The 43,654-nt window shown below is 63.8% G+C and carries 50 protein-coding genes; 13 read left to right on the top strand and 37 right to left on the bottom strand.

Going from position 1 to position 43,654, the window contains the following annotated elements:
- The coding region (locus tag ACN4F8_RS05360; protein WP_419472599.1) for a serine hydrolase domain-containing protein at positions 1–959 on the top strand (959 nt) is incomplete at its 5' end.
- Positions 960–981: 22 nt separating this feature from the next.
- Here ACN4F8_RS05360 and ACN4F8_RS05355 read toward each other — a convergent pair.
- Both ACN4F8_RS05355 and ACN4F8_RS05350 read right to left on the bottom strand, forming a co-directional pair.
- Positions 982–1,194: a DUF2805 domain-containing protein gene (locus ACN4F8_RS05355; RefSeq protein ID WP_419472598.1), complete on the bottom strand. Its 213-nt coding sequence runs from the start codon at positions 1,192–1,194 to the stop codon at positions 982–984.
- Positions 1,191–1,718, bottom strand: a complete 528-nt coding sequence (locus ACN4F8_RS05350) for a DUF2889 domain-containing protein (RefSeq protein WP_419472597.1) — start codon at positions 1,716–1,718, stop codon at positions 1,191–1,193. The genes ACN4F8_RS05355 and ACN4F8_RS05350 overlap by 4 nt, the downstream gene beginning before the upstream one ends.
- A gap of 126 nt (positions 1,719–1,844) precedes the next feature.
- On the opposite strand from ACN4F8_RS05350, the gene ACN4F8_RS05345 reads away from it, so the two are divergent.
- Positions 1,845–2,345 carry a cupin domain-containing protein gene (locus ACN4F8_RS05345; RefSeq protein WP_419472596.1) on the top strand — a complete coding sequence of 167 codons (501 nt, stop codon included), beginning with the start codon at positions 1,845–1,847 and terminating at the stop codon, positions 2,343–2,345.
- Between the two features lie 4 nt (positions 2,346–2,349).
- Here ACN4F8_RS05345 and ACN4F8_RS05340 read toward each other — a convergent pair whose 3' ends face one another.
- Positions 2,350–3,633, bottom strand: coding sequence for an amidase (locus ACN4F8_RS05340; RefSeq protein WP_419472595.1), 1,284 nt, complete (start codon positions 3,631–3,633; stop codon positions 2,350–2,352).
- Positions 3,634–3,778: 145 nt separating this feature from the next.
- Here ACN4F8_RS05340 and ACN4F8_RS05335 point away from each other — a divergent pair, with 145 nt between their 5' ends.
- Positions 3,779–4,429, top strand: a complete 651-nt coding sequence (locus ACN4F8_RS05335; RefSeq protein ID WP_419472594.1) for a DUF6988 family protein — start codon at positions 3,779–3,781, stop codon at positions 4,427–4,429.
- 154 nt (positions 4,430–4,583) lie between these two features.
- Complete coding sequence (locus ACN4F8_RS05330; RefSeq protein ID WP_419472593.1) at positions 4,584–6,545, top strand: methyl-accepting chemotaxis protein; 1,962 nt, start codon at positions 4,584–4,586, stop codon at positions 6,543–6,545.
- Positions 6,546–6,567: 22 nt separating this feature from the next.
- On the opposite strand, the gene ACN4F8_RS05325 is transcribed toward ACN4F8_RS05330, so the two are convergent.
- Together ACN4F8_RS05325 and ACN4F8_RS05320 are read right to left on the bottom strand one after the other, a co-directional pair.
- Entirely contained in the window at positions 6,568–6,909 is a 342-nt protein-coding gene (locus ACN4F8_RS05325) for a DUF2845 domain-containing protein (RefSeq protein WP_419472592.1), read from the bottom strand.
- A gap of 99 nt (positions 6,910–7,008) precedes the next feature.
- Positions 7,009–7,233, bottom strand: a complete 225-nt coding sequence (locus tag ACN4F8_RS05320) for a hypothetical protein (protein WP_419472591.1) — start codon at positions 7,231–7,233, stop codon at positions 7,009–7,011.
- 200 nt (positions 7,234–7,433) lie between these two features.
- Between ACN4F8_RS05320 and ACN4F8_RS05315 the strand changes: the two genes are divergently transcribed.
- Positions 7,434–8,039 carry a hypothetical protein gene (locus ACN4F8_RS05315; protein WP_419472590.1) on the top strand — a complete coding sequence of 202 codons (606 nt, stop codon included), beginning with the start codon at positions 7,434–7,436 and terminating at the stop codon, positions 8,037–8,039.
- Between the two features lie 6 nt (positions 8,040–8,045).
- Here the strand turns inward: ACN4F8_RS05315 and ACN4F8_RS05310 are convergent, their stop codons facing one another.
- From ACN4F8_RS05310 to ACN4F8_RS05285, 6 genes are read right to left on the bottom strand one after another with little or no spacing between them, the layout of a single operon-like run.
- Positions 8,046–8,522, bottom strand: coding sequence for a BLUF domain-containing protein (locus ACN4F8_RS05310; RefSeq protein WP_419472589.1), 477 nt, complete (start codon positions 8,520–8,522; stop codon positions 8,046–8,048).
- Between the two features lie 3 nt (positions 8,523–8,525).
- A complete protein-coding gene (locus tag ACN4F8_RS05305; RefSeq protein WP_419472588.1) occupies positions 8,526–9,239 on the bottom strand; it encodes a YebC/PmpR family DNA-binding transcriptional regulator in 714 nt (237 codons plus the stop codon).
- A gap of 30 nt (positions 9,240–9,269) precedes the next feature.
- Positions 9,270–11,006, bottom strand: coding sequence for a SulP family inorganic anion transporter (locus tag ACN4F8_RS05300; protein WP_419472587.1), 1,737 nt, complete (start codon positions 11,004–11,006; stop codon positions 9,270–9,272).
- A gap of 10 nt (positions 11,007–11,016) precedes the next feature.
- On the bottom strand, positions 11,017–11,451 hold the full coding sequence (locus ACN4F8_RS05295) for a DUF6691 family protein (protein WP_419472586.1): 435 nt from the start codon (positions 11,449–11,451) through the stop codon (positions 11,017–11,019).
- An 11-nt stretch (positions 11,452–11,462) separates the two neighbouring features.
- Positions 11,463–11,900 carry a YeeE/YedE family protein gene (locus tag ACN4F8_RS05290; protein ID WP_419472585.1) on the bottom strand — a complete coding sequence of 146 codons (438 nt, stop codon included), beginning with the start codon at positions 11,898–11,900 and terminating at the stop codon, positions 11,463–11,465.
- A complete protein-coding gene (locus ACN4F8_RS05285; protein ID WP_419472584.1) occupies positions 11,897–12,223 on the bottom strand; it encodes an ArsR/SmtB family transcription factor in 327 nt (108 codons plus the stop codon). Before ACN4F8_RS05285 ends, ACN4F8_RS05290 begins: the two co-directional genes overlap by 4 nt.
- Positions 12,224–12,317: 94 nt before the next feature.
- Between ACN4F8_RS05285 and ACN4F8_RS05280 the strand changes: the two genes are divergently transcribed.
- Positions 12,318–13,193 carry an MBL fold metallo-hydrolase gene (locus tag ACN4F8_RS05280; RefSeq protein ID WP_419472583.1) on the top strand — a complete coding sequence of 292 codons (876 nt, stop codon included), beginning with the start codon at positions 12,318–12,320 and terminating at the stop codon, positions 13,191–13,193.
- Positions 13,194–13,222: 29 nt separating this feature from the next.
- Here ACN4F8_RS05280 and ACN4F8_RS05275 read toward each other — a convergent pair whose 3' ends face one another.
- From ACN4F8_RS05275 to ACN4F8_RS05230, 10 genes are all read right to left on the bottom strand, one after another.
- Complete coding sequence (locus tag ACN4F8_RS05275) at positions 13,223–14,449, bottom strand: NAD(P)/FAD-dependent oxidoreductase (RefSeq protein ID WP_419472582.1); 1,227 nt, start codon at positions 14,447–14,449, stop codon at positions 13,223–13,225.
- Complete coding sequence (locus tag ACN4F8_RS05270; RefSeq protein WP_419472581.1) at positions 14,446–15,021, bottom strand: MarR family winged helix-turn-helix transcriptional regulator; 576 nt, start codon at positions 15,019–15,021, stop codon at positions 14,446–14,448. Before ACN4F8_RS05270 ends, ACN4F8_RS05275 begins: the two co-directional genes overlap by 4 nt.
- Positions 15,022–15,049: 28 nt before the next feature.
- Complete coding sequence (locus tag ACN4F8_RS05265) at positions 15,050–15,373, bottom strand: 2Fe-2S iron-sulfur cluster-binding protein (RefSeq protein ID WP_419472580.1); 324 nt, start codon at positions 15,371–15,373, stop codon at positions 15,050–15,052.
- Positions 15,374–15,385: 12 nt separating this feature from the next.
- Positions 15,386–16,624: a cytochrome P450 gene (locus tag ACN4F8_RS05260; RefSeq protein ID WP_419472579.1), complete on the bottom strand. Its 1,239-nt coding sequence runs from the start codon at positions 16,622–16,624 to the stop codon at positions 15,386–15,388.
- A 23-nt stretch (positions 16,625–16,647) separates the two neighbouring features.
- Positions 16,648–17,361 (bottom strand): ABC transporter ATP-binding protein, encoded by a 714-nt coding sequence (locus ACN4F8_RS05255; protein ID WP_419472578.1) that lies wholly within the window; start codon positions 17,359–17,361, stop codon positions 16,648–16,650.
- A 4-nt stretch (positions 17,362–17,365) separates the two neighbouring features.
- Positions 17,366–18,118, bottom strand: coding sequence for an ABC transporter ATP-binding protein (locus ACN4F8_RS05250; RefSeq protein WP_419472577.1), 753 nt, complete (start codon positions 18,116–18,118; stop codon positions 17,366–17,368).
- Positions 18,115–19,068 (bottom strand): branched-chain amino acid ABC transporter permease, encoded by a 954-nt coding sequence (locus ACN4F8_RS05245; RefSeq protein WP_419472576.1) that lies wholly within the window; start codon positions 19,066–19,068, stop codon positions 18,115–18,117. Before ACN4F8_RS05245 ends, ACN4F8_RS05250 begins: the two co-directional genes overlap by 4 nt.
- A 4-nt stretch (positions 19,069–19,072) precedes the next feature.
- Complete coding sequence (locus ACN4F8_RS05240; protein WP_419472575.1) at positions 19,073–19,939, bottom strand: branched-chain amino acid ABC transporter permease; 867 nt, start codon at positions 19,937–19,939, stop codon at positions 19,073–19,075.
- 27 nt (positions 19,940–19,966) lie between these two features.
- Positions 19,967–21,133 carry an ABC transporter substrate-binding protein gene (locus tag ACN4F8_RS05235; RefSeq protein ID WP_419472574.1) on the bottom strand — a complete coding sequence of 389 codons (1,167 nt, stop codon included), beginning with the start codon at positions 21,131–21,133 and terminating at the stop codon, positions 19,967–19,969.
- A gap of 380 nt (positions 21,134–21,513) precedes the next feature.
- Positions 21,514–21,915: a GreA/GreB family elongation factor gene (locus ACN4F8_RS05230; RefSeq protein ID WP_419472573.1), complete on the bottom strand. Its 402-nt coding sequence runs from the start codon at positions 21,913–21,915 to the stop codon at positions 21,514–21,516.
- A 798-nt stretch (positions 21,916–22,713) separates the two neighbouring features.
- On the opposite strand from ACN4F8_RS05230, the gene ACN4F8_RS05225 reads away from it, so the two are divergent.
- Complete coding sequence (locus ACN4F8_RS05225) at positions 22,714–22,971, top strand: BPSL0761 family protein (protein WP_419472600.1); 258 nt, start codon at positions 22,714–22,716, stop codon at positions 22,969–22,971.
- A gap of 136 nt (positions 22,972–23,107) precedes the next feature.
- Here ACN4F8_RS05225 and ACN4F8_RS05220 read toward each other — a convergent pair whose 3' ends face one another.
- The 6 genes from ACN4F8_RS05220 to ACN4F8_RS05195 form a co-directional block, all read right to left on the bottom strand.
- Positions 23,108–23,404, bottom strand: coding sequence for a hypothetical protein (locus ACN4F8_RS05220; RefSeq protein WP_304781547.1), 297 nt, complete (start codon positions 23,402–23,404; stop codon positions 23,108–23,110).
- A 135-nt stretch (positions 23,405–23,539) separates the two neighbouring features.
- Positions 23,540–24,034: an ankyrin repeat domain-containing protein gene (locus ACN4F8_RS05215; protein ID WP_419472572.1), complete on the bottom strand. Its 495-nt coding sequence runs from the start codon at positions 24,032–24,034 to the stop codon at positions 23,540–23,542.
- Positions 24,035–24,406: 372 nt separating this feature from the next.
- Entirely contained in the window at positions 24,407–25,369 is a 963-nt protein-coding gene (locus tag ACN4F8_RS05210; protein ID WP_419472571.1) for a PDR/VanB family oxidoreductase, read from the bottom strand.
- 44 nt (positions 25,370–25,413) lie between these two features.
- A complete protein-coding gene (locus ACN4F8_RS05205) occupies positions 25,414–26,199 on the bottom strand; it encodes an SDR family NAD(P)-dependent oxidoreductase (RefSeq protein WP_419472570.1) in 786 nt (261 codons plus the stop codon).
- Positions 26,200–27,180, bottom strand: coding sequence for a Bug family tripartite tricarboxylate transporter substrate binding protein (locus ACN4F8_RS05200; RefSeq protein WP_419472569.1), 981 nt, complete (start codon positions 27,178–27,180; stop codon positions 26,200–26,202).
- Between the two features lie 37 nt (positions 27,181–27,217).
- Positions 27,218–28,492, bottom strand: a complete 1,275-nt coding sequence (locus ACN4F8_RS05195; RefSeq protein ID WP_419472568.1) for a Rieske 2Fe-2S domain-containing protein — start codon at positions 28,490–28,492, stop codon at positions 27,218–27,220.
- Positions 28,493–28,636: 144 nt separating this feature from the next.
- Between ACN4F8_RS05195 and ACN4F8_RS05190 the strand changes: the two genes are divergently transcribed.
- Complete coding sequence (locus ACN4F8_RS05190) at positions 28,637–29,434, top strand: IclR family transcriptional regulator (RefSeq protein ID WP_419472567.1); 798 nt, start codon at positions 28,637–28,639, stop codon at positions 29,432–29,434.
- Between the two features lie 66 nt (positions 29,435–29,500).
- Here the strand turns inward: ACN4F8_RS05190 and ACN4F8_RS05185 are convergent, their stop codons facing one another.
- The 10 genes from ACN4F8_RS05185 to ACN4F8_RS05140 all read right to left on the bottom strand — a co-directional run bounded on the left by ACN4F8_RS05185 (position 29,501) and on the right by ACN4F8_RS05140 (position 39,401).
- Entirely contained in the window at positions 29,501–30,451 is a 951-nt protein-coding gene (locus tag ACN4F8_RS05185; RefSeq protein WP_419472566.1) for a PdxA family dehydrogenase, read from the bottom strand.
- The gene (locus tag ACN4F8_RS05180) at positions 30,448–31,389 is read right to left on the bottom strand and encodes a TRAP transporter substrate-binding protein (RefSeq protein WP_419472565.1); all 942 of its coding nucleotides are present in this window, start codon (positions 31,387–31,389) and stop codon (positions 30,448–30,450) included. The genes ACN4F8_RS05185 and ACN4F8_RS05180 overlap by 4 nt, the downstream gene beginning before the upstream one ends.
- A 185-nt stretch (positions 31,390–31,574) precedes the next feature.
- Entirely contained in the window at positions 31,575–33,023 is a 1,449-nt protein-coding gene (locus tag ACN4F8_RS05175; RefSeq protein WP_419472564.1) for an NAD-dependent succinate-semialdehyde dehydrogenase, read from the bottom strand.
- A 14-nt stretch (positions 33,024–33,037) separates the two neighbouring features.
- Positions 33,038–33,793 carry an SDR family NAD(P)-dependent oxidoreductase gene (locus ACN4F8_RS05170; RefSeq protein ID WP_419472563.1) on the bottom strand — a complete coding sequence of 252 codons (756 nt, stop codon included), beginning with the start codon at positions 33,791–33,793 and terminating at the stop codon, positions 33,038–33,040.
- Between the two features lie 50 nt (positions 33,794–33,843).
- A complete protein-coding gene (locus ACN4F8_RS05165) occupies positions 33,844–35,019 on the bottom strand; it encodes an NAD(P)/FAD-dependent oxidoreductase (RefSeq protein ID WP_419472562.1) in 1,176 nt (391 codons plus the stop codon).
- Complete coding sequence (locus ACN4F8_RS05160; protein WP_419472561.1) at positions 35,019–35,342, bottom strand: 2Fe-2S iron-sulfur cluster-binding protein; 324 nt, start codon at positions 35,340–35,342, stop codon at positions 35,019–35,021. The genes ACN4F8_RS05165 and ACN4F8_RS05160 overlap by 1 nt, the downstream gene beginning before the upstream one ends.
- A gap of 32 nt (positions 35,343–35,374) precedes the next feature.
- Complete coding sequence (locus ACN4F8_RS05155; protein WP_419472560.1) at positions 35,375–36,595, bottom strand: cytochrome P450; 1,221 nt, start codon at positions 36,593–36,595, stop codon at positions 35,375–35,377.
- Positions 36,596–36,620: 25 nt separating this feature from the next.
- Positions 36,621–37,655 carry a 2Fe-2S iron-sulfur cluster-binding protein gene (locus ACN4F8_RS05150; protein WP_419472559.1) on the bottom strand — a complete coding sequence of 345 codons (1,035 nt, stop codon included), beginning with the start codon at positions 37,653–37,655 and terminating at the stop codon, positions 36,621–36,623.
- Positions 37,656–37,662: 7 nt separating this feature from the next.
- The gene (locus ACN4F8_RS05145; RefSeq protein WP_419472558.1) at positions 37,663–38,139 is read right to left on the bottom strand and encodes an aromatic-ring-hydroxylating dioxygenase subunit beta; all 477 of its coding nucleotides are present in this window, start codon (positions 38,137–38,139) and stop codon (positions 37,663–37,665) included.
- Positions 38,136–39,401, bottom strand: a complete 1,266-nt coding sequence (locus tag ACN4F8_RS05140; protein ID WP_419472557.1) for an aromatic ring-hydroxylating dioxygenase subunit alpha — start codon at positions 39,399–39,401, stop codon at positions 38,136–38,138. Before ACN4F8_RS05140 ends, ACN4F8_RS05145 begins: the two co-directional genes overlap by 4 nt.
- A gap of 151 nt (positions 39,402–39,552) precedes the next feature.
- Here ACN4F8_RS05140 and ACN4F8_RS05135 point away from each other — a divergent pair, with 151 nt between their 5' ends.
- The 5 genes from ACN4F8_RS05135 (at position 39,553) to ACN4F8_RS05115 (ending at position 43,326) form a co-directional block, all read left to right on the top strand.
- The gene (locus ACN4F8_RS05135; protein WP_419472556.1) at positions 39,553–40,326 is read left to right on the top strand and encodes an IclR family transcriptional regulator domain-containing protein; all 774 of its coding nucleotides are present in this window, start codon (positions 39,553–39,555) and stop codon (positions 40,324–40,326) included.
- Between the two features lie 603 nt (positions 40,327–40,929).
- Positions 40,930–41,436 carry a hypothetical protein gene (locus tag ACN4F8_RS05130; protein ID WP_419472555.1) on the top strand — a complete coding sequence of 169 codons (507 nt, stop codon included), beginning with the start codon at positions 40,930–40,932 and terminating at the stop codon, positions 41,434–41,436.
- A gap of 190 nt (positions 41,437–41,626) precedes the next feature.
- Positions 41,627–42,442, top strand: coding sequence for an NYN domain-containing protein (locus ACN4F8_RS05125; RefSeq protein WP_419472554.1), 816 nt, complete (start codon positions 41,627–41,629; stop codon positions 42,440–42,442).
- 23 nt (positions 42,443–42,465) lie between these two features.
- Complete coding sequence (locus tag ACN4F8_RS05120; protein ID WP_419472553.1) at positions 42,466–42,762, top strand: hypothetical protein; 297 nt, start codon at positions 42,466–42,468, stop codon at positions 42,760–42,762.
- Between the two features lie 144 nt (positions 42,763–42,906).
- Complete coding sequence (locus ACN4F8_RS05115) at positions 42,907–43,326, top strand: hypothetical protein (RefSeq protein WP_419472552.1); 420 nt, start codon at positions 42,907–42,909, stop codon at positions 43,324–43,326.
- Positions 43,327–43,654 lie beyond the last annotated feature (328 nt).

Below are 43,654 nucleotides of genomic sequence, written 5' to 3'. Positions count from 1 at the left end.
TGACCAAGCCCATCGTCTCGGTGGCGGTGATGATGCTGATCGAACAAGGCCGCTTGAAACTGGCCGACCCGGTGCACCTGCACTTGCCCGAGTTTGCGAATCAGCAAGTGGCCGTGCAGACACCCGATGGCACCACACTGCGCCCGGTGCAGCGCCCTGCCACCGTGCAGGACCTGCTGCGCCACACCGCCGGCCTGACCTACGAGTTCCTCGGTGATTCGCCTGTGCAGCAGCTGTACCGGCAGGAGAGCATGGGCGCGCGCGAGCGCAGCAACGCCGAGTTCAGCCAAGCGCTCGCAGCCCTGCCGCTGATGTTCGAGCCCGGCAGCGTGTGGGCCTACAGCCGCGCCACCGATGTGCTGGGGCGTCTGGTGGAAGTGATCACCGGGCAGCCGCTGGGCGAACACCTGCGGCAGGCCATCCTGGCGCCACTGGGCATGAACGACACGGCGTTTGTGGTGCCCGAGGCCGGCCACGCCCGCATCGTCGAACCCTTCGCCCACGACCCCGACGGCGGCATTCCGATGCGCCTGATCGAGCCGCGCGAGACGCCAGCGCTGCAAAGCGGTGGCGGCGGGCTCATGTCCACCGCCGCCGACTACGCGCGCTTCCTGCAGTTCATGCTCAACAAGGGCGAGCTCGGCGGTGTGCGGCTGCTGGGGCCCCGCACGGTGGACTTCATGACGGCCGACCACCTGGGCCCCATCCCCGGCAACGACCCGTCGCTGCTGCCCCCGGGCCACGGCTTCGGCCTGGGCTTCGCGGTGCGCACCGCCGCCGGCCTGGCCCCCATGCCGGGCTCGGTGGGCACGTTCCACTGGAGCGGCATCGGCGGCACCAGCTTCTTTGTCGATCCCGCCGAACAGCTGTTCGGCATCTTCCTCGCGCAAGCCCCGAACCAGCGTGAGCACTACCGGGCGTTGTTCCGCACGCTGGCGTATGCAGCGTTGGTGGATTGAAGCTCAGCTTGGGCGAAGCCCCTCACTTGTAAACCGCGCGCTGGTCGCTGAAGCGCCTCACGCGCCGGCGCCAGGCACGGTAGCTGCCCGGCGCGAGGTGGGTCCGCATCAGCGCCTTCACCTCGTCGGGGCCGAGCCCATGCAGGCCACGGATCTGCTCGAAGCTCACCTCGTCGCTCAGTGCCATCTGGATGATTTCGCCGATCGTGCCGGCGTCCAGTGGTGGTCGCTTCACGTTTTTGCCGCGGCAGCCGGCGGCTGCCAGCGAAAAAACACCGGGTGCACCTTCTCCACCACCGGGCCGTTGAAGTCCCAGGCCAGGCACTGGCCGAGGTGGGGCGGTGGGCTGCCGTCGGCCGGTGGGGCAAACGACTCCGAGCGGGTCTGGAAGGCGGCGGTGGCCAGGTTGAACAGCAGTTCGCGCAGGTGCGTGCAGCCCTGAATGCCACCCAGGTGGCGCTGGATGGTGTGGCGCCAGCCTTTGCCGAGCACCTCGCCCACGAGGCGCTGCATGGGCGCCATGGCTTGAGGGCACGGCCCGTGCGGGTGTGCGTCCATGGCCACCGCAATGTCGCGGATCACCATCGCGTTGTCCACCGTGACACGCAGGTGCATGTGGTGCACCGGCTCGCCTGCCGCCCAGCGGCGCTCGCCCTGGATCTCGAAGTCGTGTGGCTTGCTGTCGTGCAGCGTGCCCTCGATGTCCCACAGGCCGTCGTCGCGGCGAAAGCCGCGGTACTCGACGCGGCGGGTGTGCATGGGGGTGCGGGACTGTGGTGCGGGCAGGGGCAAAACGGTTTCTCCAACAGGGGCGATTCGATGCGCTGATTTTCGGGCATCGGGGGCGGTGGCACACTGGGTCTTCCATCGCCCCGGAGACACGGCATGTCACACGACCACGATCACGACCACCCCCACGAACACACCCCCGCCTGGAAGCACGACGGTGTGCGCGTGGTGCCGGGCAACCAGCTCGACGGCAACGTGCCTTCAACGCCCGGCATGGACCGCAAGGCAGCGATCAACTTCGCGCGGGTGGGCGCGCAGAAGCTCTGGGCCGGCACGGTGACCATCCACCCCGATGCCAAGACCGGCGCCCACCACCACGGCCCGCTGGAAAGCGTGATCTACGTCGTGCGCGGCCGCGCGCGCATGCGCTGGGGTGATCACCTCGAATTCACCGCCGAGGCCGGCCCGGGCGACTTCATCTACGTGCCGCCCTTCGTGCCGCACCAGGAGATCAACGCCAGCGCCACCGAGGTGCTGGAGTGCGTGCTGTGCCGCAGCGACGGCCAGGCGGTGGCGGTCAACCTGGACATCGCGCCGGTGGAGAAACCCGAACAGGTGCTGTGGGTCGACCCCACGCACCCGACCGGCGCGGTCTGAGCCGTCAGCCATTGACGGCGGCTTCGAGCGCCAGCGCGGCGCTCAGCGCCTTGGCATCGCGCCAGCGCGGCCCGATCACCGTCACCCCCACCGGCATGCCGTGGCTGCCCACGCCGGTGGGCACATGCACACACGGCACACCGAGCAGGCTCCACATGCGGCTGAAGATCGGGTTGCCGGTGGCGTCCAGCCCCAGCGGCGCTTCGCCGGTGGCGCTCGGCGCGATCAACACGTCCACCTGCTGCAGCAGGTTCTCGATCTCACCGCGTGCGTGAATGGCCAGCGCGTGCGCGGCGGCCAGGCGCTCGCCATCCACCGCTGCGCCGCCGGCCAGCACCTCGGCAAACGCCGGGCTGAACAGACTCGCGCGGCTGTTGCGTTCGGGCGCAAAGGCAGCCCAGGCCTCGCAGCCCATGATGTCCATCTGCGCCTGCGCCAGGCCAGCCCAGGCATCGGGCACCACCGCCTCGACCACGCGCGCGCCGAGCTTGTCGAAGTGGCGCGCGGCCACTTGCAGCGCGCGGCGTGCGTCGTCCGACGCCAGGTCCCAATGCGGTGTGTGGCAGATGCCCACGCGCCAGCCCTTCACCGGACTCAGCGCCAGCGCGATGCGCGAGAGTGTGCTCACGAAAAACGCTGCGTCGTCCACCGAGCGGGCAAACACACCGGCCGTGTCCAGCGTGGGCGAGAGCGACTTGATGCCGGCCATGGGCAAGGTACCGAAGGTGGGCTTGTAGCCGACCACACCGCAGTACGCGGCGGGCCGCATGATGGAGGCAGCGGTCTGCGTGCCGAAGGCCAGCGGCACCATGCCGCAAGCCACCGCCGCAGCCGAGCCGCTGGACGAGCCCCCCGGCGTGCGCGGCGCGTCCGACGTCGCGCGCGGGTTGCGGGTGACGCCGGGCTTGAAGGTGGCGAACTCGGTGGTCACGGTCTTGCCCATGACCACGCCACCGGCTTCGCGCGCGCTGGCCACCACCGCCGCGTCCACCGCAGGGCGGTGCCCGGCGTAGATGGGCGAGCCGTAGGTGGTGGGCATGTCGGCGGTGTCGATCAGGTCTTTCACCGCGATCGGCACACCGGCCAGCGGACCTTGTGCGCCAGCCCCATCCAGCGCCTGCGCCTGTGCGATCACCTGCGCGGCGTCAAAGTGCTGCCAGGCCAGGACGTCGGGGTCCAGCGCCTGCGTGCGCTCCACCAGGGCGCGCGCCACTGCTTCGGCGGTGAGCTCACGCCGCGCCACGCGGGCGGCGATGTCGCGGGCGGACAGGTCTTCGATCTTCTGCATGTACGAGCCTTCATCACGCGGGTCGAACAACCGACCCGTCAGCCCCGCATTTTGCAGGGCGACCTTGTACCGTGCGAGCCACTGAAGCGACACCTGCGGCGGGGTTTTCGTTCGCAGGGCAAGCGCCCGCCGCTACCATGCGCGCATGAACTACGAACAGATCCTTCTCGAACAATCCGAAGCCTTTGCCCTGCAACTGGGGGAGCGCATCGAACGCATGCCCGAGCGCAGCGACAGCCACCGCGCCCTGGCCACCACCTTTGTCTGCGAGCTGTGCATCGAGCACGCCTATGCGCTGCGCATCCTGTTTGCCACCGGCGCGCAAAACGCGGCTTGCGCGATGCTGCAGGTGCAATACGACTCGATGGTGCGCGCGGCCTGGTACGCCTACGCCGCTGCCGATGGTGAATTCGACGCCATGCTCGATGTCAACGGCCCGCTCAGGCTGCCCACCACCGGACGCATGGTGCACGACCTGAAGGACCGCCTGGCGAACGAGCCGGGCCTGGCCGGTCTGGTCAAGCCGCTGCTGGCGATCAACGATGCGTTCACCGAAGCGCTTGGCGACTTCGAGCACATCGGCCTCAACCCCTTGCTGCGCACCGGCACCGGCTTTCCAACGGACCTGTTCGACACGGCGGTGCGCAGCTCCAACGGCATCATGTACCTGGCCTTTCGCCTGCTGGCACGCCAGGGACCCCCGAGCGATTTCATCCAGGGCATCGACGGTGCGCTCGCGGGCTTTGAAGACGCGATGCCCATGGCCTGCTTCGCGGACCCCGCCCAAGCCGCCTGAGGCGGGTTTACCGGGGCCGGGGCGCCTGCGAGCGCTTCAGTTCTGACGCAAATGGCCGACAAACCAGGGGTCTGCCTTGAGAGGCGACCGCTTGGCCCTGCCCGACAGGTCCAGCGGTTGCATGTCACACAACCCTTTGCGCCAGAACAACCCCATGAACGCCTTTTTTGTACCCGCCTCCGCCCTGATGGCCCGACTGCGACTGGGCCGCAAGTTTTTGCTCGCCGGTGTGCCCACGCTGCTGCTGTTGCTGGCCCTGGGCCTGGCCGCTGCGCAGTACCTCAATGCCCGGGTGAGCGCGATCGAATCCAAGCGCGTCGCGGTGGCGCTCATGGCCGACCTGGTCGAGTGGAACAAGGTGCTGATCGAAAGCCGGCGCGTCACCATCACCGGTACGCCGGGCGACCCGGCGGCGCTGGAAGGCTTCAAGAAGCAGGCCGCCACGGTGGACAGCCAGCTCGCCAAAATCGACCAGCAGGTCAAGGACGCCCTGCCTTTCTTCGACATGACCAAGGAGTTCGCGGGTCTGCAGAACGGCTGGAAGGAGCTGCAGGCCAAGATCAACGCGCTGCCGGCTGATGCCGAGTTCCCGCAGAAAGCCTTCTCGGCCCATGCCCCGGAGTACGGTCGCCTCTACGCCTTCATGCGCGACATGGGCAACAAGTCGGGCCTGGCGCAGGACCCTGACGCCGACATCTTCTACCTCGGCTACCCGCTGGCGAACAACACGCCGTCCACCGCCGGCATCGCGGTGCGCATCGCGGCCTACGCCACCATGAACGTGAACCGCGGCGAGGTCTCGCCCAAGGACAAGGTGTTCTACGAAGTGACCGATGCGCGGTTGAACGACACCTTCGGCTCGGTCGAGACCTTGCTCGGTCAGTCGATGCTGGCCAACCCGGTGGTGGAGAAGGCACTGGGTGCGCGCTTCGATGCGCTCAAGGCCAGCTCCAAGGAACTGCTGAGCTTCGTCCGCAAGAACTTCACCGGTGTGGATGCCGTGACCGTGTCGCAGCAGGACGTGTTCACCGCGTCGGGTCCCACCATCGATGCCGCCTGGGCCCTGGTGGAGCAGAACCGCGTGGTGCTGGACGAGCTGCTGGTCGAGCGCGGCAGCGAAGCCGCGTTCAAGCGCAACCTGCTGCTGATCGTGCTCGCGCTGGGCGTGCTGGTCTCGGTGTATCTGTACGTCGGCATCTACCTCAGCATGGCCGCCAGCATGAGGCACGCTTCCCGCGCCGCGCAGGCCATCGCCGCCGGTCACCTGGGCACGGTGCAGGCCGCCAGCAGCCGCGACGAGTTCGCCGATCTCGTGGCCGACCTGCGCAAGGCGGACCAGTCGCTCGCACGCGTGATCGCTGGCGTGAAGGACTCGTCGGAGTCGATCGCCACCGCCTCCAGCGAAATCGCCACCGGCACGCAGGACCTGAGCACCCGCACCGAGCAAACCGCCAGCAGCCTGCAGCAGACCGCCGCCTCCATGGAGCAGCTCACCAGCAATGTGTCGCAGAGTTCGGGCGCGGCCAGCTCAGCCCAGCAGCTCTCAACCAGCGCCGCCGACGTGGCGCGCCGTGGCGGCTCGGTGGTGGCCGAGGTGGTCAAGACCATGGGCTCCATCAACGACAGCAGCAAGAAGATCGCCGACATCATCGGCGTGATCGACGGCATCGCTTTCCAGACCAACATCCTCGCGCTCAACGCCGCCGTGGAAGCCGCGCGCGCTGGCGAGCAAGGCCGTGGTTTTGCGGTGGTGGCCAGCGAGGTGCGCAACCTGGCACAGCGCTCGGCCGCTGCGGCCAAGGAGATCAAGACCCTGATCGACACCAGCGTGCAGAAGGTGGAGGCCGGCGCACGCCTGGTGGGTGACGCCGGCACCACCATGACGGAGATCGTCGACTCGGTCGGCCGCGTCAACCGCGTGATCGGCGACATCACCGCGTCTGCCACCGAGCAGAGTCAGGGCATCGGCGAGGTCAACATCGCCGTGGGCCGCCTGGACCAGATGACTCAGCAAAACGCTGCGCTGGTGGAAGAGAGTGCCGCCGCCGCCGAGAGCCTGCGTGAACAAGCCAGGCGCCTGGCCGAGATGGTGGGTAGCTTCCGCATCCAGGCCTGAAGAAAACACTGCGCCGCCACGGCTACCGTGGCTGGCGCTGGATTCGAATGGATTGCACGGCACCGGCGCGGATGCGCACGGTGGCCGCAAGCCGCCCCTGGCCGCGGTCGTAGATCCAGTCGTCGATCTGCTCGCAGGACGCGGCGTTGCTGGTCAGCGGCGCGGGCACCAGCGCCTTGTTCTGGAACACCGGGGCGCAGAAGCTGTCTTGCAGCTGGGGCGGGCCGCATTTCTGCAGCAACGAGGCGCGCGTATCGCCCTCTTCCACGGTGCCGCCGCTGCACCGCAGCGCATCGGCATGCACCGGCCCGGACAACAGCAGCATCACCGCCACCAACAACCCCACGCGAATCTGCGCACCCATAACGACCTCCAACCAGCAAGGCCATTGAGTGTGCGCCGGGAGTGTGTCTGGATTGTGTGTGCCGCCCGCCCGCTGGTCACGAGATGCGTTGACTCGGCTTCACCAGAGCGCGGAGTCGCGCATGTCCTCGATCTTGCGGCGGCTGCGGCTGCGCCACACGCTCACCGCACCGCCGAGTGCGACCAGCAACAGCACACAGGCCACGGCCAGCTCGCCAAAACCCAGGTGGCGACCGAACAGGACCGACATCAGCCACGAGAAGCCAAGCAGGCATGCGGCGATGCCTGCGGCGATGAGCAAGATGTAGGGAAGGGAGCGCAACATGGACAGTGAAACTCGGGTGTTTCCAGGAAGGTGAGCGGCACCAGACTGGCAAGTGCCTGCCCTGTCCGTTGGGCTTTGCATTCTCGCACCATGGGGGCGGCTTGCGTCACTACACTCTGTCCTCTTTGTGTGACCCCCGGGCCACACGCGACTGGCCACAACAACGCCCCCAGGGGCAACCCACGGGTGATGGACTTGCAATGGATGCGCTGATTCTGGTGATACTGGTGGTCTCGGGTGTGTGGTTTTTGCGCGCAAGCGAACAGCGCCGCCGCATTGCCCTGCTGGGCAGTTTTCTGGGCAAGTACCAGATCGAGGCCCTGATGGAGAACCTCACGCAGGGCTACCTGCGTGCGCTGGGGGAAGACGATCCTGCGCGGCGCGGGCAGATTCTCGACATGCTGGGCGCGGCCGAACAGTCCGTGGCGCAGCAGTTCGGCAGTTTTGCGATCGAGTTTTCCCGGCTCGACGAAGCGCAGACCCGGGTGAGCAAGCTGGGCGTGGCGCTGCCGTTTGCCGACCGTCTCTTTCCCAAGGCCACGTTCGACGTGCGCGAGGCCTTTCGCCTCCATGCCAGGGGTCTGGCCGACGCCGCCAGCAACGACCTCAACCGCTCGCCGCGCGACAAGGCGTACACGATGTCGGCCGAGCTGCTCTTGATGCAGCACACCTGCCACTGGTTTTGCCGCTCGCTGGCCACCGCCTCGGCGCGCACCCTCATGCGCCACCAGACACCCCACGCGCAACTGGTGGCCTCGGTGGCACCCGCCACGCGCCGGGACTACGAGGCGCTGCTGCGGGGCTGAGGCGGCTCAGTCTTTCTCCGGGCCGCCGAGCAGGCCGTCGTCGAGCTGCTGCAGCAGCTCGCGCAACGATTCAGCGTTCTTCGGGTCCTGCGCGCTCTCCAGCGCATCCACCAGCACGTCGCGCACGGCATCCGCGGTGACCAGCTCCATGTCCCAGTCGGGAAACAGGCGCTCGCGCACTTCTTCGCCCGAGGTCAGCAGCACCACGTTGTGGTGCCTGGGGTCTTTCTTGAGCAAGGCCAGGAGACCGAGCACGCTGTCGCGCGGCCCTTCGAGCCACTGAAAGAAAATGCCGCTGCCCAACACCAGCAGGCCGGTGATGCTGCGCGGCGGATTGCAGCGTCGTGAGGTTTCAACGATCTGTTTCACCGCTGCGGCGTCCATGCCGTCGGTGGCGCGGCTGCAGTACACAAGGTTGTAGAGCAGCGGCGTGGTTGGCTCAGGCGAGGGCTCGTCGCCCTGCGGCGCGTGAGGGGTGTCCACGGCTCAGCCACCCAGACCGGCAAACACGTTCTGCACGTCTTCGTTGGCGTCCAATGCGGCGAGAAACGCCTCCACCTCTTCCAGGTGTTCGGCACTCAGGCTGGCCGGGTCGATCGGGTTCTTGGGCTTGTAGCCCAGCTTGGCCGAGAGCACGGCGAAACCCTGCGCCGGCAGCGCGCGGCTCACGAGGTCGAGGTCGGTGGGGTCGGTGAGGAACACCACCACGCCGTCCTCGTCGGCTGGGTGAAAGTCTTGCGCACCGGCCTCGATGGCGGCCAGTTCGGGGTCGGCGCCTTTGGTGCTGGCTTCGGCCTCGATGATGCCGAGGTGGTCGAAGTCCCAGGACACCGAGCCCGAGGTGCCCAACTGGCCTTTGCGGAACAGCACGCGCATGTCGGAGGCGGCGCGGTTCACGTTGTCGGTCAGGCACTCGACCATGACCGGCACGCGGTGTGGCGCGAAGCCTTCGTAGACCACATGCTCGAAGTGCACGGTTTCACCGGTGAGACCGGCGCCCTTCTTGATCGCGCGGTCCAGCGTCTCCTTGGGCATGGAGACCTTGCGCGCCTGCTCCACCACCAGCCGCAGCCGCGAATTGGCCGCCGGGTCGGCGCCGTGGCGCGCGGCGATCATGATGTCCTTGGCCAGCTTGCCGAACAGCCTGCCCTTGGCGTTGGCCGCCAGATCCTTGTGTTTTGCTTTCCACTGCGCGCCCATGGCCGTGTTCCTTAGAGTTGACGGTCGAGTTTACGCGTGAGCCATCTCGGGGGCGAGCTGTTGAATGGCCTGAAAGTGCGTCAGGAACACCTGGCCGCTGAGGTCTTGCAGCAGGTGCGTGCGCCGCAGCCGATCCATCACCGGGCCTTTCACCTCGCTCAGGTGCAGCTGCAGGCCCGCGTCGCGCAGTCGGTGGTTGATCGCCTCCAGGCTCTCCAGTGCGCTGGCGTCGATGTCGTTGATGGCCGAGCACTGCAGCACCACGTGTTTGAGCGCGGGGTGCGAGGCCACGGCGTCGTTGATGCGGTCTTCAAGCGCGCGCGCGTTGGCGAAATACAGGCTCTCGTCCACCCGCAGACCCAGCACCTGCGGGCTCACCAGCACCGGGTGGCGCAGCACATTGCGAAAGTGTTCGGTGCCCGCCACCAGCCCGACTTCGGCGATGTGGGGACGGCTGGTGCGGTACAGATGGAGCGCCAGCGACACCGCCACACCCACCACCAGCCCCACCTCGACACCTTGCAGCAGCGTCACCAGCAAGGTGGCGAGCACGGCGATGAAGTCGGGCCTGGAGTAAGCCCAGGTCTTGCGGAAGACACTGAAGTCCACCAGCGACAGCACGGCCACCACGATGGTGGCAGCCAGCGTGGCCAGCGGCAGGAAATACAGCGCGGGGGTGAGTAAGAGCGAGGCCAGCAGGATGCCCACGGCGGTGAACACGCCGGCCGCAGGCGTCTGCGCGCCGGCATCGAAGTTGACCACCGAGCGGGCGAATCCACCGGTGACCGGGAACCCGCCGGTGAACGCGGCGCCCAGGTTGCTCGCGCCCAGCGCCACCAGTTCCTGGTCGGGCTCGATGCGCTGGCGCCGTTTGGCCGCGAGCGTCTGCCCGACCGACACCGATTCGACGAAACCCACCACGCTGATCAGCAGCGCGGGCACCAGCAGCGATTGCCACAGCGCCAGGTCGAACAGCGGCAGGGTCAAGGGCGGCAGGCCTTGCGGCACGGTGCCCACGATCTTCAGACCCTGCGCCTGCCACTGCAGCGCCCAGGTGAGCAACGCCGTGACCGCGATGGCCGCCACCGGGCCGGTTTTTGCCAGCACGTCGGCCACGCGGTGGGGCAGACCCAGGCGCACAAGCAGGGGTTTGAGCCCGCCACGAACCCAGAACAGAAAGGCCACGGTGAGCACGCCGATGGTCAGCGTGAGCAGGTGCGTCTGGCTGGCTTGCGAACCCAGCGAGAGGCCGAGTTCAACGAGGTTGTGGCCCTCGGCCTTCACACCCATCAGCGTCTTGAGCTGGCTCGCTGCAATCAGGAGCCCCGAGGCCGAGATGAAGCCCGAGATCACCGGGTGGCTCAGGAAGTTGGCCAGAAAACCCAGGCGCAGCACACCCATGAGCAGCAGCATGGCACCCGAGAGAAACGCCAGCGTGATGGCCACCGCCCAGTACGCTGGCGTGCCCGCCACGGCGTGCTGCCCGATGGCGGCGGCCGTCATGAGCGAGACCACCGCCACCGGCCCCACGGCCAGCACGCGGCTGGTGCCGAACACCGCGTAGAGCAGCAACGGCGCCACGCTGGCGTACAGCCCCACCTCGGGCGGCAAGCCCGCGAGCATGGCGTAGGCCAGGCTCTGCGGGATCAGCATGATGGTGACGATGAGGGCCGCCACGCCATCGCCGAGCAGCGTGTCGCGGTTGTACTGACGACCCCACTGCAGCACGGGCAGCGAGGGCAGCCATTGGCGCAAGAGCATGGTCATGAGCGCGGTGTCAGTGAGCGACTTGCGGGCGGTGCAACACGCGGTCGGCCACCTCGTACAGCGCCATGCCGACGACCATGGCCGCCACGAACACCGCCGCCTTCACCTCGCCCGAGGCCATGGACACGATGCCCGGACCCGGGCAGAAACCCGCCAGACCCCAGCCCGCGCCAAACGTGAGGCCGCCGAGCACCAGGCGCTTGTCGATCTGCGTGGACTTCGGCAGGTGCAGCGCGCCACCCAGAAAACTGGTGGTGCGTTGGCGGGCCAGCGCAAAGGCAAAGAACCCCACGGCGATGGCGCCCCCCATGACGAACGCCAGCGATGGGTCCCAGGTGCCGAACAGGTCCAGAAAGCCCAGCACCTTGGCCGGGTCGGTCATGCCGGAGAGCAGCAGGCCCAGGCCGAACAGCAGGCCCACAAAAAATTCGGTGATGCGGTGCATGTGTGCGCTCCTCACAGAACGTGGCGAACCACGAAGACCATGGCAAAGCCTGCGCCCATGAAGGCCAGCGTGGCCACCAGCGAGCGCGGCGACAGGCGCGAGAGGCCGCACACACCGTGTCCGCTGGTGCAGCCCGACCCGAAGCGCGTGCCCAGGCCGACCAGCAAACCGGCGGCCACGATGGTGGCAAAACCGGCGTCGATGGTGGGCGCGCGCGCGAAGCCTTCGGGGGCCAGGAGCCCATACACCAGCGGCGCAGCCAGCATGCCCAGCAGGAAGGCCATGCGCCAGCCGGCGTCGCCCACTTTCGGCGGCAAGAGCCCCCCCAGGATGCCGCTGATCCCCAGCACCCGGCCGTTGACCAGGATGAAGAGCGCCGAGGCCACACCCAGCAGAATGCCGCCGGACAGCGAAGCCCACGGCGTGAAGTTGACCCAGTCGATGTTCATGATTTTTTCCTTGGAGCTGCGCAAAACTGTGCGTACAGCACCTGCATCACCGCCAGCGCCTGCGGGCTGTCGAGCAGGTAATGAATGTTCTTGCCGTCGCGGCGCGTGCTCACCAGCGCTTCTTCGCGCAGCACGGTGAGCTGCTGCGACAGCGTGGGCTGCACGATGCCCAGCAATTCCTCCAGCTCGCCCACGCGGTGTTCGCCTTGGGAGAGCTGGCAGAGGATGAGCAGGCGGTCCGGGTTGGACAGCACCTTCATGAGCCGACAGGCCTCGGCAGCGGCGGCCTGCATGTCGTCGAGATCCAGGGTGGCGTGTTTCATCGAATGAACTCTCCGTTTGAACGATGTGCACAGTTTATTGACTGACAATATATTTGTCAATAAACTATTGAGATCTTATTTGAAGGAGACCTTCATGACCGCGTCCACCCTCCGCCCTCAAGTCCACGGCCTGTTCGATCCCGCCACCTGGACCGTGACCTACGTGGTCCACAACGGTCCTGGCAGTGCGTGCGCCATCATCGATCCGGTGCTGGACTACGACCCGAAATCAGGCCGCACACAGCACACCTCAGCCGACAAGGTGATCGACTACGTGCGCACCCACAAACTGGCCGTGCAATGGATCCTGGAAACCCACGCCCATGCCGACCACCTCTCGGCAGCGCCCTACCTGCGGGCGCAACTGGGCGGCAAGATCGGCATCGGCAGCCGCATCACCAAGGTGCAAAGGGTGTTCAAGGGCGTGTTCAATCTGGAGCCTGGCTTCCAGCAGGACGGCTCCCAGTTCGACCACCTGTTCCAGGAAGGCGATGCCATCGCGCTGGGCGCCTTGACCGGTGAGGTGTTGTTCGTGCCCGGTCACACGCCCGCGTGTGCGGCCTACCGCTTCGGCGATGCGGTGTTCGTCGGCGACACGCTGTTCATGCCCGACGTGGGCACGGCGCGCTGCGACTTCCCCGGCGGTGACGCGCGCGCACTCTACGCCTCCACCCGCAAGTTGCTGAGCCTGCCGCCCCAGACGCGGTTGTTCATGTGCCACGACTACCCACCCACCGACCGCCCGGTGGCTTTCGAGACCACGGTGGCCGAGCAACGCGCGAAGAACATCCACGTGCAAGACGGCGTGAGCGAGGCGGAGTTCGTGGCCATGCGCACAAAGCGCGACGCCACACTGGAAACGCCCACGTTGATCCTGCCGTCGGTGCAGGTCAACATCCGCGCGGGTCAACTGCCACCGGCAGAGGACAACGGCGTGGCCTACCTGAAGATCCCGCTGAACGCGCTGTGATCGACCCGACACCCGGGGCCGCGCAACAGTCAGGCCAGCAGCGACTTCAAAGGGATCGAAGGATCGGCAAGAGAAGCCGCATTCAATGCCACGCCTGCCTCGATCAGCTTGCGCGACATCATGTGATCCAGCGGCGCGTTGACCGACTCGGCGCACAACAACCGGCCTTCGTGCAGATGGAAGAGCGTGAAGCTGTGGTCGTTGGCTCCAGCGCGCTGCACCGTCTGCGCGGACGGTGGCAGCAGCCCCGCCATCTGCAAGCGCATGGGGCCTTGCTCTGACCAGAACCAGGGCAAGGCCCGGTACGGCTCTTCGCGTCCCAGCAGCGTGGCCGCTGCCGTGCGCGCCTGATCGTTGGCGTTCTGCACCGACTCCAGTCGAAGCCGCACGCCGCCGGCGGTGGGGAACGCCGCGCAGTCGCCGATGGCGAGCACGGCCGGATCTGACGCGCGCATGCAGGCATCCACCACGATCCCGTTGTCCACCGCCAGTCCGCAGTCGGCGGCCAGTCGCGTTTCGGGCACGGCACCGATGCCCAGCACCAGCTCGTCCACGGCCACGCGGTTGCCGTTCACCTGCATCGACAACAACCGACCTTCTTGCAACTCGAAGCCGTCGATGCGAACACCGATCTGCACCTCGGTGCCCATGCTGCGGTGGTGCGCGAACACGTGTTCGCCCAGTGATGCCGAAACAGAGCGCCCCAGCAAGCGCGGCGCCACCTCCAGCACGGTCACGTCCAGTCCGAGCTTGCGCGCAGATGCGGCGAGTTCCAGGCCGATGAAACCGCCGCCGAGCACGGTGAGGCGCTGGCCTCTCGCGATCATCTCGTTCAGCCGGGTGCGCAGGCTGCGCGCGTGCGCCGCGTCGCGCAGCACATGCACATTGCTCAAGTCGGGGTGCAAGGCGTCGAGCGTGCGTGCGCGGGTGCCGGTGGCCAGCACCAGGTGCTGGTAGGCCAGTTGGGCGCCGGAGCGCAGCAGCACGCGCCTGGCCAAGCGGTCGATGGACACCACAGGATCACTCAGGTGAACCTGGATACCCTGCTCGGCGTACCAAGCTGCCGCTTTGTGCGGTGCGATGGTCTCGTCAGCCTTCTTCAGAAAACTCTTGGATAGCGGCGGGCGCTGGTACGGCAGTTCGTGCTCTGCGCTCACCAGGTGCACACGCCCGCCCTGCCCCGCTTCGGCCAGCGCAGCGCACAGGGCGGCGGCGGCGTGCCCGCCACCGACGATGACGATGGCGTCGGCGCTCATGCGTCGGCACCGCGCGCGCGGCGCTGTTTCGCTCTGGGGTAGTGAAGGGTCAGGTAGTCGTGCGTCGCCTTCTCCACCGCAGGCAGGTTGTCGTGCAGGCGTCGCAGCAAGCCGATGAGCGTCTCGCGCTCCTGGTCGTTGAGCACGCTGAGAAACGCACGCTCGCGCTCCATCGCCAGTTCCAGGATCTCGTCGTGCAGGGCGCGGCCCTTGGGCGTGATGGTGGCCACGCGCAGGCGGCCGTCGGCGTCGTCCAGCCCGATGGTGATGAGCCCGCGCGTCTGCATGCTCTTGAAGGCGCGGCTCACCGAGGCCTTGTCCATGCCGATGGTGCGAGAGATCGCTTGTGCGGTCAGCGACTTCTCGATCGCCAGCAGCACCAGCAGGCGCCAGGTCTCGATGCCGACGTTGAACGCGCTGAGGTAGGCGGTGGAGGCGCCGCCCGAGAGCTTGTTGGCGATCCAGGTGAAGAAGGCCGGCACATAGCGTTCGAGGTCGACCACGGCCGTGTCGTTGGTGGCGCGGGACGATGCCCTGCGCGTGGGCACCGAGGCGGGCGGCATCTTGGTCATGGGGCGGGCTCAGTGGTTGGCGAGGGCTTTATTGTTGCCGCTCCGGCAGGCGCACCACCAGACCGTCGAGCGCAGCCGACAGCTTGATCTGGCAACCCAGTCGGCTGTTGCGCAGTCGCTCGCTGGCGGTGCACTCCAGCATCTCCAGCTCGGTCTCCAGCGGGGCGGGCAGTTGGTCGGCAAACGCTTCGTCCACATACACATGGCAGGTCGCGCACATGGCAGACCCACCGCACTCGCCCACGATGCCGCGCACGCCGGCCGACACCGCCGCCTGCATGAGGCTCTGGCCCTCGGACGCCTGCAGTGTGCGGCTCTGCCCGCCGGCATCGATCAAGGTCACATCAACCATGGGAAGGTCCTCTCAGGCGGGAATCAGGCGCACCGGCATCGAGGCCAACGCGCGCAGTGTGTTGTTGAGGCGGCGCTGCGGCGCGCCGGTGAGTTCGATGCGCGAGACGCGTTTGGCCAGCGCGGTGAGCACCACCTCGCCTTCGAGCCGCGCCACCACCTGCCCCACGCAGCCGTGGATGCCGGAGCCAAACGCCATGTGACCGGCCGGGCGGCGCTGGATGTCGAAGCGGTCGGGGTCCGGCCACTGGCGTTCGTCCCGGTTGGCCGCCGCCAGAAACGTGACGATCTTGCTGTCTTTGGGAATCTGCACGCCGAACAGCTCGGTGTCTTTCGAAGTGGTCCTGAAGAAGGTCTGCACCGACGACTCAAAGCGCAGGGCTTCCTCGAACGCGGGGCGGGCCAGGGTGTGGTCTGCGCACAGCTGTGCGTACTGGTCGGGGTGGTTGGCCATGCACAGGATGGCGTTGCCGATGCCGTTGACGGTGGTGTCCACGCCGGCAGAGAGGAAAGAGCGCACCAGCAAGGGCGCTTCCTCAACGGTGATTTCACCGGCGTCGGCCGCCTGGTAGATCAGATCGCCAAACCCGCCGGGGCGCAGGTTCTCGCGCTGGCAGTGGGCCATGATCCAGGCCGTCACGGGCTGCACGAGTTCGGCCGACTTCTGCAGCCGCTCGTTGCGCGGGCCGAAGGCGTTGAAGATCATGTTGCCGTAGAGCAGCAGGTTCTCGCGGTTCGCATCGCCCACGCCCACCGCGTCCGGGAACACCTTGAGCGGATACACCTCGGACAGGTCTTTCACCGCGTCGATGGTCTCGCCCGACGCCTGGCGCGCCAGCAAGCGATCCACCAGCGACTCGGCCTCGGCCGTGAAGGTGGCGCGGATCTGCATCACTGTTTTTGGCGAGAGGATGCGTGCCAGGATCGCCCGGGCCTTGGTGTGCGACGGCGGGTCCGCTTCCAGGATCAGGCTCTTCGGCCTGAACGGCGTTTCCTTGTTGAAGTTGGCCAGTCCCACACCGGCCCCCGAGATGTAGGTGGCGTGGTCGTTGAAGACGGCGTGCACCGACTCGTGGCGCGCGCAGGCGTAGATGCCGTAGGCGGGAATCCACACCACCGGGCCGGCTTCACGCAGCTGGTGGTGGGCCTGGTACGGGTCGCTCAAAAATGCATCGCTGTAGGGGTCGACGTCGACCACCGGTACGCCAGCGGGTGCGGCTGCTGTGGCGGGGGAAAGGGTGGCTGTGTTCATGGAACCTCCGGTCGTGTGGGTTGTCAATGCGCGCCGGCCACGCCGACATAGCGCTCCAGCAGATCCTGGCGCTGGCTCAGGGCGGCGCTCTCGCTCTGGTGCACCACCTCACCGCGCTCGAGCACCACGGCGCGGGGCGCAAATCGCAACGCGTCGTCGACCTTCTGTTCCACCAGCAGCACGGCCACGCCGGTGTCCTGCGCGAGTTGCTCGAAGGCGCGCATGAGTTCAATGCAGATGATGGGCGCGAGACCTTCCAGTGGTTCGTCCAGCAGCAGCAAGCGGGGTTTGCCCAGCAGGGTGCGGGCGACACTGAGCATCTGTTGTTCGCCGCCCGAGAGTTGCTGGCCGCCGTTCTGGCGCCGCTCGGCAAGCCGGGGAAAGAGTGAGTAGGCTTCGTCCAGCGCGCTGCGCGGGCGGCCCTTGAGACCAGCGAGCAGATTCTCTTCGACCGTGAGCGAGGGGAAGATGTCGCGCGTCTGCGGCACATAGCCGATGCCGGCGTGTGCGCGTTCGCGGGCCGACCACTTGGTGATGTCTTGACCGTCCAGGCGCACCTGGCCGGCTTTCAAGTCGGCCAGGCCCATCACCGCCTTGAGCAGCGTGGTCTTGCCCACGCCGTTGCGCCCGATGAGCGCCAGCCTCCCACCCGAGGCGAGCGACAGATTCACACCGTGCAGCACCTGGATGGCGCCATAGCCCGCGGTGAGGTTGTCGATGCGCAGAAGGTCGGTCATGCGATCAGGCCTCCGCGCCAAGGTAAGCCGTGCGCACCGCGGGGTGGCGGCGAATCTCCTGCGGTGTGCCCTCGGCCAGCAGCGCACCGTCGGCCAGCACCAGCATGCGGTCGGCAAAGTTGAAGACGAGGTCCATGTCGTGCTCGATCATCAGAATGGCCAGGTCGCGGGGCAAGGTGTCGAGCGCGTCCAGCACCACCTGGCGCTCACCACTGGGCACGCCCGCCATGGGTTCGTCGAGCAGCAGCACCTGCGGCTTGAGCGCCATCGCCAGCGCAATCTCCACCAGGCGCTGCTCGCCATAGGCCAGCTCCACCGGGCAGCGCCGGGCCAGGGTGTCCAGGCGCAGGGTGTGCAGGATTTGCGCGGCCTCGTCGCGCACGGCCAGGAAGCCGTCGAGTGCGCGAAACATCTGGTTGACCGACCCGTCGCGCTGGTGAATGGCCAGCTCCACCTGGCGGTGGATGGGCAGGTCCGGCGCGAGCTGCGTGATCTGGAACGTGCGCGCGAGGCCACGCTGCACGCGTTTGGGCTGGGGCAGGTGCGACACCTCTTCACCTTGGAGCCACACACTGCCCTGGCTGGGCGCAAGCACGCCGGTGATGAGGTTGATCAGCGTGGTCTTGCCCGCGCCGTTGGGGCCGATCAGGCCGACGCGGTTACCCGGGTGCAGTGCAAACGACACATCGCGCGTGACCTGCAGACCACCGAAGGCTTTGTGCAGCTGGCGCACGTCCAGCAACGGCTGCGGACTCATGCGACCTCCCGAACGGCGGGCAACACACGACCCACGCGCTGGCGCAGCGCTTCGAACAAGCGTGCCCGAGGCACCAGCACCACGAACACCAGCAGCCCGCCGATGATGAACAGCCAGTGGTAGGGGTTGATGGCCGAGGCTGTGTGGTGGATCAGCATGAACGCCGCCGTGCCGCCAATGGCACCGAACAGGTTGCCCGCACCACCGAGCACCAGCATCACCAGGGCTTCGGCCGAGAGCTCGAAGCCCAGCGTGTCCAGGCCCACGATCTGGTTGACCTGCGCGTTGAGCGCACCACCGATGCCGGCGAAGGCACCCGCCAGCGTGTAGAGCTTGAGCAGTTGCCCACGCACCGATCCGCCGATGGCCGCCGTGCGCAGCCGGTTCTGGTGGATGCCCAACACCGACAAACCGAAGGGCGAGCCCATGAGCCGGCGCATGGCCCACAGGCAGCACAGCATGACCACGAAGCAATACACAAAGGCCACCTTGCCGTACAGATCGAACGACCAGATTCCAAAAAGCTTCTGCACCTCGAACCCGGTGAGGCCGTCTTCACCGCCGGTCCAGTCGCGCAGCTTGCTCGCGCCGTTCTGGGCGATCTGGCCCACGGCCACGGTGAGCATGAGGAAGGTGAGGCCCTCGTAGCGCAACAGGAACAGGCCCGAGAGACCTGCGAGCAACGCTCCGGCCAGAGCGCCCGCCAGCAGGCCGATCAGCGGGTTGCCGGTGAGATGCATGGCCAGCAGCCCCGCCGCATACGCGCCGACGCCGAACAGCGCCGAATGCCCCAGCGTGGCCAGCCCGCCGTAACCGACCACCAGATCGAGCGACATCACGAAGATGGCCATGGTGGCGATGCGCGCGGCCAGCGGCAGCTGGTCCGGGAACACGAAGAAGATCAGCGTGGCCAGGGCCACAAGAAACAGGTAGGGCAGTGAGCGTTTCATGGCATCAGGCCTTGGGTGCAACGAGCAGACCGTGCGGGCGCCAGGCCAGCAGCAGCGCCATGGCCAGGAAGAAAAACAGCGAGCCCCAGTCGGACGCGAGGTACTTGCTGGCAGTGTCGATGACGCCCAGCGTGAGCGACGCGGCCAGCGAGCCAGCAATGCTGCCCATTCCACCCACGGCCACCACCACCAGCACGAGCACGAGGTATTTCACCGGGTAATACGGCTCCAGCGGCATGAGCTCGGCCCCCAGGATGCCCCCCAGCCCGGCCAATGCCGCGCCCACCGCGAAGGTGGCCACATAGACCAGCTGCACCGGGATGCCCAGGGCTGAGGCGGCTGCGGTGTTGTCCACCGTGGCACGCAGCCACACGCCAAAGCGCGACTTGTTGAGCACCCAAAACGCTGCGAGCACGACCAGCACACCGCTGGCAATCACGAGCAGGCGCTGCGCGGGCAAGGTGCGGATGCCCAGGTCCACCGCATGTGACAAGGATGGCGGCAAAGGAATCAACTGCACCTCAGGACCCGCCAGGAGGTTGGCCGTGGCCACGAAGAGGAAGGTGAGGCCGATGGTGAAGAGCACCTGCTGCAGCTCCGTGCGCCGGTACAGGCGGCGCAGCACCGTCACCTCCAGCAAGGCACCGAGCAGGCCGGTGGCTAACACAGCCAGCGGCACGCCCACGTAGAACGACAGGCCCTGCTCGCGCACCAGCCAGGAGGCGATGTAGCCGCCGGTCATGGCGAAGGCACCGTGGGCCAGATTCACGAACCGCATGAGGCCGAGCGTGACCGACAGGCCCACGGCGATGATGAACAGCACCATGCCGTAGGCGATGCCGTCGATCAGGATGTTGGCGAACAGGGTCACGCAGCGGTCCTCTTGTCTGGCGCGCGTTTACTTGACCAGGCCGTGGTCGACCTGCGGCCCGAAGCTCTGGACCTCCTTGTTGATCATCAGGCCGCCTGCGCCTTTTTCCACCGTGCGCAGGTACACGTTCTGCGTGATGTGGCGTGTGTTGGGGTCGATGCTCACCGGCCCGCGCGGGCTCTCCCATTTGTGGCCCTTGATCGCGGCCATGGCCTTGTCACCGTCGCGCTGGCCACCGGTGGCTTCGATCATCTTGTGGATCACGGCCATGCCGTCCCAGGCGCCCACGGTGGCGTAGTTGAGCACCGCGTCCTTGTTGACCTTCGCCACGGCCGCGGCAAACGTCTTGTTGGCGGCCGAATCGTGCGCCGCGCTGTAGTGGAAGGCGGTGGTCAGGCCCAGGGCCGAGTCGCCGAATTTCTGCAGATCGAACTCATCGGTTTCCGCCGTGCCCAGGAACTCGACACCGGCGGCCTTCAGGCCGTTTTCGTTGTAGGCCTTCACAAAGCCCAGGTTGGGCGGACCACCGGGCAAGAACACGTAGACGGCTTGTGCACCACTGGCCTTGATGCGCTGGGCAAACGGTGCGAAATCGGTGGTGCGGATCGGCATGCGGATGCTCTCCACCACCTCGCCGCCTTGCTTTGCGAATTCGGCCTTGAAGGCGTTTTCGGCGTCCAAGCCCGGCGCGTAGTCGGTGACGGCCGTGACGACCTTCTTGATGCCCTTTTTGGCCGCGTGCTGGGCCAACGGCACCGTGACTTGCCACAGCGTGTAGCTGGTGCGCACGTAGTAGTCGCTCTTGGTCGTGATGTCGGAGGTGGCGGCGTTGAACACCACGAACGGTGTCTTCGATTCCTGGATCACCGGCGCCACCGCGAAGGCGTTGGGCGAGAACACCACGCCACCCAGGTAGTCGACCTTGTCCTTGATCACCAGCTCCTGCGCCAGCGTGCGCGTGTTGGCCGGGTTGGGGCCGCCCTCATCGCGGTAGATGAACTCGACCTCCTTGCCGGCGAGCTTGCCGCCCTGCTGCGCCACATAGCCTTCTGCCCCTGCCTTGAACAGCGCGCCGTAGTGGGCGAAGGGACCCGAGAACGGGGCAATGATGCCGACCTTGACGGTCTGGGCAGCGACGCTGCCCATGGCGAACGCGGCAGCGAGCGTGCCGACCAGCTTCCATTGAAAACGCATGGTTGTCTCCTGGGATGGTGCTTGCGCTCTGGACGGCGAAGCTGCTCGCATCATAGAAAAACTAGTTGATATACCAACTAGTGGAAACCCCAACCAATCACCGATCAATCATCAACCAGCCTCGTGCCGGCCAAAGGACAGATGCACCCGCCCCGTCACGCTGCCGCAAGGCAGCGCGTACCACCGGCGGGCACAGGTTGTCTTCCTCCACCCGGGAAGGTCGCGCCGATATGAAACCGCCGTCGGCTGCGTTGCGACCATCGGCATGCCCGCTGCCCCGGTCAGACGGTGGGATCGGGGAATGATGGGATTTCGTGGACGAACGTGATCCGGCCCCGCAGCGCCTGGCTTGCGGGGCCGGATCGATGGCGCTGCGGCGGCTAGGTGGTGAAGTCGCCGCTGGCTTCGGGCTGGAACAACAACGTGACGATTTCAACCGAGCACACATCCCCGCTGGGCGCACGCCAGCGGGCGATAGCGCCCACACGTTGCCCCAGCAGGCTCGCCCCCACGGGGGAGAGCACCGAGATGAAGCCCAGGTGCGGCTCGGCGTCGGCGGGGGAGCACAGTGTGAGCTTTTGCCGCTTTCGGGACTCCAGGTCTTCCACGATGACTTGCGAATACATCGTGACGACGTCTGACGGAATCTCGCGCGAGGGGACGAGGTCCAGTGACTCGAGCGCATCGGTCAGCTCGGGCGGAAAGCGTGTGCCGCACAGCTTGTTCAGGCGTGCGAAATCGATTTCGGTGAGCAGCCGCTCACCCGCAAGGTATCTGTGCATGTTGCACTCCAACTGGTGCAGGCCCGCCGGAAAAAGGCGGCGCCCGCTGTCGCGCTGGGCGGGGGCCCGGCGATGGTTGGTTTGCGCAAAAGGAGGAAGGGGTATCGCCGGGCTCAAGAATGTGCGGCCGGCTGGCGCAGTCCCGCCGAACCCATCAGCTTGCGGTCGACCACAGCATCGCAGGCTGCGAGGGGCATGCAGGCTGCTGTGTGGACAACGATGGTTGGGTAGAACGCCATGCGCACATTGTAGGAGGCCGTTCCTGCAAGAGACCCCGCTCATCGGCATTCACCGAATGCTGGTCCGACACCCGCGCCATGTGGCAGGACGGGTCACACAAAACAAAAAAGCCCTCGTTTCCGAGGGCTTCACTGCCAAGCAAGTGCTTGTTCTGGTTGGTTGCGCGGGCAAGATTTGAACTTGCGACCTGGGTTATGAGCTCGACAATCTCATTGTGTAGACACGTTGACCTACGCCGTTTTTGGTCGGGCGCAATCGTCATCACACAAAGCGAAACTCGAAATCTTCAACCAGCACAACAACTTACACAGCCGACTTCGTCGCTGACGAATGACACCGAACAAACTCTCGGGGCATCACCTGCAAACCAACGTCATCGACAAGCAACAAAGCACCTCTTACGGGCCCTCATTGTACTTCCTCAATTTGTGACCGTTGGGTTTGAGGAGGTAGGACCATCGCGACGGCTCTGACACATGAACTCATGAATTTTTCGGTGCTCTGACGCACTTGAAAGCTGGCACCGTTGCATCTACCCTATCTCGATATTCAGAATGGATGCTCATGACTACACCAGACGAACGCACCCGTGCCCTGCGCTTGGCGAGTGAATTGCTGCAGGACTTGGAAAAACGCCAAGATGTACCCGCCGATCTCCGCGTCCGGACTCGGGGCGTTTTACGCCACTACCCAGAGGAGTGGCAACTGCGCATGATGGTCGAGGATTGGCAACGTCTGGGGGACTCGACTTTCGGGCTGGCTCCTGAGCCAGAACGGCCCGACCCCCTGCTGATACCGAAAGTCCGCCAGGGTTGAACGAACTGCCTACCAACAGCCGCACAGTTCAGCAGTTGGCATCCAATATTCATCGGCCTTCGTGACGGCTGTTTCTATAAGGAGCCCTCGATTTCCTGTAGGGCGGTTCAAGACTGGGCTGAGATAGTCGCTGCTCTCAGCCGGCTCGATACGCTGGGTCCTGAGGCTCGTTCTTCTGCTCACGAATGATCTGTAGAGCGATTTCGACCGAAAGCGTTTCGGCTGCCTTTGACCACGACCAAGTTGACGGCATCGAGCCCTTGTCGACTTCTGCCAATGCAAGCGTCAGCCGTTCTTCCAACGTCTCACGAATGGCGGTCATGCGCTCCAGATCAATCGTCAAGCCCTTGGCTATTCGGTGGGCCGCCACAAGGTCCAGCGCAAACCGCATCGAGTGGCGCAGCTCAAGTGGATCGAACTCGTTTTGGTGCATACAGTCGCAAGCTACTCGCCTCCAGGGCCCCGAGCATTCAGGGGAAACCCGACCTACCGAGGCGAGCCTCGGAAATTTAAAGCCGAACTGCAAGCTCGGTCACGTGATGTCGCGTGGGGATTTGGCCCACCGGAATCACGCCGCAAGACGATCAAACATTCTGGCCAGCCAGCTCTTTTCCACCTCTTCAGGCGGTAGCGCAGGGGCCCCGAGTTCAACCAACTTCGCCTCAACCTGTGACAGGCCAACATGTCGGGCTGCCTGAACAGGCGTCATGGCATCGAACTCGGAGTGCAGACAGGGGTTGGCTCCTGCATCAAGCAAATAGAGGGCGACCTCTTCCTGCTTGGCCAGGATGGCGGCTACCAGCGGCGTCGACAAAAATTCGGGATGGGCGTAGTCGATGTCGGCACCCAGTTTCACGTAGTACTCGACCAGCGGGAGATCGCCGCTTTCGGCCGCGGCATACATCTCTTTCCAGTTGCCCCCAGACATACAGCCTCCTTGGAGTTGAAACGGGCAAAGGCATTGACCATCATGGGAACCGCCGAACACCCAGTGATGAATCGCGCCGTCATCGGGACGGCAGAATGCGAGAGTCAATCCATGCAAACTGACTTTGCTCAGCATTCTGCGCGAGTTCAGAGCAGGGCCTGCTCGTCACCCTCGGGGCGGATGTGCCGGTCTCATCAAGACGAACGTCAGCCTACGACAAAAGGACCAAGTCGTGTTCGACCAACTCGTTGAGGTCAATGCGAAACCGTGGGGTCATCTCGATGTCCGCTTGTGGCGGCGTATCGCTGAAGTCTAGCCGGCCACGCACCCGCCCGGCCAACCTACATGGCAACGGGGTGCTGCAGAATCGATGCCTACTGGAAGCAAATTTCGTGTGTCCAAGAGAGCCGATCCGGGTGTCCCGATCCTACCGTTCCCGCTGTCCAAGCGAAACCGAACTGAGTGTCCAACAGCGACTGAAACACGCAACCGACGCTCTCTTAAAAGTTACGCATCCAGAACAAGGCACTGAGAGCTGGACCGCGACACACAGATCATCATCGACTTATTTGCCCTACGCTCTTCGGCGGTGAGGATGCTGTCCCGGTGATCTACTTGACCGTCCAACACTTTGGTCTCGCACGCACCACAAAGTCCTTCGCGACAACTGTGGTCCGGCAACAAACCGTTGTCCAACATGGCATCCAAGATCGACTTTCCGGCACTGACCTGGATGACTTTCGAACTGCGCCGCAACTCCACCGTGAACTCGGATGCAGCCGGCAGCGGGACTTGAGGCGCAGCAAATCTTTCAAGATGTACTTGATGCAGGTTCAAATTTGAACACTCCCTTTGAAACGCATCAAGCATCGGTGCTGGCCCACACGCATAAAAGTGCGTCGCAGGGGAATAGGGCGACAACAACGCGTGCAAATCGGGTGGTCCGCCCTCTTCGTTGTCGAAGTGGTACAAAACTTTCAATCCACGCGCGCTCAGGAAGTTCAAGTCCTCCAGGAACGCTGCGTCCTGTCGCGACCTGGTGCAATAGATCAAGTCAGCTGTTCGCCCCAATTCGAGCAGTCGGTCCAGCATGCACAGCATGGGGGTGATGCCAATCCCTCCTGCCAGAAACACCGAATGCAGCGCGGCTTCGTCCAGAGCAAAATTGTTGCGTGGCTCGGAGATCTTGAGCACTTGACCAACGCGGAGGTTCTCATGCACAAACTTGGAACCACCGCGGCTTTTTCGATCCTTCAATACGCCCACAACATAGCGGCCCGAATCTGAGCACGGGTTGAGCACAGAATAGTTCCGCACGAGACCATTGCCCAGGTGGAGATCAATGTGTGAGCCTGGCTCATGCGGTGGAAACTGCACGCCATCTTCCGCTGGTTTCAGTTCAACGCTGACGGTATCCGGGGCCTCATAGCGCAGGGTGTGCACTCGTGCAGAAAGCGTGGATGTAGACATGGAAAAACGAATTCAACCTGGACACAGATGAGTGACAGCGGGGATTACATGATGTGGAGACCGCCGTCCACCATCAACGTTGTGCCGGTGATGAAGGAGGCTTCACTCGAAGCCAGCCAGAGGATGGGCCGTGCAATTTCGATGGGGTCAGCCCACCTCCCAATCAAGGACGTGTCCTTGCGTTCAGTCTTGAGTTGTTCCACGTTCTTTCCAGCATCCTGCGCGCGGCCCACGTGAAAATCGGTCAGCGTGGATCCTGGACAGACGGCATTCGCCCTTACCGAATGTGGCGCCTCTTCAAAGGCGAGCGTGCGTGTGTATGCGAGTTGGGCGGCTTTGGTTGCATCGTAGAGGCCCATTCCCCGGCGTCCTGTGACCGCATAACAAGACGACACATTGACAATGCTTCCCGCGCCCGAAGCGCGCAACGCCGGTAGGGCAGCTTTGCAGTAATTGGACATTCCGACCAGGTTGACGCCCACCATCGCTTGCCATTCACCGGGTGTTGCATCGGCCGCTGCCGAATAGTTTCGCATCGCTGCGTTGTTGACAAGAACATCCAACGAACCCCACGCGTCGACACAGTGCCTGGCGCTGGCCATCGCCGCCTCCTCATTGGTCACATCAGCGTGCATGCCGAACACCCTCGCATCAGGCTGAGCATTCAGAATGGCGGCCTTCGTTCTCGCGAGTGCCTGCGCATCGGCATCCACCATCAAGATGGCAGCGCCTTCGCGAGCGAACAAGGCGGAAACGGCGGCGCCGATGCCGGCGCCCGCGCCTGTAATCAGCGCGACCTTGTTCGCCAACCGGTAACTGTTGGTGGTCAATCAGTTCACCTTCGCGCCAGTGTCCTTGATGACCTTGCCCCAGCGCACGATCTCCGTCGAAATCCAGTTGCTGAACTCCTGCGGTGAGCTGGCGACGATTTCAAACTCCATGTCTTTCAGACGAGCTTTGATTTCCGGAGAGTTGATGATTCTCACCATCTCTTGGTTGTATCGGGCAATGATGTTGGGTGGCGTGCCTGCCGGGGCAAGAAAGCCGATCCAGGATGTCGCCTCGAAGTCCTTCAATCCCGATTCACTGAGCGTGGGAATGTCCGGTGTACTTTCGAAGCGCTTCGTGCCCGAGGTGGCCAGTAACTTCAACTTCCCTTCCTTGACGAACCCTTGTACGTTGCCCGGTACAAAGAAGCCTGCTTGAACATTCCCGGCCAGCAGGTCAGCCACGGCCGGCCCGGCACCGCGGTAGGGGATGTGCGTCATCCGGAAGCCCGCTTCCGACTTCATCATTTCCATCGTCAAATGCGATGCACTGCCCAGTGACACCGACCCATAGGAATACTTGGTCGGATTGGCCTTGGCTTTGGCGATGAAGTCCTGAACACTGGTGATCCCTGTGGCGGGATTCACCACCAAGTATTGGGGGGACTTCACCGCCAGGGTGATGGGCGCGAGGTCCTTCACGGGGTCGTAGGGCATGTTGTCGAACAGGGTCACGTTGATCGCCAACGGGCCGTTGTACCCAACCAGGAGGGTATGCCCATCCGGCGCGGACTTCACCACGTCCAGCGCACCGATGTTCCCGCCCGCTCCGCCTTTGTTCTCGACCACAAAGGGTTGCCCGAACGCTTCCTGAAGCTTGGGCGCCAGAAGCCGGGCCAACACGTCGTTCGTGCTGCCGACGATGGGCACCACGATTCGGACCGTCTTGGTAGGACGCCAATCGGCTGTAGCTTGTGACCATGCGGGGGACGCCGCAAATGCCATGAGCACGGCGCTGGCGATGAGTGTTTTGGATGCAGTCATGTTGTCTCCTTCTTTGTGGGTGGAAAAGCGAACGATTTCAGAGGCTGAAGACAGGCTTCTCTGTGCTGTCGGCGAGGTGCTCCCTGGCCCACTCAACTGGGCTCTGTTCTTTGGGCAGCAACACACCTGCCGGACGCACACGTTGTTGACTTGAATCCAGCGCTGGCGGCATAAGCCCCTCTTCCAGTCCCAAGGCAGCCTCGTGCAACATGCGACGCGCCATCACGATGGCCTTGTCTGTGGGCAGTAGTCGCTCAGCTTCGTGGTTCTGGATAGAGCCCATGCTTTCTTGCAGGGAGTAGTCCTGTGCAGAGAAGCCAAAAACTCCGCTGTAGGCTCGGTGCTCTTTTTGGGCCACACGGTCCATCTGGTACCCGTTCTCCCGATTGGCCGCAGGGACGAAACTGCCGGGAGCCTCGTACTCGACGTGGATACCCATGCCGGCCTTCATTGCATCCAGCTCTTCCTGGCTCAATGGTCGATTGGGTTGCCAGTTGATGCTCCAGGCCCAGCAGCTGTGATCGTCGATCGGTACCCAGATGTGACCGCCCAAGGCGTGGTCACCGAATGGTGCAATCAGCGTGAACCAAGGGAACAACCATTGGGTGACGCGCCAATAGTAGGAGTCAGGTTCTCCATTGCGGCGGCCAAACAGGCTCAAGCCAAAGGGTGTTTTCTCGATCTCGAACACCACATTGCCATCGGCTTTGATGTAGTCGAGCGCCTTCACGCCTTTGTGCATCGGGTCCGAGTCAACCTCGTAGCGGTGAACATATGAGACGTGGGCGGTATCGATCCCACCCTCCATGGCCTGCAGGTAGCTTGAGTACTGCAGCCGTTTCGATACATAGACGTGCTCGGGTGGTAGGGTGCACCACTCCAGTTCCGGCAGTTCTGGCTGCTGATCGGCGGGGCCCATGTAGGCCCAGACGATTCCTCCGCGCTCGATGCAGGGGTACCCCTTGATATGCATGCGCGCACAAGCTTGCGGTGCAGAGGGAACATCGACACATTGGCCTGCGCTGTTGAACTTGAGACCGTGGTACGCGCAGCGGATGCCATTTTCCTCATTGCGTCCGAAGAACAGCGACACCCCGCGATGTGAACAGAACTCACTGATCAGGCTTGCCTGGCCATCCGAGTTTCGAAAAGCCAGCAACTTTTCGCCCAACAGCTGTACCCGCACCTGGGGGCCATCCGGCTCCGCGATTTCGCTCGACATCAGCGCCGGGACCCAGTACCGCCGCAACAGATTGCCCATGCGGGTCTCAGGTCCGACCCGGGTAAGCGTTTCCGACATTTCTTTGTTCACGTGAATCTCCAAAGTCTCTTGATGCTTGCTTATGTCCATCTAGTGGACATGTAGTCCATGGTATGGACAGCATTGATTTCCGTCAAGAGTTGAGAGATCAGTCCGACAGGCGGACAGTTGGACGCGTAACATCCGCCAACAGCAATGAACGGGCGAACGGAAGTGGAACCTCCAGAAAAACCGGGTGAAGGTGTCCGAGCAGTGGACAGGGCACTGCAAATCTTGATGGCCTTTACCGCAGACGACCATCGACTCACCGCCGGGGAACTGACCAAACGCGTGGGTCTCAGCCGCCCCACGCTCTACCGACTCCTGCACACGCTGGAGAACAGCGGATTCATCGTGTCGTCTGGAGATCCGCAGAGGTTCGAACTTGGCCCGTCAGTGGCTCATCTGGCTCATGTTTGGAGCGCCAGTCTGGACATCGCAACGATTGCCCAGCCGATGATGCGCAGACTCTGGGATCAGACAGGAGAGACCGTCTCTCTCTTGGTGCATCAGGGCAACAGTCGAATTTGTGTTGCCGAACTAGCCAGCGGACAACCCTTGAGCTTCAAACGCGGCGTGGGGTACCGCGAGGACGTAACGTTGGGCGCCAGCGGTCGCGTGATCCTTGCTCATATTCCCTCACCAGAAACATACATCAATCGCGACAAGGCAACTCCGACGGATGTGGTGGAGTACCTCGATCGTCTGAAGAGGATTCGGGAGCAAGGGTATGAAGTCAGTCGCGACGAACTGATCAAAGGAGCAGTCGCCGTTGCCGTGCCCTTCTTCATGGGCGGTGGCAAAGTCGCGGGCTCTCTAGCTGTATTTGGACCAGGAGTTCGCGTAGATGGTCAGCGCGTTCAGACTTTTGCGGCAATGTTGATGGTTGAGGCGACCGCCCTTTCACAAGCTCTTGGACAGCGGCTTGTATCGACGAACGCCGCCAAAGCTTGAAGGTAGAGGAAGCAGTCTTCGTCTAGGAATCCAAACGGCAACAAAAAACCAGTACGATTTGAGGCGTTACACGCTTGGGACGGAACTCAGCAGGCCAATGGTTCGGAGCAATGCCTCGGGACTGGCGATGCCTTTGCCGGCAATGTCCATGGCACTTCCGTGGCCCACACTGGAAAGCACCACGTCTCCTCCTACGCTGAGCGCGCTTGCGGCGTTGGGTGCGAGCAGCTTGATTGGAATATGCCCCTGGTCATGGAACATGGCTACATAGAGGTCGTGCTGCCTGTAGGCCAGTAGTGTGTCTGCGCCCGTCGGCTCGCTTACGTCGTGGCCTTCCGCACGCAACTGCGCCACCGCAGGCTGCACCATCAGCGAGTCATCCAAGCCAAACAATTGGCCCTCTGATGCGTGTGGATTGATGCCGAACATGCCTACACGAGGTGTCGCCAGGCCCAATTGCCGACAGGCAAGGATGCCTGCGTGTGTGGCATGCACAATCAAGTCGGTGCTGAGGCGATCAAGAGCAGTTCGAACACTCTCGTGCAGAGTGACATGCACAATACGCAAGCCTCCGCCCACCAGCATCAAGAAAACAGATTCAGCAGGCTGACCGCACACACGCGCGACCAGAGAAGGGTATCCGCTGAATGTGATGCCTGCCTTCGCGATCGCTGTCTCATGGTGCGGGCAGGCAATGACAGCGTCGCAAACGCCCGCCTGTGCCGCCTGAATGGCCGCGGTGGCACTTGCCACTGCTGAAGCGCCAGCCGCTGCGTCAATCCGACCCGGAATGGCTGCAGCCGGATCAATGGCGCCTGCTTCGTGGCAGCGAACACCCTCTAGCACCCAGCTCAGGTTCAGCTGCTCGGCGCAGCGGCGTAGCACCGAATCCGGACCGAACAGCACAAAGCGGTCATGCTCGGACGAGGGCATTGCAGCTATCGCCTTGAGCGCGATCTCAGGTCCGATGCCATTCGGGTCGCCAATCGAAATGGCAAGCCGCGCACTGCTGCTCATGCGGTCTTGGGCCTGTGTTTGGCAATGAGCGCCTTTGCACCCGCCAGGAGCTTCTCGCCGTCCTGTCCCCGCCTGTTCATCTCCTGGACCCATTCGCTGGCGATGGCTCCAGTGAGTTGTACAAACTCGTTGGTTTGAGCCTCGTTGAAAACGTGCACCTTGTTGCCTCGATCGGTGGCCATCTTGCGGCTGATGGGATCGTGGTCCTGCTGCACCTTGCCGAACCAGGCCGAGGTCTCCATGCCCGAGTTGTCATCGATCACCTTCCTGATATCGGGTGGCAGCGAGGCGTACTTGCTTTTGTTCATCACCATCACGAAGGCGGTGTTGTAGAGCGCTGGCTTGCCAGGCGCGAATTCGCTGTGGTGCTGCACGAGCTCGTGCACCTTCACCGAGGGAATCACCTCCCAAGGCAAGGCCGCACCCTCGATCACGCCCTTGGACAGCGCATCTGGAATCTGTGGCAGCGGCATGCCCACGGCGGAAGCCCCGGCAGCGTTGAGCAGCTTGGTGGCTTGCCGGGTCGGACCTCGCACCTTCATGCCGCGCAGGTCGGCAGCGCTGATGATGGGTTTTGTTTTTGAGTGCAGTACGCCCGGGCCATGGGTGTGGAAGGCCAGCGGTTGCACATCCTTGAACTCGTCTGCCGCATGGGTCTGCAGGTACTCCCAGGCCGCGCGGGAGGCGCCAATGGCGTCCACCGTCATGAACGGTAGTTCGAACACCTCGGTGCGCGGGAAGCGGCCGGGCGTGTTGCCGGCCAACGTCCAGACGATGTCGACCACTCCGTCGCGCGCTTGGTCGTAAAGCTGCCCAGGCGAGCCGCCCAGCTGCATGGCCGGGTAACCTTCAAACTTGATGCGACCGCCCGAGTCTTTCTCGACCTTGGTCATCCAGGCCTTGTGTGCGTTGAGATACACATTGGAAGTCGGGGCCATGAAGGTATGGAACTTCAGGGTGACCACTTGCTGGGCGAAGGCCCCCAGGGAGGGTGCTCCAAGGGAAACGGCTGCCGCCGCCGATTTGATGAGTGTTCTGCGTTGCATCATGGGTTTGTCTCCTGGATTGATGGGAAAGGCGTTCCGGCCCCCTGGTCGGTGCTAGCTTCTTGTAATGACGGTAATCAAGCAGGGCTCGCCTGCGAAACGAACTTGGTGACGAGGTAGCTGTCGAAGGTTTCACTGCCGCCTTCGCTGCCCATCCCGCTGTCCTTCACGCCACCGAATGGTGTTTCTGCCAACGTGATGCCGAAATGGTTCACGTTGACCATGCCCACCTCAAGGCCGTTGACCATGCGCTCCGAGGTTTTGATGGAGCCGGTGAACACGAAACCGGTGAGGCCAAAGGGCAGGGCGTTGGCGCGCTTCAACACCTCGTCGGTGTCTTGGAAGCGCGTGATCGGTGCGACCGGGCCGAAGGGTTCTTCGAGCATCAGGCGCGCGTCGTCGGGAATGTCGGTGAGGATGGTGGGCGGGTAGAAGTAGCCCGGGCCGGCGAGCCGCGTGCCGCCGCTGGCCAGCTTCGCGCCACGCTCCAGCGCATCGGCCACGAAGCCTTCCATGGCATCGACCCGGCGCAGGTGCGCCAGGGGGCCCATCTGCGTGTCCTTGTCCATGCCGTCTCCTACCTTCAAGCCACCGTAGGCTTTCGTGAAGGTGTCGAGGAAGCGGTCGTACACCTTCTCCTGCACGAAGAAACGGCTGGGCGCAATGCACAGCTGACCCGCGTTGCGCGCCTTGAAACGCGCCAGCAGATGGGCCGCGTCGTCCACGTCGGCGTCGTCGAATACCACCACCGGCGAGTGCCCGCCCAGTTCCATGCTGATGCGCTTCATGTGCAGGCCGGCGAGCGACGCCAACTGCTTGCCCACCGGCACCGAGCCGGTGAACGACACCTTGCGCGAGATCGGCGAGCGGATCAGGTGGTCCGACACCTCGGCCGGCACGCCCCAAACCACGTTGAGCACGCCCGGGGGCAGACCCGCGTCGTGGAACAAGCGCGCGAGCGCGATCACCGCGCCCGGCGAATCTTCCGGTCCCTTCAGTACCAGCGTGCAACCCGCGCCAATCGCCGCCACCATCTTGCGGATGGCCTGGTTGAACGGAAAGTTCCAGGGCGTGAAGGCCACGCATACCCCGACGGGCTCGCGCAGCACCAGCTGGCGCACATGCGGCAGGCGCGCGGGAATCACGCGGCCATAGATACGGCGGCATTCCTCAGCGTGCCACTCCGCGTGTTCGGCGCAGGTGGTTACTTCCAGCAGCGCCTCGCTCAGCGGCTTGCCCTGGTCGAGTGTGATCTGACGTGCGATCTGGGGTGCGCGTTCGCGCGTGAGCTCGGCCACGCGGCGCAGCACCTTCGAGCGTTGCATCGGCGAACTCTTGCGCCAGCTCTCGAAGGCACGTTGCGCTGCGTTCAGCGCGCGGTCCAGGTCATCGCGGCGTGCATGCGGCAACGAGCCGATCACCTCGCTGTTGGCGGGGTTGACGATGTCCTGGTGGGGGCGGTCACCGCCCTCGATGAATTCACCATCGATGTAAAGGTACGGCTTGCCGTAGGCGCTGTCGGTCATGGCGGGCCTGCCGATCAGATGAACACCGAGCCACCATCGACGGCGATGGTCTGGCCGGTGATGAACCCCGCGCCGTCGCTCGCGAGGAACAGCAGCGCTCCGACCAGATCCTCGGGCACCTGGTCGCGCTGCAGCGAGCGGCTGGTTTTGCGCACCACGTCGCCCATCTTGCTGTGCATGTCGTTTTCGAGCACGCCGTCACTCAGCGTGAAGCCTGGTGCGATGGCGTTGACGGTGATGTTGTCCTTGCCGAGTTCGCGTGCCAGTGAGCGGGTGAATGCGATCACCGCGCCCTTGCTGGCCACGTAGTGCAACATGTTGGGCGTGCCCTTGATCGGCGTGGTGGACGCGATGTTCACGATGCGGCCAAAGCCGTTCTTGCGCATCGCGGGCACGACCGCCTTTGCGCACACAAAGGGCCCGAGGGTGTTGACTTCCATCACACGCATCCACTCGGCGTCGCTGATCTGGTCGAACGGTTTGAGCGTCAGCGTGGTGAACAGGCCGGCGTTGTTCACCAGCACGTCAAGCCGGTCGAACGCTTTCACGGCCTGTTCGACCATCCCTGCCACGTCGGCAGGATTGACCACATCGGTCTGCGTGCCTATCGCCTTCAAGCCCTGGGCCTTGAGGCGCTCGGCCGCTTCTGCGGCGCCGCGAAGGTCGGCGATGACGACTTGGTGGCCGGCGCGCGCGAGCGCTTCAGAGAAGGCGAAACCGATGCCGCTGGCGCCGCCAGTGACCGCGATGACCCGGGATGCTGCTTTCATGTATTGTCTCTTTCTGTGGGAAGGGGTAGGTGTTGAATAGGGCTATGGCCTTAGGCCGGTGCGGGCGCGAGCGCGAGGGCTTTGCGTGCGCGCATGTGCGCGGCGGGGTCGTTTAGGGATTCGACGGCGCTCAGCTGGTCGCCGCGGTAGCGCAGCACCGAGAAGCGGCCAGTGGCCGGGTCTCCCTCGATGTCGCTGCGGTCACCCGGCTCGGCCAGGCCCGCCATCTGCAGCCGGCAAAGACCTTGCTCGCTCCAGAACCAGGGCACTTTGGCGTATGGCGCTGCTTGGCCGCACAGGCGCGCGGAGATGCAGCGCGCTTGGTCGACTGCGTTCTGCACCGACTCGATGCGCACACGGGCACCACCGCTGAAAACAAATGGAAAACTCGCGCAATCGCCGAGTGCGGAAATGGCCGGGTCGCTGGTGAGCAGCAGCTCGTCTACCTCAATGCCGTTGCCGACCGCCAGGCCAGCACCGCGCGCCAGCTGGTCGTTGGGGCTCACGCCGACCGCGACCACCACCAGGTCGGCCGCGATTTGGCTGCCATCCCGCAGGCGCAGGCTGGTGGCGTGGCCGTGTGCGCCTTCAATGGCAGCGAGCTGCGCCGACAGATGAAACCGCGTGCCCTGCGCTTCGTGGAACGCCTGCAGGTGCAGCGCCATCGGCACCGAGAGAGCGCGCGCCAGGGGCCTCGCGGCGGTCTCGGCGACGTGCATTGGCAGGCCCATGCCGCGCGCTACGGCCGCGAGTTCCAGACCGATGAAGCCGGCGCCGACCACGGCCACCGCTTGCGCCTGGGCCAGCCCCGCGCGGATGCGCTGTGCATCCACGAGTCCGCGCAGCACGAAGACGCCTTGCAGGTCGGCGCCTGGCACGGCCAGCGGGCGTGCGGCCGCGCCGGTGGCGAGCACCAGGTGGTCGTAGGGCAGCGCCTCGCCGTTGGAGAGCCGCACCAGACGCGCCACACGGTCGATACCTTGCACCCGCGTACCGCCGAGCACGCGTGCGCCGATGCGCTCGTAGAACGCGGGCGGGCGCAGCAGCAGGCCGGTCTCGTCCACCTTGGCCTGCAGGAAACCTTTGGACAGTGGCGGGCGCTGGTAAGGCAGGCCTGGCTCGTCGCCCACCAGGGTGATGGGCGCCGCAAAGCCCGACTCGCGCAGCGACGCCGCAAGCTGAAAACCGCCCTGCCCGGTGCCGACGATGACGACGCCGTGGACCATCAGACCTGGCGCTCCGGGATGTGCACGATCAGCTCGTCAACGCCGGCGGCGAGCACGAGCTGGCAACCGAGACGGCTGTGTTCCTGGCGTTCGCTCGCGGCGCTGGCGAGCATTTCGTTCTCGACTTCGCTGGTGGACGGCAGGAAGCCGACCGAGGCCGGGTCCACGTACACATGGCAGGTGGCGCACATGGCCGAACCACCGCATTCGGCGACGATGCCGGCGATGCCGTGGGTGACGGCCGTCGCCATCACCGTGGCACCGGCGCTGGCGGGGACGGATTCGCGCGAGCCGTCGGGTTGCACGTAAACAATCTGGGGCATCGTGGGCCTCTTTCGTGGTTTCTGTGGAATAGTTAGTCAACGGTCGCCAGCAGCGGCTCGACCGTAACCGGCATGTGCTTCAGCCCGCGCACGGTGTTGTTGAAATGCTGGACCGGCTCGCCGTCAAGACGGAACGAAGCCACTCGGCGCGCCAGCGCGGTGAGCACGATCTCGCCCTCGAGGCGCGCCATCATCTGGCCCGCGCAGCCGTGGATGCCGGTGCCGAAGGCCATGTGGCCGGTGGCGCGGCGTGTGATGTCGAAGCGGTCGGCGTTGGGCCAGCGACGCGGGTCGCGGTTGGCCGAGGCAATGAATACGACGATCTTCTGGCCGGCTTTCACGGTGATGCCGCCGAGTTCCACGTCCTGCGTGCTGGTGCGATAGAACGAATGGAAGGTGCTGTCGAAGCGCAGCACCTCCTCGAGCGCTTGGCGGGCCAGCGAAGGGTCTTCGCGAAGCAGCGCCCATTGTTCGGGGTGGCGCGCGAAGCAGGTGATGGCGTTGCACAGCGTGAACACGGTGGTGTCCAGCCCGGCGGAGAGCAGGGTGCGCACCAGCATGCCAGCTTCGTCGTGGCCGATCTCGCCCGCGTCGGCGGCGGCGAAGAGCTGTGCACCCAGGCCATCCTTGGTGAGCGCGTCGCGCTGGCACACCCGGGCGATCCAGTTCACCGCCTCGCCAGAGCTGTCCATGCGAGCCTGGAAGCGCTCGTTGATCGGGCCGAAACCGTTGAACACCATGTCGCCATACGGAAGCAGGTGCTCGCGCCCCTCGGCGGGCAGGCCCACGGCGTCACCGAAGGCCTTGATGGGGAAGGCTTCGCAGAGGTCTTTGGCGGCGTCGAACGAACCGCGCTCCACCAGACTGTCGACCATGCGCGCCGCCACGTCTTCGAAGGTGGCGCGCAAGCGGCCGATGGACACTGGCGAGAGCACGCGCGCTACCACCTTGCGCGTGCGGCTGTGGTGGGGTGGGTCGGCTTCCAGAATGATGCTGGGTTTGCGCCACGGCGCTTCAGTGTGGAAGTTGGCCAGGCCCACGCCAGCGCTGGAGCAAAACACATCTGGCTGCGACAGGATGCGCTGCACCTCGTCGTGGCGCGCGACCGCAAGCACACCGTAACGTTCCAGCCAGGCCCAGGTGCCAAGCTCGCGCAATTGTTCGTAGTGCGGGTAGGGGTTGGCCAGTACCTCGGTGGTGTAGGGATCGAAGTCGCTGGTGGGAACGTCGGTGTAGGGGTTGGGGTGGATCATCTGTGAGCTCCTCTTCGGGTGCGCTTCAATCGGCCAGCGCGGGTGTGCGGGGTTGGGCAATCACGAACGAGTCGCAGAAGAACGCGTCGTGCGGTAGGCCCCGTGTGGCGATGAATTCGCTTCGCGCCGCGCTCACCATGGCGGGCGCACCGCATGCATACACCTGGTGGCCGGCGAGGCTGTCGTGGTCTTGCAGCACGGCTTGGTGCACGAAGCCGGTGCGGCCGGTCCAGCCGGTATCGGGTTCGGAAAGCACGGGCACGAAGCGCAGGCCGGCCTGTCGGGCCCAACCGCGCGCTAGGTCGAGCAGGTACAGGTCTTTCTCGGTGCGCGCGCCCCAGTACAACGCGATCTCGCGCTGCTGGCCCTGGCGCAGGCCGTCTTCCACCATGGACTTGATCGGTGCAAAACCGGTGCCACTGGCCAGCATGACGATGGGAGCGTCGCTGTTCTCGCGCAGGTGGAAGTCGCCGTGCGGCAACTCCACCGGAAGTGTGTCGCCGACGCTGAGGTCCTGCGCGAGCCTTTGTGAAAACGCACCTCCCTCGAGCAGGCGGATGTGCAGTTCGGCTCCGTCGTTCTGGTGTGGTGGATTGGCCATGGAGAAACTGCGGCGCTGGCCATCTGGCAACAGGACCTGCAGGTATTGACCTGCCTTGAATTTAACTTTCTCGCCTGCGGGAAAACGCAGCTTGAGACGTGCCACGTCGCCGGCCAGAAAGTCAATGCGCATGACCCTGGCGTCGAGCTGGCGGCGCGCGTTCGGATCGGTCTTCTCGATCTGGCGCGGTTCGATCGAGATATCGGTGAGTGGCCTGGCCTGACAGAACAGCACCTGCCCTTGCAAGATCTCGTCGGCGGTGAGAGTGTGGTAGCCGGCCGCGCCGGGGCTCACCCGACCCGAGACCACGCGGCCCTTGCAGCTTGCGCACACGCCCGAGTTGCACGAGAACGGCATCTCGTAGCCCGCGCGTCGTACCGCGTCGAGCACGGTCTGGCCCTCGGTGCAGGGCACAGCGTTGCCAAGTCCGGCGATATGGATGAGGTATGTGGTGCTCACGGCGTGCTCACAGTGGAATGGCCAGCAGCGTGTCGGTGTTGTGGCTGTCACAGACCACGACGCGACTGGCCAGTCGCAGCGTGTCGGTGCCATCGATCACCAGTTCATCGAGGTAGCGCCCGGTGGCGAAGATCATGGTCTCGCCGCCGCGCATGACGCGCACCACCAGGAAGGGTGTTTCGCTATGCTGGCCGCGCTGCGTTTCGCCGAGCAGCACAGGCAGGCCCACCAGGTGCCGGTAGCGCTGCTTCTCATACACGTTTGCCGTTCGCAGCGAGAGCACGCGGTCGTTGAGCATCGCGCGCGAGTCGGCGTAGATGAGGCTGGCTTCCATGCCCTGCGCGTGGTTATCGGCGGTGGTCACGCGGTACTCGCACTGCTCGGTGAAGAGCTGGGTCCAGGCCTCGAGCTCGTCGTTGTCGATGCAGCGCGCGCAATAAGCATTGAGCGCCAACGCGCTCGCGGTGTCGATCACCGCGCTCATGCACCCGCTCCCATGTGCAGGCGGTAGGCTTTCCAGAAGCCGCGCACGGACGCTTCCGTGGTGCGGCTGCCTTGCGAGCGCACGCTGTCGCCACCCATCTCGACGATCGCTGCATGGCCACCGGCGCTGGCTATGCCGCGCTGCACGAAGCCACCTACCGCACCGTCTTCCATTGAGACGAAACCGGCTGGACCGATCAGGTTGGATTGCTTGTGGCGCATGGTGCGCAGCTCGGGTGTGTCGTCCTTGAAACCGAGGTAGACCCAGTTCAGCGCCGTGGACTCGACGCCTTCGGGCAGTACCTGGCGCACCGCCAAGGTGTTCTGGATCTGCGCCAGTACGAAACCCGGGAACACCGAGAGTATCTGCAGCGTCACGCCGTCGCCGAATTCGTCCTGGCCTTTCAGCAATGTGGGGTCCTCAAGCTTGAAGTCGTCCTTCTCCGAGCGCAGTTCCTCGGCCTGGTAGTCCTCGCTCTTTTCGGCCGCCGGATCGATAGCCGAGAAACTGATGTGGTTGCCGCCGTCTTCGCTGACCACCACGCCGCCCTTCTGCGAAAGGCGGTTGAGGCGGAAGGTGGTGAAGAACACGTGCAGCAGGCTGGCGTGATAGGTGTCGCGCACGTTCTCCACGTAGAGCTTCCAGTTGTTAGGCAGAGTCTGCTTGAAGCGGCCCAGGATCTGCACCGGTTTGTGCAGCACGCGGGAGATGCCGCGCGCGATTTCGGGGCCGAGGTAGTCCTCTAGGTCGGGCACATCGTCGCTCAGGCTGCCGAACACCAGGCCGCAGAACACGCTGGTGCGCAGCTTGCGCGGGCCGTGGCTCTTCATGCAGAAGGCCGGGTCCATGCCGCCTTCGCCGTTCACGCCGTTCTGGAACGCGATGCCCTTGAGGTTGCCCTGGCGGTCGTAACGCCACGCGTGGTACACGCACTGGAAGTCGCGCGCGGTGCCGCCGTCGTCGAGCACGATCAGCGCGCCGCGGTGCGAACAGCGATTCTCGAACGCGTAGACCTCACCGTCGCTGTCGCGAGCCACCACCACCGGCATGCGGCCGAGGAAGGTGGTGCGGTAGTCGCCGGGTTCAGGCAGTTCGGCCTCAAGACAGAGGTAGTTCCAGGTCGCGCCTTCAAATACGCGCTGCTGCTCGGCTTCGAGCACTGCCGGCTCCTGGTACAGACGGTATGGGATGCGGGTGAATTTCCCGGTTGGCCAGAAAGTCAGCGGGGTAGTGGTGGCGGAGGCTGTTGCGGAGGCGCTCATGTCTGGGTACCTGATTGGTCTTTGAGAATTCGCATATCGAACTTTTGACCGTTTAGTGAACCTCTACTGTATTTTTCGGATTGATGAGGGTCAACAAAATCCGGCAAAATGTTCGAATACCGAACTTATCTAACTTTGAATGAGGCCACAAATGGATGACGATGCACGTGCCGTGGTGGACAAGGAATACGTCATGGGGCTGGAGAAAGGCCTGCTGCTCATCGAGGCGTTCGGCGTCAGCAATTCGCCTCTGACCTTGACCGAAGCTGCCGAAATCACAGGACACAGCAAGGCCTCGACCCGCCGCGCCCTGCTCACCCTCGTCAAGCTGGGGTATGCACGCGCTTCGGGCCGACATTTTTCGCTTGAGCCTCGTACCTTGCGGCTGGTACACGCGTACGTGAATTCCACGCCGCTGACAAAGGTCGCGCAGCCGATCCTGGAAATCACCAGTGAGCGCACGCGCGAGTCCGCATCTCTCGCGGTGCTTGACTCGCACTTTGTCGTTTTCGTGGCGCGCTCAACTCAGCGACGCAGCTTGTCCTTCGGACTCGGCATCGGGGCGCGATTGCCCGCGTACTGTTCGGCCACCGGTCGCGTACTTCTCGCGGGGATGCCGGATGAGGAGGTCGAATTCCGCCTGCAGCGTATGAGCCGACAAGCAATTACGCCAAAAACCAAGACCGACGTGTCTGCACTGATGAACGAGGTGCAGGCGGCGCGAGAGTGCGGCTACTCGATAAGCGACGAAGAACTGGAGATCGGACTGCGCTCAATAGCCGTACCGGTGCGCAATCGTAAGGGCGAGCTATTGGGAGCAATGAGCCTGTCGGTAGCTACTTCACGCATGTCTCGCGACGATGTCGTGAACAAATTGATGCCAGAGCTTGAAGTGGCACGCAGGACGTTTGCACTGCAGCTGTAGCAACAGGCAGCTACCTGCGGCCTGCCAAGGCCAAGCTGCTGCTATCTGAAGCCACGACCAAGGCAACATGCCCGGAGGATCGATCCATTGCTCCCTCGATCCTGGGCTCCGTGTCGGGCCAATTCGGGCAGCTCCCGCAGTTGTCGCTCTTTTGATTGGCGCTACACAGCGAAGAGCCGTGTGCGGAGCAGTCAGTTCACCCATCTCGAATCAGCGACGTCATGCTTCGCCCTCATGGTTTTCGTATCGGAATCACAGTTGAACCGCGCCATGTCGCGAGGATTCAGACACCTCTGAGGACGAAGGGTTTAGTCCCGTACATGTCGATGATGTGTGCGGAAAAGCGCTGACATTTATTAACTTTACGAGATTGACGAAAAAACCCAAGCAAACGAAAATCATGCTCATAGGCTGCAGTAGGAGAGCCCGAGAATCCAGCGCACCTGCAGTGGATGATTGTTCGGTTTTTGGCGCGCAATCAAGCCATGAAAGGTCGGCACTCATGCGGTCAAACACGCGATTGGGCTTGAACTTCCCCTCTGTTTGATCTCGCTGCAAGGCCAGTGCAGGCAGCGACGGCTTCTCGACAGCAGCAAGCCCGACATGCGCAACACACCGTGCACGGGTGCTCAAGACCTGATCGCAGTGAACAAAATAGCTTCTGCTTTTCCTGTTGACTCTCTCAACCCACTTCGCTCAAGTACGTTAGAGGTCTACGCCAGTGAGGCGCAGACCTCTGTATTGCTGCGCAGTGGTGTCGAGTACAGGCGTCAACGCATCAACGCTTCGGACATGATTTCGACCGATGAAGCTGCCGAACTGAGCGGAACGACCCGCGTCACGATCAACGCTTGGATCAAGAGTGGCCGTTGTATTGGAGTGACGCATTTGCGTCGGGGCTTCAAGATGCCCAAGTGGCAATTTGAGCCCTACGTATTCCCCGTGATTCGGGCACTGTCTGAAGCCCTGGGCACTACCGATGGGTGGCCAATTTTGTCCTTCTTGGAAACACCGCATGAGGCACTTGACGGTCTGACGCCACGCATTGCCCTGGAGCGGGGCGCACCTGGCAGGCGCATTGTTGACCTGGCAATAGCGGAAGGGCGTTGAGCCCGACTTCCCACGCAATTCATAGACCTCAGGGTCGTTGCGTTGGGGCGGCGTGAGCGGCCAGGCCGAGCCATGCAGCCTATCCCGCTGTCCAAGAGATGCCGATCAGAGTGACCAGCATCGATCGAAATTGCATGGCCATGACCATTGGTGGGCTGTGTAGAGTGTTGGACACGGGAGGAGTACCAGAATGATTGTTTTTCTCGTCGACGCGGACAACCTTTCTTCACCTGAATGGGTGAATGAGGCGCTAGAAATCCTTGAGGCCAGCGAGGGCGCCATTGCAGTCCGACGCGCGTATGGCAGCGCAGAAAATCTCAAGGGCTTGGCCGAAACGCTGAGAACTTGGGCCATCCGTCCTTTCGTCAATCTCTCGCTGTCGAAAAACACCACGGACATCGCCTTGGCATCCGACGCCATGGAATTCGCCTGTCAGATGCCCGCGCCTTCCATGATCGTCGTTGGGTCAGGCGATGCCGACTTTGTGCCCCTGGTCGTTCGGCTTCGCGAGCGTGGAATCAAGGTAGTCTGCGTATCGGAACGCAGCAAGATGGCCAGCGAGGCGGTCTATGCCTACGACAAGGTCCTATTTGTGGGCAATCAAAAGGCAGTCTCCACGGACTTCACGATGGACGACGCTGGGACTTCAGTGTCTGGCCGTACCAAAGAGGGGGATACCACAACCACAAAAACCACCCCGGTCAAGAAGGAAGCAGCGAAAAAGTCTCCAACCAAAAAGACTGCAGAAAAGAAGGTGGATACAAAGGCGCCAGCGGCGACGGTCGATAAAACGAGCGTGTCGGCCATCCTGGCTGCAGTACCCAATCTGAAAGCTGGTCAGTGGTTGCACTTGAGTGATGCCGCCAAGACGCTGCACGACAGCAAGCTGCTGGGCAAAAACGCGTCAACCACTAAGCTGTTCAACAAGCATCCGGACCAGTTCGAACTGACCCCGAAAAAGCAGCCCAACAAAGTCCGGTATATCAAAACCACCGGCAAGGCCTGATCGCAACTACTGGCCCGCACTTCATGAAGATCGGTGAAATTGACCCTGTTGCGTTGCGAAAATCGATGAGGTTCGCGCTCGACCTGGTGACGGCTCACCGGATCGCCAAGGGACTGAAACTGGATCAGGAGCGCTTGACGGCCGTTCGCAAAACGCTTGAAGAACGGGTGGTTCTTGCATTGACTGAAATGGACGTGGACTCCATGCCCTCAACATGGTCGTGGCAGAAAGCCGCAGAGACCATTTCGACTGAAATCGCCCTGCAAATCATCCGTGAGCAAAAGCATGAATCTCCAGATCCTGACCTTCTGGGTCAATGATCCGCTCCGCAGCCAAGACTTGCTCATTTAGTCTGACGCTGCATTGATGGGACCCGAAGATGTGACAGATGGGTGCAGGGACGGCGCCCTCGTTTGTCATGAAAGCTGCGCAACCTGGTTCGTCTCGCTTGAGCGGATGCGACCATGGACGATCGTTGGTGCAATGCCTGCGGCTGCAAATTCACACCCCGCGCTCAAACTCCCAAGCAGACCTACTGTCCACTCGCTGAATGTCAGCAGACGCGCAAGCAGGTCTGGCAACAAGCCAAACGCAGAAGTGATCCCGACTACTCTGCAAATCAGTCCGAGGCGCAAGCCGACTGGGCAAGAAAGCACCCGGACTATTGGCGCTCATACCGCGCCGCCAACCCGGGCTACACGCAAGGAAACCGTTCAAACCAGCAGGTTCGCAACGCTGCTCGACGTATTGCAAAGAGTGACGCGTCAGCGGTTGCGTTCGCACTTCAAGACGGGATCTACCGGCTTCAGCTCATAGGGGCGGAGGCAGATTCGGACAAGGTGATCCTGGTTCGCCTGACCATTCTGGGTAAGGGAGATCCATGAATCTGCTGATTGCAAAGAGAGGACTTGATCGCTTATTTCTGCGAGCACTGATACCTTGCGCGCTGGCGCATGCTCTGGATCGTGTCATGCGGTGGACGGTTGTCTTGCCCACCACACGATCTCATGTGAACACCAGAACTGAGCATTGGGGGCTGAGGAATGGTCAAGAAGGAAACAGAGATCGGTGACGGCACGTTTCGAGCGGCAGTCTATGTCCGCATGTCGACCGAGTGTTGACGCTGACCGAAAACTGACCATCTAGAAGTCGAAGTGCCGACTGAAAATTGACCAGGGTGTTCCACTGACCTGCTGAAACTTTCAGCAGGGA

Source organism: Hydrogenophaga sp. (genome assembly GCF_048549895.1).
Taxonomy (GTDB): domain Bacteria; phylum Pseudomonadota; class Gammaproteobacteria; order Burkholderiales; family Burkholderiaceae_C; genus Hydrogenophaga.
The sequence above is the reverse complement of the archived record's forward strand: the minus strand, read 5'-3'. Positions and strand labels throughout refer to the sequence as shown.

Bases quoted from the DNA above. Each gene is read 5' to 3' on its own strand.
- ACN4F8_RS05350 (WP_419472597.1), bottom strand. From the start codon at position 1,718: ATGCACACCCGCCGCGTCGAGTACCGCGGCTTTCGCCGCGACGACGGC.
- ACN4F8_RS05345 (WP_419472596.1), top strand. From the start codon at position 1,845: ATGTCACACGACCACGATCACGACCACCCCCACGAACACACCCCCGCC.
- ACN4F8_RS05340 (WP_419472595.1), bottom strand. From the start codon at position 3,633: ATGCAGAAGATCGAAGACCTGTCCGCCCGCGACATCGCCGCCCGCGTG.
- ACN4F8_RS05335 (WP_419472594.1), top strand. From the start codon at position 3,779: ATGAACTACGAACAGATCCTTCTCGAACAATCCGAAGCCTTTGCCCTG.
- ACN4F8_RS05330 (WP_419472593.1), top strand. From the start codon at position 4,584: ATGAACGCCTTTTTTGTACCCGCCTCCGCCCTGATGGCCCGACTGCGA.
- ACN4F8_RS05325 (WP_419472592.1), bottom strand. From the start codon at position 6,909: ATGGGTGCGCAGATTCGCGTGGGGTTGTTGGTGGCGGTGATGCTGCTG.
- ACN4F8_RS05320 (WP_419472591.1), bottom strand. From the start codon at position 7,233: ATGTTGCGCTCCCTTCCCTACATCTTGCTCATCGCCGCAGGCATCGCC.
- ACN4F8_RS05315 (WP_419472590.1), top strand. From the start codon at position 7,434: ATGGATGCGCTGATTCTGGTGATACTGGTGGTCTCGGGTGTGTGGTTT.
- ACN4F8_RS05305 (WP_419472588.1), bottom strand. From the start codon at position 9,239: ATGGGCGCGCAGTGGAAAGCAAAACACAAGGATCTGGCGGCCAACGCC.
- ACN4F8_RS05300 (WP_419472587.1), bottom strand. From the start codon at position 11,006: ATGACCATGCTCTTGCGCCAATGGCTGCCCTCGCTGCCCGTGCTGCAG.
- ACN4F8_RS05295 (WP_419472586.1), bottom strand. From the start codon at position 11,451: ATGCACCGCATCACCGAATTTTTTGTGGGCCTGCTGTTCGGCCTGGGC.
- ACN4F8_RS05290 (WP_419472585.1), bottom strand. From the start codon at position 11,900: ATGAACATCGACTGGGTCAACTTCACGCCGTGGGCTTCGCTGTCCGGC.
- ACN4F8_RS05285 (WP_419472584.1), bottom strand. From the start codon at position 12,223: ATGAAACACGCCACCCTGGATCTCGACGACATGCAGGCCGCCGCTGCC.
- ACN4F8_RS05280 (WP_419472583.1), top strand. From the start codon at position 12,318: ATGACCGCGTCCACCCTCCGCCCTCAAGTCCACGGCCTGTTCGATCCC.
- ACN4F8_RS05275 (WP_419472582.1), bottom strand. From the start codon at position 14,449: ATGAGCGCCGACGCCATCGTCATCGTCGGTGGCGGGCACGCCGCCGCC.
- ACN4F8_RS05270 (WP_419472581.1), bottom strand. From the start codon at position 15,021: ATGACCAAGATGCCGCCCGCCTCGGTGCCCACGCGCAGGGCATCGTCC.
- ACN4F8_RS05265 (WP_419472580.1), bottom strand. From the start codon at position 15,373: ATGGTTGATGTGACCTTGATCGATGCCGGCGGGCAGAGCCGCACACTG.
- ACN4F8_RS05260 (WP_419472579.1), bottom strand. From the start codon at position 16,624: ATGAACACAGCCACCCTTTCCCCCGCCACAGCAGCCGCACCCGCTGGC.
- ACN4F8_RS05255 (WP_419472578.1), bottom strand. From the start codon at position 17,361: ATGACCGACCTTCTGCGCATCGACAACCTCACCGCGGGCTATGGCGCC.
- ACN4F8_RS05250 (WP_419472577.1), bottom strand. From the start codon at position 18,118: ATGAGTCCGCAGCCGTTGCTGGACGTGCGCCAGCTGCACAAAGCCTTC.
- ACN4F8_RS05245 (WP_419472576.1), bottom strand. From the start codon at position 19,068: ATGAAACGCTCACTGCCCTACCTGTTTCTTGTGGCCCTGGCCACGCTG.
- ACN4F8_RS05235 (WP_419472574.1), bottom strand. From the start codon at position 21,133: ATGCGTTTTCAATGGAAGCTGGTCGGCACGCTCGCTGCCGCGTTCGCC.
- ACN4F8_RS05230 (WP_419472573.1), bottom strand. From the start codon at position 21,915: ATGCACAGATACCTTGCGGGTGAGCGGCTGCTCACCGAAATCGATTTC.
- ACN4F8_RS05225 (WP_419472600.1), top strand. From the start codon at position 22,714: ATGCTCATGACTACACCAGACGAACGCACCCGTGCCCTGCGCTTGGCG.
- ACN4F8_RS05220 (WP_304781547.1), bottom strand. From the start codon at position 23,404: ATGCACCAAAACGAGTTCGATCCACTTGAGCTGCGCCACTCGATGCGG.
- ACN4F8_RS05215 (WP_419472572.1), bottom strand. From the start codon at position 24,034: ATGCTGAGCAAAGTCAGTTTGCATGGATTGACTCTCGCATTCTGCCGT.
- ACN4F8_RS05210 (WP_419472571.1), bottom strand. From the start codon at position 25,369: ATGTCTACATCCACGCTTTCTGCACGAGTGCACACCCTGCGCTATGAG.
- ACN4F8_RS05200 (WP_419472569.1), bottom strand. From the start codon at position 27,180: ATGACTGCATCCAAAACACTCATCGCCAGCGCCGTGCTCATGGCATTT.
- ACN4F8_RS05190 (WP_419472567.1), top strand. From the start codon at position 28,637: ATGAACGGGCGAACGGAAGTGGAACCTCCAGAAAAACCGGGTGAAGGT.
- ACN4F8_RS05185 (WP_419472566.1), bottom strand. From the start codon at position 30,451: ATGAGCAGCAGTGCGCGGCTTGCCATTTCGATTGGCGACCCGAATGGC.
- ACN4F8_RS05180 (WP_419472565.1), bottom strand. From the start codon at position 31,389: ATGGCCCCGACTTCCAATGTGTATCTCAACGCACACAAGGCCTGGATG.
- ACN4F8_RS05175 (WP_419472564.1), bottom strand. From the start codon at position 33,023: ATGACCGACAGCGCCTACGGCAAGCCGTACCTTTACATCGATGGTGAA.
- ACN4F8_RS05170 (WP_419472563.1), bottom strand. From the start codon at position 33,793: ATGAAAGCAGCATCCCGGGTCATCGCGGTCACTGGCGGCGCCAGCGGC.
- ACN4F8_RS05165 (WP_419472562.1), bottom strand. From the start codon at position 35,019: ATGGTCCACGGCGTCGTCATCGTCGGCACCGGGCAGGGCGGTTTTCAG.
- ACN4F8_RS05160 (WP_419472561.1), bottom strand. From the start codon at position 35,342: ATGCCCCAGATTGTTTACGTGCAACCCGACGGCTCGCGCGAATCCGTC.
- ACN4F8_RS05155 (WP_419472560.1), bottom strand. From the start codon at position 36,595: ATGATCCACCCCAACCCCTACACCGACGTTCCCACCAGCGACTTCGAT.
- ACN4F8_RS05145 (WP_419472558.1), bottom strand. From the start codon at position 38,139: ATGAGCGCGGTGATCGACACCGCGAGCGCGTTGGCGCTCAATGCTTAT.
- ACN4F8_RS05140 (WP_419472557.1), bottom strand. From the start codon at position 39,401: ATGAGCGCCTCCGCAACAGCCTCCGCCACCACTACCCCGCTGACTTTC.
- ACN4F8_RS05135 (WP_419472556.1), top strand. From the start codon at position 39,553: ATGGATGACGATGCACGTGCCGTGGTGGACAAGGAATACGTCATGGGG.
- ACN4F8_RS05130 (WP_419472555.1), top strand. From the start codon at position 40,930: ATGCGCAACACACCGTGCACGGGTGCTCAAGACCTGATCGCAGTGAAC.
- ACN4F8_RS05125 (WP_419472554.1), top strand. From the start codon at position 41,627: ATGATTGTTTTTCTCGTCGACGCGGACAACCTTTCTTCACCTGAATGG.
- ACN4F8_RS05120 (WP_419472553.1), top strand. From the start codon at position 42,466: ATGAAGATCGGTGAAATTGACCCTGTTGCGTTGCGAAAATCGATGAGG.
- ACN4F8_RS05115 (WP_419472552.1), top strand. From the start codon at position 42,907: ATGGACGATCGTTGGTGCAATGCCTGCGGCTGCAAATTCACACCCCGC.